This is a genomic window from Pseudoalteromonas luteoviolacea CPMOR-1, from assembly GCF_001625685.1.
Taxonomy (GTDB): domain Bacteria; phylum Pseudomonadota; class Gammaproteobacteria; order Enterobacterales; family Alteromonadaceae; genus Pseudoalteromonas; species Pseudoalteromonas luteoviolacea_K.
The window spans coordinates 115,344-173,014 of sequence record NZ_AUYC01000012.1; the positions used below are offsets into that span (position 1 = coordinate 115,344).

Here is a 57,671-nt window from a genome sequence, read left to right on the forward strand (position 1 = left end):
GAAATAATGACTCTTTAGTTATGTTCAATGAATGTGATAACGAGCCTCGTTATATGTGGCATATTAGATAGTGGCATTATTATAGAGAGTTTTTATTTTAATTTGTTGGGGGATCTCCCCAGCAATATTAATAGATGTTTATAACATGTTTTTAATTTGCTCTTTTTTTTAAAAAGGAGAGCGGGAATAAAAAGTTTTTATGAAGGTTATAATTTTTCATGTGCAAATATAATTTATAAAAACTCTATCTGTAAAAAAATTAATTATCTCTTCGACTGAATACTCCAGGGCAAGATCATGAACTTTACCTTGACATAATTTTATGATCTTATACTGCTTTTGATATTAAGCAGCCGAATTATGTCAGCCAATACGTTGTTCGAACACTTTTCTTCCATTGATGACCCACGCCAACAAGGCAAAGTGCAACATCCATTATTCGATATTCTGTTTCTAACAATCAGTGCCGTAATCGCTGGTTGCCAAGGTTGGGAAGAAATTGAAGATTTTGCCCATGACAAACTATCTTGGTTACGAAAATTTATAGCACTATCGAACGGTGTGCCTCGGCACGACACGATTGCACGGGTCATAAGTCGCATCGATATGAGCCAGTTTCAAACCTGCTTCTCTCAATGGATGCAAAGCTGTAGCGAGCTAACCGGCGGCAGTGTGGTTGCTATTGATGGAAAAGACTGAAAGGTTCATTTAAACAACCTGATAGAAAAGATGCTATCCACATTGTCAGTGCGTTTGCCTGTGAAAATGGCGTAACGTTAGGTCAATGTAAAACCGACTCTAAGTCCAATGAAATCACCGCCATTCCAGATTTGTTGCAGTTATTAGAGCTAGAAGGCTGCTTAGTGACGATTGATGCGATGGGCTGCCAAAAGGAGATAGCGAAGCAAATTGTAGAAAAAGAAGCGGATTATTTGCTGGCTCTCAAAGCTAATCAAAGCATCTTATTTGAACAAGTGAAGCAGCTCTTACAACCAGAAATATCACGCCAGATAGCCTAAGACAGCTTATTAAATGAGGTAGATTACCAACGAGGTCGTGAAGAATTCAGGGCGGCTGTAATCTGCCATGATATGGCTAAAATCTCCGCAAGTGCTAGCTGGGCCAATTTACAAAGTGTAGGCGTGATAGTGTCTTACCGTAAAGCGGATAACCAACCGCAAGGTGAATTAACATATCGATATTACATCAGCTCAGCGAACTTGAGTGCGCAAAGACTAGCTGAAGCCACACGAGCACACTGGCGTATAGAGAACAGTCTTCATTGGTGTTTAGATGTGGCAATGAATGAAGATGACTGCCGTATACGCCGCGACGGTGCAGCAGAAGTGTTTGCTGGTGTTAGACATATTGCATTGAATTTATTGAAGAAAGAAACATCCTTTAACAAAGGCGTGCGAGCAAAACAGCTAAAAGCCGCTAGAAACGAGAGCTATCTAGAAAAGGTATTGAATAGCAAGTGATTTTTCATGCTCTTGCCCTGCTGAATACTCCCCCCACTAATAGAATTATAATTTAACTACAAGGTTGACTGTAACCTTTATACACACTCAGCCGAGTGGAAAAAATAGTGTAGTAGTAATAAAGTTTTAGGCCATACGGTATAAAATATTGCAGTAATTAGCGTGTCCCATTTCTTTGCCGAAAGCTGTTACTAATCAGAGAGCCGCTACAGTAGTGGCAAATACATTATGCTGAATTATCACCTGTACTTACTCGTTTTGAATGGAAAGTTCCATCCCATTTGTGGGAAGTTTTTTGCCAATTGGATTGAAAAGTACCTGAATGTGATACGTGGGTATAAATGCAGTTGTAATTATTATGTAAACTTTTCGCGTGACAACAATCAAAAAAGGAATAAGGAAATGAAACTAACAAGCACAACATTGGCTGTGATTGCAACTTTGGGCGTGGCGCTATCAGGCAACGCGCAAGCTGAAGCAGAAATAAACTCACCTGTGCGTGTCGCGATTGATCATTTAGGTGTGCCTTGGGTGCACAAAGATGACTCAGCTGGGCTGTGGCGTGAAAAGCCATTGCCACATGGTCAAAAAGCCATAGCAACAGCGGGAGGCTATTTTCACTATCATTTTGGTACCGGACCTGATGATAAAGGGTATGCATATTATGAAGGCGCTACTTTTGCAGTAGGTGAAAATGGCAACGCATATCGATACCAAAATTATGATTGGCAATCTGTCGTCGGCTGTTGGGGCGCGCAGGATGTAAGCTCATTTACAGTTGACCACGCATACTGTGTGAATGGTGATGGTACTTTAAAGAAGTTTAATGATGTCAGTGATAGCTTCGAAGGCTATTACGCCATTAGCAATGAAAAAATTAAAAAAATTGATGTTGCGCTAGGTGGGGTTATTTGGGCCATTACTGAAAGTGACAAGCTGTTTAAGTTTGATGGCATAAAATGGGCGCAACAAAAGGTAGCTTGTGGAAATTTATGCTCATTGGTTGATGTCGCTGTTGGTGGTGGTCAAGTGTACGTTGTTGCAAGCATTTATGGCAGCAATGATGGACCACAGAGTGTATATACGCTGAATAATGGCAATCTGGTTAAATTTGGCTCATTTTATAATATCGATGTCGATAGAGAAGGCGTCATATGGGCTATCTCAAACTATACACGCACACTATTTCTGAAACGCCCTGGCATGAGCGAATTTGTCGAAGATGTGCAAATGAGCTATAAGGTGTCGACTAATATTGGTAGCTAAAATTGAGCCCCAATAGATAAACTTTTTAAGAATTAAGCTACCTGAATCACTTCTCTACATAACGACCAATGGTAGCTTATAACTCAACCCCTTCCTTTGCTGGTGAGTCATCAGTAATACAAATTTCTCTTATGACCTAGTTCGATAACTTGGCCTAAAACTGGCCCGGTTGTTTGCGAAACCAATCTTGGTGATGTTGGACCACTCCACTGCATATTAAGTTTTAAAAGAGCTTACAATTCTGTGTTGCTGCATACCTTTTCTACACTACCTTTATAGATGATACGATATTTATTTTAAGTAAGTAAATCTTACTGGAACCCATTTAAATCTATTTTGGTGTAATTATTGTTCAATGCATAAAAATATTTATATATGAGTTAATGGTTTTGTTGGGTTGGTTTAATCTTTAAGTTGAGCTTTTTATTTTTTTAAGTATTTAAAATTTAATGGTGGGAAAGTTTTAAGCAAAAGTGTTTTTTATTTTTCTTAAATTAATCATTTAGTTGTTTATTTTTCATGCGGGTGATTTTATTTTTAGTTTATTAATGTTTTTATATTGATTTCTAATTAATTATTTTATTTATTGGGTTGGTTATTTATTGAACTTAATGGTTATATTTTGGGTTGAATTTGTCTTTTTTATTGGTTTTTTATTGTTTTATTAAATTCAATGTTGACTTTGGTTTATTAAGTGTGGATTATTGCTGCGAAACTTAATCGTTGTGTTAATAAGGAGTAATTAATGAATAAGTTTACAGTAGCTTGCTTGGCTATTTTGACTTCGGCAGCATCACACGCGAGTGTGACTGTGTACGAACATCACCATTTTCGTGGTAAATCAACGGTAATTCACGATGGTGAAATGGTTGATGCCATTGGAAAAAGAGAAGTATTTGCGAACGATTCAATTTCTTCTTTAAAGGTGGATTACGGTACTTGTGCTGTTTTATATAAAGATGCAGGTTATAGCTCTACTGCAAAATACTTTTCTGGCGGAGAGTATGTAGATCTAGATAACCAAGGCTTTAATGATGAAACCAGCTCAATTCAGGTATTTAGAAGCAACCGTTGCGATAGTTCAGTTATGACTCATTTTTATGCTCATAGAGACTATAGAAAAGGTGGGGGTGATTTCTCATTACCACCAAATACTTACCTAAGAGATTTAGAAGGTGGATATTGGCATACAAGAGACGGTGGTAGAAAAGTCTACCATGCTAACGATAAAATAACTTCAATTAAAGTTGGTATAAACTCTTGTGTAATTGCATACCAAGACCATCATTTTAGAGGCACGAAAAAAGAATTCAGCTCTAATGTAGCGACTCTTGCAAGTCATCGTTTTAATGATGCAATGTCTTCAGTTCGTGTAGTTGCTGGCCGCTGTTCAAGACCATCTACTGGTGTTGGTAGCGGTAATGTCGGCGGCGGCGGTGGCGGCGGCGGTGAGGTTCCTCACTCAATGCACTAATAAAGTTTTTGGGCAGTTGTAATAACTGCCCTTTAAATATTATCCGGGTTTTACACCTCTTTCTTCAAAAGCAGCTAGGCGATACTAAATGTAAAAGAACACTAATTTGTGAATTGAGCGCCTATAAGTCTACTACTTCATTTAAATCGCATTCTTGGATATAATCCCACTAATTTCTCTGGCATATTTTTAGAACCCTTGTGTTTATACCTAATAGGTAAATCAGTAGTCACAAGAGGTTGGAAGCACATAATTTCATGAAAAAAGCACTTTTTACTCTCGCCATTGGTAATAACCCGATGTATAAAGCCGCTCTACATAGCTTTAAACATTATGCTCAAAAGATCGGTGCTGATTTAATCGTGTCTGATCAGTTACATTATAAAATAGACATCGTTGACCCTAAGTTTAATGCTTCTCCTGCTTGGACAGAAAAGCTACGTATTGGAGAACTCTTGAAAGAATATGACAGAGTACTCTATGTTGACTCTGATATTATCATTCAACCTGATGCGCGAGATATATTTGAAATGTATCAAGATTTAGATACAACTTATTGGTTAAACGAGGGGCTAATTAAAGACCGTAAAGCAGACATCTCTCATATTTGTAATGTATTGGGAGAGCAAAATTGGCCATCAGAAAAGAATATGCTCACTTACTATAATGCTGGGGTGATATTGACCTCTAGAGAGGCTGGGTTATTTGAGGTGACTAATTTAGAAGAACTACAGCGTCTTTGTAATGAGATATCTTTTTATGAGCAAAGTTATTTTAATTATTGCTTACATAAACATGGTTTTAAGCATCAAGGAATTGATAAAACATTTAATCATATGGATATGTTCGGCAGTGATGGCTATCTAGAAGCCGATTTTATTCACTATGCTGGCAAGGGGTATGCAAAAACCAGTCGACGTCGGGATGTACAGTTTTTAAAGGACTTCTCTGCTATTTATGATGGAATATTACCTGCTGATGAAATCAAAAAGCTCAAGGATGAAGCATGGCAGGCCTATCTGCAGGTGATTTATAAGAAGTATCCTCTACCTAATATGTTGATAAAGCTCTTTACTGAACGTTTTGTGCCGCGTTAAAAAGGGAAGGTTAACAGGGAAGGGGAGTAAGAAAGTGCAGTAAAACATACTGCACTGAAACTTTACAGACTAAGAAGTCTTTTTCTGACGGCTAACTAAACAATATGAACCGTCTTTTGTGCTGGTCATATAGCCAACAAAGTTTTCATCTCTTTTATGAGAAAAAACATGTGTCTCGTCGTTTAATTTACCTTTAAATTGCCACTTTTTGAATACTTCCTCACGCACCACAATGCATGGGTTTTTAACAGCAAAGCTTTCTTTATAAGCCACTTCACAGTGTCCGCCACTGTGAGACATAGAAAAAGTAATATGGCTTTGTCTGTCTTTATATTCAAGCACACCCGTTACCAACAAAGTTTCAAGTTCATTTTTGTTAGTTTGGTTTGATACCAATAAACGATGCTTTTTTGAACCTATAATGTCACTTGCCATAGTCTTTAATTCGTTATGACAATGTTCAACATTATATTTTTCAATGATCGTTTCAATCGAGTTTTTAGCAACAACCTGCGTACTTGCCAATAAAAGGCCAGCTATGAATAATTGAGACTTCATAGCATCAACTCCTTAATTTGAGCTGCAAGTTCGTTAGGCGTTGTTGTATGGCTCATAGCGGTAATTAAATCACCTTCTTTATCTATGATATAAAATCTTGATGCATGCGCTACAGAGTACTCCATAAACGATTCTTCAAGGTTTTCGTCATCATAATAAACACCATATAATCCACCAACTTCTTTAGTTTGCGCAGCGCTGCCAGTCAAACCGGTAATACGCTCGTGAAAGTAGTCGGTATATTCCTTTAAGTCTTCTACTGTATCACGCGCAGGGTCTACTGTTACTAGTAAGCCCTGCACCTGATCAAATCCCTGTTTCTCAAGTCGCATAAATGCATTTGTCATTACTGCGAGTGAGTTAGGGCATACCTCTGCACAAGACAGATAGCCGAAGTACATGACCACGACCTGGCCTTTATAATCAGAGAGCGAAACAGGTCCGGCATAGCTTTGCAGCGTAAAATCACCACCCAATTCATCGAATGATTTTCTTGTTTCGTTAAAGTCTTTTGTGGTTGTTGATAAATAAAACCAAATGAGTCCAATGATACCAAGAAAAGACGTAATCCAATGTAAGTGAGCGGCTTTAAACTGCTTCATAACTCTACCTTGCTGTTACATAAGTGGTTGGGTCAATGTGAGCAAAATCGACTGACATCAAGACACTCATAGAAGTAATGGCAACAAGCGATAAAATAAATACGCGTTTTGCCCAAGTATGATTGTCCATACGGTGGAAGTCGAAAATTGTGCTCAATAGCCAGATCAAACCAATGATAAACGTAAGTGACGCGAAAATAGCACCGACATAGTTTAACGTGAATAGCGATAGTGCAAGTACAGTAAAGGCAACAATAAAGCCAATCATGTGTTTTCTAGCAACTTCAACACCACTGACGATTGGTAAAACTGGAATATTTGCGTCTTTGTAATCTTTGAAGCGGTAAATAGCAATCGCATAAGAATGCGGAATTTGCCAAATACAGAAAATTGCCAAGATAACAGCGGCGCCAATATCAAATTGACCGTTAACAGCACAGTACCCCATAACAGGAGGACATGCGCCAGAAATACTGCCTACAAACGTACCGTAGATCGATTTTCTTTTATAATAAAGCGTGTAAAGGCCAACGTACACGACGAAGCCAAGCACACCAAAATAAAAGCTCATCATGGATGCATACAGTGCTAATGAGGCGAAACCTATGCAACCCAGAAGGGTTGCATAAGCCAAAGCTTTGTTCACCGAAATCGACTCTAAGAGTGGCTTTCGGTACTTTGTGCGTGACATCAACTGGTCGATGTCACGGTCAATCACATTATTAAAAACGCAACCAGAGGCGATGATACAAACTGTACCCACTATCATTGCTGTAAATGTAACAAAATCAATATTACCTTTGGCTGCGAGCACATAGCCCGCAACCGCAGTGATTAAGTTACCAAAGATAATGCCTGGTTTTGTAATTAACAGGTAACTTCTTAACATTTTAATGTCCCATGAGCATGTTGTGATTTAGGTGCTCCATAATCCAAATGGAGCCAATCACAACTATGGCCACTGTCAACACAATAAACGCGGCTGAAGTAGTGTTCCATATTTGCTCAGAAGATGAGTTCATGTGTAAGAAAAATACAAGTTGTACAAATAGCTGTGCGATAGCTGTAACTAGGATGATCCCAAGCGTGATAGCTGGAGATGCCATATCGTACATTACAACTAAAAACGGAATAGCAGTTAGTACTAGAGATAGAAGTAAACCTATCGTGTACTCTTTAACGCTACCGTGAGATGCACCGCCAGTGCCATGTTCATTATTAGTGTGGCCCATTACATCACTCCTACTAAGTACACAACGCTAAATACACAGATCCAGATGATGTCTAGGAAGTGCCAGAATAAGCTTAGGCAAGATAGTCTTACCAAGTTATCTTCACTAAATCCGTCACGCTTGAAGTGAACGAATAGAACAAGCATCCAGATGATACCACCGAATACGTGCAAACCGTGTGTTGCTACTAGTGCATAGAATGCAGACCAGTAACCACTTGTTTGCGGCGTAGCACCAAGTGTACTGAAGTGCCAGAACTCATACATTTCTAAGCCAAGGAAACCAAGGCCTAGAAGTAATGTGATGACCAACCAAGTGATCATGCCTTTCATCTTGCGCTGGTTGGCTTGAAGCATTGCCATACCAAACGTAAAACTACTGAATAGTAGGAACGCAGTACCAACTGCAACTAGATTAAGGTCAAATAACTCTTTTGGTGTAGGGCCGCCTGCGAAGCCGCCACTTAGTACTGCATATGTTGCAAACAATGTTGCGAACAAAATACAGTCACTCATGATATATATCCAGAATCCGAATATAGTATCACCACCGGTATCATGATGCTCATGATCATCGTGATGATCGTGAGCGTCGTTTGCGATTACGTGATCGTTTGACATGATTTAAAACTTTCCTCTACTTGCCTTTATTAGCTGCGTGTTCTGCAACAGCTGCCAAGTGCTTTGACTCGATTTCTTCAACTTGATCTACTGGTACGTAGTAGTCTTTGTTGCGATCAAATGAGTACGCAATCCAAGAAGCTACGATACCGATGAAGCTAGCGATAACCATCCACCAGATGTGCCATACGAAACCGAAACCTAAAGATAGTGAGAATGCACTGATCACAAAGCCAGCCCATGTATTTGAAGGCATGTGGATCTTTGAGTACTTCTCAGGCTTTTGGTAAGCAATGCCATGCTCTTTCTTGTAATGATGCTCATCACGGTCATGGATTTTAGGCAGCTTAGCAAAGTTGTAGAATGGAGGCGGTGACGAAGTAGCCCACTCAAGAGTACGACCATCCCACGGATCACCAGTTACGTCCATATTTTGCTTACGGTCTCTGAAGCTCACGTAGCCCATGTAGAACTGAACCGCGATACCAGCCGCAACGATGAATGCACCAACCATTGCAACGATCAGTAGTGGCGTCCACTCTGGGTTGTCATAGTAGTTAAGACGACGAGTCATACCGTTGAAACCAAGGATGTATAGCGGCATGAATGCAACGAAGAAACCGATTGTCCATAGTGCACAAGAAAGCTTGTTAAGTTTCTCGTTCAGCATCCAACCAGTTGCTTTTGGCCACCAGTAAGTAAGACCTGCGAAGTAACCAAATACTGCACCACCAATGATTACATTGTGGAAGTGTGCAATTAGGAACAAGCTGTTGTGTAGTACGAAGTCAGCAGCAGGTACTGCTAGCATTACACCTGTCATACCACCGATTGTGAATGTGAATAGGAAACTACATGTCCACCACATAGAAGCTGTGAATTCAACACGGCCTTTGTACATAGTGAATAGCCAGTTGAAGATCTTAACACCGGTGGGGACGGCTATGATCATGGTGGCGATACCAAAGAAGGCATTTACACTTGAGCCTGCACCCATTGTAAAGAAGTGGTGTAGCCATACAACCATTGCTAGAACCATGATAACGGCAGTTGCCCATACAAGTGATGTATAACCGAACAGACGTTTACGAGAGAATGTAGCCGCAATTTCAGAGAAAATACCAAATGCAGGTAGAATCAGAATGTAAACTTCTGGGTGACCCCATGCCCAAATGAGGTTTACATACATCATTTGGTTACCACCAAGGTCATTAGTGAAGAAGTTTGTACCTAGGTATCTATCTAGCGTTAGAAGCGTGATAGTTACAGTCAGGATAGGGAACGACAGAATGATTAATACGTTTGCACACAGAGAAGTCCATGTGAATACAGGCATTTGCATAAGCTTCATGCCAGGCGCACGCATTCTGATGATAGTAACGAAGAAGTTAACACCCGTTAGTAGAGTACCAATACCTGAGATCTGAAGTGCCCAGAGCCAATAATCGACCCCGACCCAGGGACTGTATTCAATACCTGATAACGGCGGATATGCTAACCAACCAGTTGCAGCAAACTCACCAACGAATAGTGAAATGTTAACTAGTAATGCACCTACCACGAATAACCAGAAGCTCAAAGAGTTCAGGAATGGGAATGCAACGTCACGCGCACCAATTTGTAGAGGTACAACAATGTTCATCAAGCCAACAACTAAAGGCATCGCTACGAAGAAAATCATGATTACACCGTGAGCAGTAAATATCTGGTCATAGTGTTCAGGAGGTAGATAGCCCGCTCCCACGCTGTCAGCGGTTGCTAACGCTTGGTGAGTACGCATCATAATTGCATCCGCGAAACCACGGATCAGCATCACAATCGCTGCGATGATGTACATAATACCTATTTTTTTGTGATCCACTGAAGTGAACCATTCTTCCCAAAGGTATTTCCACTTACCCATTTTGGTAATAAGTGCGAATAGGAAGATACCGCCAAGTATTGCACAGATCATTACTGGCAAAATAACAGGGTCATGAACAGGAATAGAATCCCAGGTCAATTTACCCGTGAGCGGATCCGGATCTGTGATTATGGTAGCTTTACTTGCCATTTTGAACCCCAGTGTATTTCTCTATGGTTTTCTTAAAGTGCAGAGGGTCGACATCCGAGTAGTAAACTACAGGATGGTCTTTTGATTTCTCGCTAAGCGCTTTGTAAGTAGGTTCGTCTAGCACATACTCTGATGCTTTTACTTTGTTAACCCAAGCATCGAAGCCAGCTTGATCTACAGAGTGAGTTTTGAACTTCATGCCTGAGAAACCAAAACCACTGTAGTTGGCAGACATACCGCGGAAGGTACCTTCTTTAGATGCCATCAGGTTAAGTCTATTTTCCATACCAGCCATCGCATAAATCTGGCTACCCAAACGCGGAATGAAGAATGAGTTCATCACTGTGTCTGAAGTGATTAGGAACTCTACCGGCGTATTTACTGGGATTGAGATTTCGTTGACGGTTGCAATTTGCTGCTCTGGATAGATAAATAGCCATTTCCAGTCCATTGCCACTACTTGAATAGTCAATGTGTCTTTGTCTTTACCTAGCGGCTTACGCGGGTCTAGAGTGTGAGACGTGACATATGTGAAATATGCAAGTGCTGCGATGATCATACAAGGCACAATCCAAACAACAAGTTCGATTTTTGTTGAGTGTTCCCACGACGGCTTGTACTCAGCTTTTTTATTGCTAGTACGATACTTGTACGGGAAGTAAATAGACATAAATAATACAGGGATTATTACAATAAGTAATAAAGCCACAGAAATTATAATCAGGTCTTTCGCCTGCTCACCAATTGGACCCGCAGGGTCAAAAAGCGCTAGCTCACAACCTGTTAGAAGAAACGCCATCGTAAAAACCATTACGAGTGACAAGGACTTTTTCAGCATATTCAACCTACTTGATATCGCGGGTAATTACCCCATTACCTGCCTGAATAAATTAACGAGATTAATGCAATTGAGAACTGTTTCCATTTACACCCCTCTCGGAGGGGAATGTTATAGGGAATACAGTTAAAATTCAAGATTGACTTGACCTACATCAATACGTTCTAAATTCAAATTTAGATGTTTTTTGAGCGATTTATGTCTAGACTTCGTATTGACACCGTCAAAAATAATTCTGGAGCGTGCGATATGAAAAGACTATTTTATTCCACTGATAGCTTGGATGATGCAGAAATGATTTCGGACGAAGTACATCAGTTAGGCATTGATGATCACCATTTTTACGTACTATCTCGGGATGAAAGCGGGATTAAAACACATCATTTGCACGGCTCTACTCAGATAGAGAAAACGCAAATTTTGTCAGCAAGAAAGCGCGCTTTTTTGCTCGCAGGCGCGACCGCTTTAGCGTTGCTCACATTTATGTATTTTTTTACCGATTTAACCAATAAATTTTTATTACAAGCACTTGCCGCAAGTATTATTGGTGGCTTTGTGGTTATGTTCATTGTAAAACTCGCTGGCAAATCATTCGATGAATATTTTCAATTACTCGTCAATGAGCACTTAGATGCCGGTGACGTAATCATTATTATCGACGTTGAGCGGTCTCAAACGCACAAGGTAGAAACCCAACTCGAAGGTCACCCAAAAGCACAATTTTTAGCTGACAGCTCGAATTTAGCATCGCCAATACCAGATTGACCTCACGTAGTATCGGTAAAAAGAGTGGTGATAAACTTTGGAGAATGAAAAAGTTATCACCACTCGTAGCATCAACTTTTGATTGCAACTTATGCTGCAGAGCTCACTTCCTTGTTAGTTTCTTCGTCCTTGACTGCCTTTAGCTTAGGCAGCGGGTTTCTTGAACCAACCGCTTCTTCGATAGAATTAAAGCCATCGGCCTTCAACAATTTGACAAGTCCACGATTGATCTCGCTAATATTTTGTGGGCCGTCAAATATGAGTGTTGAAATCATGTGCAAGATGCTTGCACCAGACGTTATTTTTTCATAAGCGTCTTTGGCAGTGAATACACCACCCACACCGATGATTGTTAATTTTCCACGTGTTCTTCTGTATACGTGCCTGATCACGTTGGTAGAAATACGCTGTAGAGGTAACCCACTCATAGCGCCTTTGTGGAAAGGCAGCTCATCTTTAACGTACTCTTGGTTGAACTTTGGCTTTGCTAGGTTAGTTAATACAACACCGTCCATTTTATGCTCAACACACGCATCAACAATGATGTTAATTTCGTCTAAAGTCATGTCTGCCGCGAGTTTGACGTAGATAGGTCGTCCTTTTACTCTGTGTTTGTTTACTGCGACAAGTAGTGCGTCTAAATTGTCTTTATCAACAAACGGTTCGCCGTCTTGTGTATTAGGACAGCTGATATTGATTGTGTAATAATCACCAATATCTTTGAATAGCGTCATTGTTTTGGTGTAGTCATCTATAGAGTCTTGTAAGTCGAACTCGGGCGTTATATTCGATTTAGCAGCATTGATCCCCACTTTTAACTTGCCAAAATTAACTCCCTTTAATCGTGATGAAATTTTTTCAGCACCCTGATTATTTAGACCGTACCAAACGAGAATTGATTTTGATTTGACCATTCGGAACAAACGTTTGCCTGGGTTTCCTGGGCAAACTTCGCCAGTAAATGAACCAAGCTCAGCCAAACCAAACCCAATTGAAGGATATATTTTGGTCAGCTCGCCATCTTTGTCAAAGCCAGCAGATAAACCTAATGGGTTTCTATATTTGATACCGTCAACCTCGATTCTCAGGCTACGGTGCCCGTAGTTGAAGAAAAATGAAGTGATCCAGCGAGTAAGAAAGTTTGAGCCCAGTATAACTCCTACGCGTTTAAACATATAGTGAGCATCTTCAGGGTCCATCAGGAATATTAGCGGACGCACCGCTCTGTAAAGTAGCTTTAAGACAAAGTTACGAATGCCGATGATAAGGCGCATTTTCAACCTCCAAATTTGTCATCGATTGTTGTTGTTGGGTGCTTTTTTACGAGCACATCTGGTAACTCATGTTTTTAGCTTATGATCATTAAATAATAATAGCAATAAGAATTGTTATCATTTACAGTTGTGGTTATTCGAATTGGAGGTGCAGATGAAAAAGTGGATACTGAAGCTATTAGGTACAGATGTAACAAAGCCAATTGTACGAAGTGTAGTTGAGCCTATTTGGCAAAGTACGGGCGAAGTTTTTTATTTATTGAATACTTTGCAATTACGCTATAAATCCCGATATGGGATGGTCAGTGTTGATGCGTTTGATATCAATTCATTTATTAAAAACGCATCCAATCCATTAGACGATCTTGTAAACGAGTTTGGCGAAGAATTTACTTTTTCTGTTTGCGCAGTCGGATGGGAGAGGCTTGGCAATCAAACTCGAGTGAAGGCTATTGATAATGCAGCAGTATTTAGATTTAACAAGTCATTAGAGACACCTACGCAAGCACTCTTTCAGCATCAATTTTGTGCATCTGATGAAGTCAATAAAAATGAAGTTAATCTGGCTTTAACTCGGGGAGTATTTAAATATTATAATGTCCAAATTGATGAGTTTATTAATCAATTGAAAGAAGCAAATAAAAGAATTAATCATGATAGAGCAAAATGCCATGGTATAACTGGAGAAAACTTTAACAAAAATGTCTTCGACAGAGTGTCGATGGCTTAAATAGGTGTGGAGGAGTGATTGTCTAACCACCACACCTCTATGTTTAGTTTATTGGTCGTCGTAGGTTGCAATTTCTTGTTCTATTACAACAAGCTCTACACCAGCCATTTCAAACATATCTCTAGTCTCTTGTGCTGCATGGTATCGCTTTTTTGCGACGACTTTTGAAATCCCACAGCTGATGATTAACATTGCGCAAACACGGCATGGCTCCATAGTACAGTACAATGTTGCGCCATCTAATGGCACACCATAGCGAGCGGCTTGGCAGATTGCGTTTTGTTCTGCATGAATTGTACGTACACAATGCTGTCTTGTGGTGCCATCGCTATCGGTGACTTGTTTCATCAGATGACCGACATCATCACAATGTGGTAAACCAGAGGGTGAGCCCACATAACCTGTTGATATTATTCTTTTATCTTTAACTATAATACAGCCTGATTTGCCTCTGTCACAGGTGGCTCTTTGCCCAACACTGTCAACTAAATCAATGAAGTATTCGTCCCAATCTGGTCTCATTGTTTGTGCCTTCAATACTACTTACATCTCAATAGTATACTCAGTATCGATCTCAATTCGAAGCTTATGTTGATAACAAATAGGTTTTTAAAACAGGTCAAACGTAAATGATTAATATAAAACTGATATTATCAGTGTATCTATTTGTTTTTTAATTTAGTATAAAATATCGGTTCAATATTTATATCTAGGTTGCTGTATGAAAAATAAATATTTATTGTTTGCTGCTTATTCCAGTTTTTTGGCCGCTTTTTTACATCTCGGCTGCATTATATTTGGTGCACCTTGGTATCGTTTTTTTGGGGCGGGAGAGCATATGGCTAAGATGGCTGAGGCTGGGAAACTGGAACCTACGTTGACGACTTTGGTGATTGCTTCTGCACTAAGTGTATGGGGAATTTTCGCGCTATCAGGTGCTGGTGTGGTACGTCGATTACCTTTCTTAAGAACAGTTATCTTTATGGTTGCATTAGTCTTTATTGCCCGTGGGGTTGCTTTTCCGTTTATTATGCCTTTGTTTCCTGAAAACTCATTCACGTTTTGGCTTGTGAGTTCTTTAATTTGTTTGTCAATAGGTATGAGCTACGCATTGGGCGGGTGGCAACTACACAAACAGCAGGCCAACCTGTAACACACATTTTGTCAATATGTATAAATTAATATTCATGTATTTTATATTACATATGTTCTGAATGTATCCATAATTGCCGCTTATATTTCATTTTGGCACTAAACTTGATGCTCTAAGCTGTTAGCAGGTTCTGCTAGCAGTATCTCTGGTTACCTTGTTATTAAGCAGGTAAATGCGAGCTCATCAATAGAATGAATCTAACTAAAATTGTGCAAAATGCACCAAAAGGGGGCAATAATGAACTTCTATGAAGTTAATTTCGATGGACTTGTCGGGCCATCACATAATTATGCAGGCCTGTCATATGGAAATGTCGCTTCAAAAGCCAATGCAAAAAAATTCTCCAATCCTAAACAGGCGGCATTGCAAGGGCTCGACAAAATGTATGCTTTAGCACAACTGGGCTTACATCAAGGGGTGTTGGCACCAAATGCTCGCCCAGATTTAAAAACGTTGCGTGCATTGGGGTTTAGTGGCTCTGATGGTGAAGTCATTGCTAAAGCTGCAAAAGTCGAACCTCAATTGCTTAAAGCATGTTATTCAGCGTCGTCGATGTGGACTGCAAATGCGGCAACGGTTACACCAAGCTGCGATACTCAGGATAAAAAGGTCCACTTTACACCCGCAAATTTGAACAATAAATTACACCGCGCCATTGAAGTAGATACAACTTCACGCATTTTAAAGCAAGTTTTTAAAGATGAAGCATATTTTGTTCATCACCAAGCGTTGCCTCAGCATCCTCTTTTTGGTGATGAAGGTGCGGCAAATCATACTCGTTTGGCAGACTCATATAATCACTCCGGTTTGGCTGTATTTGTCTATGGACAAGATAACCAAAGTGATATCAGGCCATCTAAATTTCCAGCTAGACAAACGCGTCAAGCAAGTGAAGCAATAGCACGTAGTCATATGATAAAACCTGAAAATTGCCTGTTTATTCAGCAAAATCCGGATGTGATAGATGCAGGGGTATTTCATAATGATGTGATAGCGATAGGGAATGAGAATGTCTTTTTATTTCATGAACAGGCGTTTTATGATCAGCAAAACTCGGTTAAAAAAATTCGAGAAGCTTATAAGGGCAGTCGACCCCTGCACTTAATCGAAGTATCTAGTAATGACGTCAGTGTCGAGCAAGCGGTGCAAAGTTATATTTTTAATAGTCAATTGGTGAGTTTGCCGAGCGGAGGAATGGCGCTGATCGCCCCAAGCGAATGTCAAAAAATTAATGAAGTTGAAACGTATTTAAGTGCGCTCAAGCAGGCCAGTAACCCAGTTAATGATGTTATTTATCTTGACGTTAAGCAAAGTATGCAAAATGGAGGCGGACCAGCTTGTTTACGGTTACGTGTGGTTTTATCTGAGCTTGAACTTAAAGCTGCGAATCAAGCTTGTTTGTTGGATGAGCAACTTTATTTAAGGTTATCTGCGTGGATAAACAAGCATTATCGCGACCAGTTGAGTGAGTACGATTTAGCAGATCATACGTTATTGTTAGAGAGTTACTCGGCCTTAGATGAACTAACACAGATCTTACAACTTGGCTCCGTGTATGACTTTCAAAGAGGCTAGAAATCCAGTGAACCTCCTTGTTGCATAAAGGGGGTCTACCATTCAAGTGAGGGCTACTTATTGCGGGTTGCCTAAAAAGTATCGAGTGAATTTGACCGATTTCAAACTTATAGTCCTCTGTTCCCCATGTTTAGTCTCTTTAATGCCGCCTTTAAAATTTAATATCGGTCATTTATAACCTTGTTGGCATTTGGACATTTGGGCATTCTCATCTCGCGAACGTGAGATTTATATTTTCTGCCTTGCCCAATAGTTGTCTAAATTGCACTGTTTTAAATCAATTGAAAATGTACCCAAAATCAAAAGTGAATTTTTAACATCGTTGATTATACTTTGCTTATCTCTATCTAGGCATGTTTAGTGTTCTAGTTGCTAGCGGGTCTTGAATTAGGATTAAGCGGTCTTGCTTGAAGTAGGTAGTGATGAACATACGATAACCAATGATAGGTGATTAGCTATGTCACTATTACTTCGATGCGCACAGTACGTATTTATACCCCTTGCCAGTCTGTTTAGTTCAATATGCTTGGCACTGGACAGTCCATCCCAATCTGATGAGAGCTTGAAAAAAATTCTCAGTGAAATTAATGCTCACATAATTCAAAAAAACTACCGGTCAGCATATCAAAAAGCGGAAGCGGAAATTGATGAGTGGGCTGGCGAGCCGAATTTTGATTTTCTTTATGCGCAAGCCGCGTTAGAGCACGCTAAATATGATGAAGCTATTTTCGCGCTGGAGCGAGTGCTAGTTAGCTGGCCTGAGCACATTCCCAGTCATTATTTACTGGGATTAACCTATGCGAAACAGAAAAACTACAGTCAAGCCAGTGGCGTTTTTTCAAATTTGTTAAATGCGCAGTTAAGCCCGACAATGCGTGAGCGGATAAGTCGGGCGTTAGACGCGGTTGAGCGAAATACGCAAAAGCTTGAACAGTCATTTAGCCACGCAATCTCGCTTGCACTGGGCCATGACTCCAATGTGAATAGCGGTGCACTGGATGACAGAATAGTCATAGGTGGGTTGCCTCTTACACTAGGCCAGAGCAGTTTGAAAACATCAGACAACTTCATGCGGTTTAAATATCGTTTTCGGGGAAGCTGGCAGCAAACACAATATCAAGGCTGGAAACTGGACGTTAACTTCTCCGATCAGCGCCATAAAGACGCCGACCAGTACGATAGATACCAAGGGTCAATCAGGTTTGGCTATGAGCATAAAAAAGAGAGTTTAACGTTGTCAACCGGTGGTCAGTTTGGAGTTTTAACGCTCGACGATAATACCTACCAACAAGATATTGGCTTGTATGGATCTGTTCAATACAACATAACTCCCCAATATTTCACTGCTTTAAGCAGTTTTGTTTTTTCGCAAAACAATGTTCAAGACCGTAATCTCGATAGTCGTATTTACACCATTCAAGGCTCCGCAGGATATTCTTCTGCTTTATGGCTGCTGAGAATGGATATGGGTTACACCTGGCAGCCTGCAAGGTATGAAGAGGGTGAACATTACGGTCGGGACTATAACTTTATCTCGGGTTCGGTTAGCCATAAAACCGGTGAAAAGGGGTTGCTGAGTTTTAAAGCGCAATACAGGGATATTGAGCATCGTGCAGATCATCCTCTTTTCTTATCGACAAGAAATGAAGAGCTCGTGATCTTGAATTTAAATTGGCGATACAAATGGAGCCAAGCGTTGAGTATTGATTTATCAGCTTCTTATTATGACAAACATAGCTCAATTACCTTATATAGCTACGATAGAACAGAATGGTTCACGGGAGTCCGTTATGAATTCTAATTTTAAGTTGATTGCTACCTTTACCCTTGTATCAACTGCAATGGCTTTAGCGTTGACTTTGCCATTTTGCGCTGTTGCTGACCAAGCCGGTAAAACTATCATGTCTCGTGGTAACGTTATTGCCACTGATACCAGCAATGAATCGAACAGAGCCTTGAAAAGGCGTAGCCCGATATATGATGTCGATGTTGTCAATACGGGCGAATCAAGTCAGGCCCAACTTAGAATGCAGGACGGCGCACTGATTGCGCTCAAAGCTCAGACTCAATTGAAGATTGAAGAATATAATCTGGGTGGTGCAGAAGGGGGCTCTGTGGTGATGGAGCTTATTTCAGGAGGACTGCGCACTATCACAGGTGAAATAAAAGGTGATAAGAGCAACTATAAACTGAAAACACCCGTTGGCAGTATCGGGATCCGTGGCACACATTATGAAGTCGAGTGGAAAAATAACGAACTCTTCTTGGCTGTTTGGGATGGGACCATTGAAGTGGATATGAGTAATGCGACAGGAGCTGAAGGGCCCGTATTACTGGGTAAAGGCGGAGATTTTTCTTTTGCAAAAGTGAGTGAAAGTGGCGCCGTTACATCACTACTCAAACCACCTTCAGAACTGTCTTCTCTGTCTTCCTCAGTCAGTGAATCTGCACAGTCAAATGACACAGAAGAGCAAGGTACTGCGGTTGCGAGTGCGGAATTAGACCCAACTGAACAGCCCACACCGATATTAGAAGGGAGTTTTTCTCAAGTGGCCAATGATGTATCACAAAATGAATACATCAATGAGCAAGAGTTAGATAGCTTGGGGACTGAAGATATTAGCGAGTTGATTTCCGAGCGAACGGGAAGTACCGCTTACACAGTACTTGAAAGCATAGATGCCAGCTCAAGTCTTGGCGCTGTCACGGCCATTAATATGCAAATGACGGTTAATTTTGACAGAGGAACTGTTGAGCAAGGTGCTTTGTCCTTTCAAGATTCTGGTGGTGAATGGTTTGCAGCATTTAATGGCTTGATCACGACCGAAGGCATGGATCTCGGTGTTAATTTTGCCTCTCATGGTAATAATCTAGCCAATGGGACGATTCAAAGTCGATTTATAGATGGACTTGATAAGCTAAGTGGTAATTTTAATTTAAGAGAAATAGACAATCCGAGTGTTTCTGCTCGAGGCGACTTTCTCTTAGGTCAGCCTTAGGAGAAACATGATGAACCTAAGCGCAATGTTACGTAGTCTTATCGCACTCATATTCGCAGTCGCGATGGTAGGTTGTGGTGGTGGAGGCGATAGCGAACCACTTCAACAAGCTGGTAATACCTCTGGGGCAGTTGAACTGCCCAACAACTCAAGTTCAAACACGTCTTCGAATGCACCTGTTGTCGTAGATTTTTCTTATCAGCCCAAATTTAGGCATGCACGATTAGGGGCCACGCAAGTAGTAGATGAGTTGATGATTAACGGGACAGGCGATCTGACTCACCCACAAGGAGAGGTTACTGAGCGTGGTAATATCACAGTTGCCGTTGATAATATTGAAGATCCTGACGGCATTGGCCGTGTTTTGTTGGGCTTTGATAATGCTGAACAGGCGATAGAATTATGTAGTGAAAACTGTGTCTCTCCGTTCAAATTTACTCAGACTGGTGTCAATCCATATGATTTCGGTCAGTCTAGAGGCACTGTCAACCTGCAGGTATGGGTTGAGGATCTGAATGGTAATCTGAGTGTGGTGGCCATAAAGCAGTTTAATTGGCAGCCGCAAAGTGTGGTGGTGGAGCCTGCGCAAAGACAAGAAGATGGCTCTGTCGAAATTAATTGGCAGCCGCTTGAAAGTGCACTGAGGTATAATGTTTATCTCTCAGAGGAACCGATTAACAGCCGATCTGCAATCAATGCGATCCCTGCGAATAATCGATTTGTTGCATTATCAAATACTTCTCAGTCATTTTCAGGTTTAGAGCCTAAAAAGCATTACTATGTTTTAGTTACGGGTATTGATGGCAGTGGTGAAAGTGCATTCAGCGAATCAATATTACTCCCTGCGACCGAACAAACTCCACCGATTGCTAATAATGACGACTTTACTGGTTTACAGTTTGAATCGATTTCGGGCAATGTTTTAACCAATGACTTAGACTTGGGCTTTGGACCCATCGAGGTTGTGAGCAACCTGGTCACGGCACCATCCAGTGGTACAGTTAATATTTCTGCAAATGGTAACTTTACATACACCCCGAGTGATAGCTTTTTTGGTACTGACAGCTTTGTATATCAAATTCAAAACTCACAAGGTGCGACAGCTCAGGCGACTGTGACTTTACAAATAGAAGCTGTAAGAATCTCAATATTGACACTTAACAACGCCTACAGGGTTGAGAAAAACACAGAGTTAGCTGTCTCTGGCAGAGGGGTACTAGTCAATGATGTGCATTTATTAGATCAATCGCTGCAAATTGATACCCAGCCAGAGCGAAATGTAACCAATGGTGTTTTGACGCTTAACGCTGAAGGTAGCTTCACGTATGTACCGAATAGTGAATTCATAGGTGAAGACTCGTTTGTTTACCGGGTACGCAGTAACGAGGGTGAGGTGCAACTGGCTGAAGTCTTTATCTCTGTGCAAGATGACGTTACTAGTATTCCGCCTGTTGCGGTTAATGATGCGTTTGAGACGAGTGAAGACTTTATTTTATCTGTCAGCTCGCCTGGCGTTTTAGAAAATGATACTGATGAAGCGCTTAGTTCTGTGTCAATTAGTATAGAGACGATGACAATCAGCGGTTCGTTGGAGTTGACTGAAGAGGGAGGTTTTAGATATGTCCCTAATGCTGACTTTGCAGGTCAAGATTACTTCATATATACCATAACAAATGAAGCTGGTTTGAGTGCAAGTGCATTTGGTGTTATCAACGTTGTGAGTGTGAATGACCCACCCATGGCCATAGATGATTCTATTGAAGTTGCACAGGGTCAGCCAACAGCAATAAATGTCACAAGCAATGACAGTGATAAAGATGGTGAACTCGTTTTATCGACATTAGAAATCGTGATGCAGCCCATGCATGGCAGCGTCACTTTTGATTCAAGTACAGGGCAATTTATATATCAAAGCGATGCCAATTACCGTGGCTCTGATTATTTTGTTTACACGGTAGATGATAATGAAGGTGCGAAATCAAACGAGGCGTTTGTTCAAATCTTTGTTACAGGGGAGAATACAGCACCAATGGCGGTGAATGATACTGCCAGCACTTCCCAAGGTGTCCCTGTAGATATTGATGTACTCGCGAATGATTCAGACTCAGATGGCACATTGGTGTTTGATTCGATTGAAATCACAACGAACCCCTCCAATGGGCAAGTGACTTTAAATGCGAGCGACAGTGTGTTGGTTTATACCCCAAGTTCAGGGTTTTCTGGTACAGATTCATTCCAATACCGTGTACAAGACAATGAAAACCAGTTTTCTAATATTGCCTCTGTTACTGTGACAGTGCAAGCTGTCAATCAGGCACCTGTCGCAAACGCAGATAGTGCACAGGTTGAAATTGGTAAGTCAGTGACTGTTGCAGTGCTAGAAAATGATACCGACTCAGATGGTACAATTGATGCGAGTACGGTAGAGGTTGTTGCAAATCCAAGCAAAGGTACGGTTAATATTGGGTCTACCGGAGAGATTTTGTACATGCACACAGGTACGGCGGTTGGCACAGATAGTTTCTCATACCGCGTTAGAGATAATGTTGGTGCACTCTCTAATATCGCACTTGTTTCTATAAATATTGTTGAACCAGATACCACGCCAATTGCCAATGCAGATACAGCGTCACTTGATAAGAACACGTCTGTAATGATAGATGTGCTCACTAATGATGACGCCAAAGGGCAAACATTAAATTTATCAAGTATTGAGATAATTAGCGCTGTCGCCCATGGTTCAACTTTTATTGACTCTTCTACAGGCTACATTAGTTACATTCCAGTGACTAACTTTGTTGGTACTGATGGCTTTACGTATCAAGTTATGAATAACTTAGGTGAGACATCGAATGTGGCAACTGTGACCATCACAGTGCTACCAAAAAATTATCCACCGACGGTATCACCCAATTCAGCAAACATTGATACCGACGTGTCTAATGGCGACCTTGTATTGCAGGTAAGCGCATCAGATCCGGATGGTGATAATATCAGCTATACATTGAGTGGCACAAACGCCAGTCTATTTTCAATCGCAAGTAATGGCCAAGTGACGGTTGCTAATGCGAGCCAAATCAGTAGCAATGGTGAAGCGGTTTATACGCTTACTGTTGAAGTATGTGACGACATCTCTCCTGCTTTGTGTGCGTCGGCACAAATAACGATTAATGTGAGTGTTGCGCAAACAACGTATGTTGCAAACAAACTCACTACGTTTGGCTCAGATGGTGAAAAGGTGGTGAGACTTCGCGCGTCAATGGAGTCTCATGAAGCTGGCCAATCTTTATTGCTCAGTGATGGTACTTTGCTGGTTGTTGGTGGAGTAGGGTATTGGAATGAAACCCTAGTTAGAAATATCCATCGTGCATCGATAACCAAAGTGCTGTCTGATGGACATCCTGATACAAGCTTTGCTAGCCAGGGGGTATTTTCCAGTTATTTTGGGATTGAAGTTGCTGATCAGCCACAAAATATAGTCGCGAAGGCTGTTGCTGTAGACAGCAGTAATCGCATTTACGTTGCAGGATATGCTGATTTTGGTGCAACAGAAGCACAAGAATTATTAATATTTAGGCTGACAGCTTCGGGTGTGCACGATACATCTTATGGTGCAGGCTCAGGTTATACAAAATTGCCGCTCACAACCGGTGGACGAGTAACGCCGATATCTATTTCGGTAGATGATGCTCAGATTGTCACTGTGCTAAGTAATGTTGCGGTGGGTGAAAATACCAGTATCAAGCTTACTCGAGTTGATACCACTGGGAACATAACATCGTCACTGGATATTGCGCCTAGCTCTTCTCAATACGCTGACGGTATGATCGATTTGGGCAGTAACTTACTGGTCTTTGGCGAAGTTATGTCAGAGGCGGGAAATAAAGACCTGTTATTTGTAAGAGTGATAGAGGAAACCTTAGCAATTGACACCAGCTTCCAGTCAGCTGGATTCTTACAAATTGATATTGATAGCGCGGCTTTTGACAATCAAGTACATGATGTTATTCAGTTGAGTGATGGCAAGCTGCTGCTAACCGGAGACTCTTACCTGTCTGGTGGGAGTGATAAATCGGTATTTGTAATGCGATTGAACAGTGATGGCTCAATGGATACCTCATTCAATTCTACCGGTTATATTTTATATGAGCTCAATCAGCTACCCGCATCCGGCATTGATGGACAGGACTTTTCAGTATGGAATGCTTATGGCTTTGGCTTGTATGCGGATGATACACATTACTATGTAGGGATTGGCCGAGGGCAATTCAGCACGTCTTCTAACGCAGTACAGCTATTTAGAACAGACTTAAACGGTGTTATAGATACAAGTTGGTTACCTGAGTCTGGTGGGCCTACAGCCTATAGACAATTTTTGTTGGCCCCAGTTGATTGGCATCGTACTAGTCAGGGACTCTTTGTTTATGGTTATCAGTATCGCTCTGTAGGAAATAACTTTTTCTATTCTCAATGGATGGGGGAGTTTACGCTCAGCGCAGCTTTAAACAGCAACTTTGGTTCAGCAGGTGAAGTCAATTTAGACACAGGGGATGCAAACGAGTCCTTTACTGAGGGGCTAAGCGTTCAGTCTTCATCGAGTCAATTGCTTCTGACAGGGAATGCATCGACTTGGCAAAACAGCGAAGTGCCTTATGTCTACAAATTAGATAATACAGGTAAGGGAGTGGCTAGTTTTGGTAATCTTGGCAAAATGCAGCTCGCGCTGAGTACTTCAGTCACGACCACCACTGCTGTAGAAGCGTTGGCAGGCAATATCTTACTGGCAGGCAATCAGACGGTTGATCAAGCGGTTATTGTGAACGTCAAAAATGATGGCCAGCAAGACTTTGACTTCATACCTGGCAGTAGTGCAACTGCTATCGGTATTTCCGCCTCTGCTTATGGAGGTACGGGCAGTACAATTGAAGTTACTAAGCTGTATACATTACCGACCACAGATTTTATCGCATTTGCGAAAATTAATGACGGCTGCATTGACCAGAGCCATGCATTTTTCTATTCGAGTGTCGGTTTGATGTTAGGGCATTTCCAATACCCTGTTCCCAGTGAAGTTTCTTGCGGTACCACGGCTAGAGGGATTGATTTTATACATCCTGTGTCAACGACAGAATTAGTGGGTATTGGCACTGATGAACAAGTATTTAGTGAACCTCGTGTGATTTTAGCTAAATCTAATTTAACAGGTGATTTAGATACATCGTTTGGAACTGCAGGAGTATCGGCTTTAGACATTGGACTGGTATCTGGCGAAACGATGGACTTAAAGGGATCGTTTGTTGATTCGCAAGGGAAGTTCGTCATATTCGGTACGGGTGGCAGTAAAAACTTTGTGCTGAGAGTGAATACTGATGGCTCTATTGACAGTTCATTTGGCTCAGGCGGTGTATTGATATTTGAACAGTTAGGTACAACTGCAGTTGTGGTTAAACAAGGTTGGGTGCAAAGCACTGGGGAGTTAGTCTTATTCCTTCAAGAATCAAGCGGTCAAGGCATTTACATCGCTCGGGTTACACTGACGGATGATGCAGGCACTTTCGATACGACGTTTAACTCTGTCGGTTATCAAAACTTCTCAATCTCCATGACAGGACAGCTTTCCTCTGCTATTAGTTTGAATAATGGTGATAGTTTTGTACTTGTTTTACAACAGGATGAGCCGAAGGTCATTGTGTTGCAAGCAGGCATTATTGAGATAGCTGACTAGCGAGGTTGATATAGAATGCAGTTAAAATTCTACGGTGTGAGGGGGTCTATCCCCACACCGGGACCAGACACAGTCAAATATGGTGGTAATACAGTGTGTGTATCTCTGCAAAGTCAGAACGGTACACACATTATCTTAGATTCTGGCACTGGTATAAGGCTCCTTGGCGATGAGCTCATAAAAGATAGTCGAGAAATTTATATTTTACTCAGCCATAATCATTGGGATCATATTCAAGGCTTTCCATTCTTTGTCCCTGCATATATGCCAAATAGGAAGATCACAATTGTGCCCGGTGTAACTGAGTCACAGGCGCCTGATGCGATTTTGAGGCAAATGGATGGTAGCTACTTTCCAGTGCAATATGCTGATTTGCCCTCAATTGTGAAAGTTTTACCACAACATAATGATACGTGGCACTATCAAGATATTTATATTGAACGTATGGCGATGAACCACCCAGGAGGAGGGAGTGCTTATCGCTTAACCGTCGATGGAGTAAAAATTGTTTATGCCATTGATAATGAATTGTACCCTCCGAATGACCCTGTTACGAGCTTTGACGAGTGGGTGGAGTTTGTAGCAGAAGTTGACTACTTAATCCACGATGGGCAGTTTATTCCCAGTGATTACCCATTAAAAATGGGGTGGGGGCATTCTCAAATAAAAGATGCTCTGGCTCTGGCGGTACAAGGAAAAGTAAAAAACTTAGTGATTATTAGCCATGATCCGGCTAGAACTGACAAAGACTTGAACCAAATTGCAATAGACATTGGTCAAAAAGGGTTCAAGTTCAATACTATAATTGCGCATGAAGGTTTAGTGATTAAATGAACCTTGCCAAACACTTTAAGCTGTACCGGCTTCAGTGGGCTACAGGTAGTGTCATTACTTTTTTATTTATCTTACTCCATATGCTTGCGCTATCACCTGCAGCACCTTATGGACAAGTGTTGAAACGATTTGAGGGGCTAGCTTATGACGTGAGGCTCAAAGAATCACTGCCTTGGCAACAAAGGTCATTTTTACCCATTGTGATCGTTGATATTGATGAGCAAAGTTTGATTGAAGTTGGTCGCTTCCCTTGGAGCCGTCACGTAATGGGAAAGTTGCAAGACCAACTCGTTGCTGCAGGGGTATCTGTTGTTGCATATGATGTCTTATTTTCTGAACCTGAATTAAATCCAGCTATGCAAGTGGCTTCACACATAGGCGCAACAGATCCACAGACGAACGAAATCTTGCGTTCGATCGCCCCAGATATTGATGCCGATATCGCTTTTTCTAAAACACTAGATGCAACAGATACGGTTTTAGGTATGTTGTTTGAGCACCAACAAGATATTTTGGTTGGCAAGCTTCCTGACCCTATTTTCGCCAGTGAGATTTCCCCTGATAATCTACCTATTCCAGATTTTGCTGGCCATGTCGCGAACGTAAAAGTGTTACAGGAAAATAGCCCGGGAACTGGTTTCATAAATAGTGCACCGGATGGTGACGGGTTTGTGCGATATTCAATGCTAATGATTAAACACGATAAAGAGGCTTATCCTGCATTGGCTTTAGAAGCGGCTAGGTTGTATACCTTAGCGGATACTGTAGAGATAGTCGCCAAGCCCTTTGGTGAGGGACACAGCGTACAGGGAATTAAGCTAGGCACCACGCTTATTCCGACAGATGACTATGGCCGCGTTGCAATACCTTTTAGAGGCCCTGCCTTTAGTTTCCCTTATATATCGGCCATTGATGTGATCAATGGAAATATAGATAAAAGCATGTTTGATCAGGCCATTGTGTTTGTGGGGACATCCGCAGTTGGTCATGCTGATTTGCGAACCACTCCGGTAGGGGTGCAATATCCGGGTGTTGAAGTCCATGCAAATGTATTAGAGGGGTTAGTGTTTCCGGAGTTGCTGCCTTCTCGCCCTGATTGGATCGATGGCGCGGTCGTTGTCTTACTTGTCACATTAGGGTTAGCAATGTCTGTTGTACTTCCACTGCTGGGGGTTTTGGGCATGACGTTGCTAGCCTTGTTTGTCACATCATGTTTTATCTTTTTTAGCTTTTATGCATGGGTTGTTTGGCGGCTAGACTTCCCGCAAGTCGCAATTTTAGGCTTAACCATTTCGCAAACGACAATCTTGGGTAGCCTTGGTTTTGTGCGAGAGCATAAAGAGCGCGTACAGATTAAATCTATATTTGACCAATATGTACCGCCTGCACATATTGCTTCGATGTTAGAACAACCTGATCAGGCTTCTATGGAAGGTGAGAAGCGTGTAATGACCGTGTTATTTGCTGATATACGAGAGTTTACAAGCATCTCTGAGTCGCTTGATGCCGGAAGGTTAAAGGCATACTTAAACCAATATTTTTCACCTATCACAAAAATTATTTTCGAGTACCAAGGCACCATTGATAAATATGTCGGTGATATGGTAATGGCTTTTTGGAATGCCCCGTTGCTTGTTGATGAACATCCAGAGCTTGCTGTTAAGTGTGCTATGCAAATGCAGCGTCAAGTCGATGATTTGCAAGCGCAGATGATAGAGCAAGGTTTCCCGCCCTTTGCCATCGGTATTGGCCTAAATACTGGAGACATGAATGTGGGGGATATGGGCTCCGAATATCGAAGAGCATACACAGTGCTTGGTGATGCGGTGAATTTAGGATCGCGTCTTGAGGGGTTAACAAAATTTTATGGGGTGGGGGTATTGGTTAGCGAGATGACCTATGAGCAATGTTCGGGTATTGTTTTTCGGCCAATTGACAAAGTAAAGGTAAAAGGGAAAAACCTCGCGGTGACTATTTTTGAGCCTATTGCACTTAAAAATGAGGTAACTGAGGCTCAGCAAGAGGAGCTTAAAGCACATAAAAGAGCTTGGGAGTTGTATTTATCGCAATCTTGGCAGGAAGCTTTGCCAGCTTTTACTAAACTAATAGAGTTACAACCACAAAGAAAAATTTATCAACTTCTTTGTGAAAGAGTGCGTGAAATGCAATCTCATCCTCCCGGTGAAGACTGGGATGGAAGTTATACGCACAAATCGAAATAGTATGGGTGTATAGGGCCATGGATCTGTCAATTCGTAGCACAGTAGCTGAAGAAGACATCATTGAAAGTCAAGTTGCATTAAAGCATTTGCTTAAGCTTGCGATTGAGCTGTCATCAGAACATGATACTGACAGGCTATTAGAGCATATTTTAGAGTCAGCAATTGCGTTGAGTAATGCTGAAGGCGGTACAATTTATTCGGTCTCAGAAGACGCGCAGCTCAAGTTTGCAACGCTGATTAACGAGCCGCTTGGGTTACATATGGGAGGGACATCAGGCAAAGAGATACCATTTCCAGCAATCCCTATATATTTAGAAGATGGCTCGCCCAACGAAAGTGCTTTAGTAGCGCTCGCCGCAGCAAAGAAAGATGTGATCAGAATTGATGATGTTTATGATTGCACTGATTATGACTTGTCCGCAGCCAGAGCGATGGATAAGAAAACAGGCTATCACACTCAATCTGTGTTAACGGTCCCTATGGCGAATCACGAGCGAGACTTAAATGGCGTTTTACAGCTGATAAACCCTCGCTGTAAGGACAAAGTGGTGAGATTTTCGTCTGATCTGGTTGAGTTGATATGTTCAATGAGCTCATTGGCAGCGGTGGCTTTGACCAATAGACAGCTGATTGACGATATGGAAACATTATTTCAAGCGTTTACTAGGTTAATTGCTAAAGCAATCGATGAAAAGTCTCCTTATACGGGAGGACATTGCCGAAGAGTGCCAGAGCTAACCATGATGATAGCCAGTGCGGTTCATGAAGCAAAGACAGGGCCAATGGCTGATTTTAAAATGACAGCGGCGGATAGGCATGAGCTTTCTCTTGCAGGTTGGCTACATGACTGTGGCAAGATTGCCATCCCTGAATATGTGATGGACAAGGCTACTAAGCTTCATTCAGTATACGATCGAATTGAATTGGTCATTGCTAAAATTGAAATAGCAAAAAGAGACATAGAGCTAGAATTCACCAAGCGGATAATGAAAGCTGAAGCTTTGGATCAGCAGCAAATTGTCAAGACGCTGAAAATGGAGTTACAGCAGGCTTTGGACAAATTAGAAGATGAGTGTGCATTCTTAGCTCGGGCTAATATCGGTGGCGAATTCATGAAAGAAGCTGATCAGCAACGGGTTCAGAGCTTGGCTGACAATTACAACGTTGTGATTGATGGTTTAGCGCAACCACTGTTATCTCAAGAGGAAGTCTATAATTTAAGTATTGCAAGAGGCACACTCACCACAGAAGAGCGGTTGGTGATTAATAAACATATGGATATCACGCTGGAAATGCTTGAAGCGTTACCATTTCCTAAGCATTTACGAAGAGTCCCTGAATTTGCAGGGGGGCATCATGAAAAAATGGATGGGACAGGGTATCCAAAGGGCCTAACCAGAGAGCAAATGTCTGTACCGGCACGGATCATGGCGATAGCCGATATATTTGAAGCGTTAACCGCTGCTGATAGGCCATATAAAGATGCGAAGCCGCTCAGTGAATGCTTGTTTATTATGGGTAAGATGAAATTGGGCGATCACATAGATCCAGACTTGTTCGATGTGTTTGTCAGCTCAGGTGTTTATTTAGATTATGCAAATCAGTATTTAAAGCCCGAACAAATAGATGAAATAGACACGGACAAAATACCCGGATATAACAAGCCATAGGCGAGTTAGTTAACGCGCCAAGGCGGGTTTAAACGGTTTTCTCCAGCCCAATAAAGCTTGATTTTGTTATTGGATGGGTCAATGAGTATGGCTTCTTTCCAGAGATACCTTTCCATCGTTGGTAACTGTTCAAATTGAATGCCTTTTGCAACAAGCTGTTCCACCCATTCATCAAGTTCTTTGTGCTCAAAATATATCGCAGCGCCATTTTTAAACGTTTCCGTTTCCAGTGATAGAGAAAATGAACTCCCGCCTGTTGGACATTCAAAGCGAGCATAATGCGGTGTATCAACAATGAGTTTGAAACCAAGGACCTGATAAAATTCAACGGCCTGTGGCATATTATGTACTGGTAGTGTGACTTGATTTAAGTTCATTATCGTTATGAGATGCTAGGTTGTTGTATCACCATAATTTCAGAAGGTGATTGATTTGTAAACGATAAAGTCTAACCAGGGTTAAGGTCGGTGTTCGTTCTCTGGGCCATATTGTGCAATATGCTCAATAAGTTCTGGAAAAAAGCACAGAAATGACGCTTCAAGTTGTTCAAGATTGTCAGCAACTTCAACCTCAATTCCGCTAAATTCGTTTTTAAACCGTACCCTTTTTACAATGTTACTAAGTGCCTGCTGAGTGCCAATGAGGGTGCAATATTGCTCGAACCAGTCATTGGTAATTAGGTTTTTAATCACATGTTGCATAGGTAAATGCATCATAGGCAGTTGTTGATTGAGGAGCTGATAACTATGCACTTTAAACTCTTGAAATGAAGTCGGACTAAATTGGGTCCAGTGTTTTATAAGTAGATGGTCATAGAGAACATCGAGTGCAATACCAGAGAATCGCCGACGTTTGTCGCTAAATAGAGATTTTGACTGTTTAACAAGAGGATGAAAGTCGGTAAATTTATCGACTAAAACATGGTTGTCTAGTGCACTTTTCATACTAGGCGACAGCGTTGTGGTATCTATTCCGCGTTGGAAGTCACCAAGCAAATTACCGTGATATGATTGAGCAGTTTCCTTTGCGAGAAATAAATGGGCTAGATAATTCAAACTTCACCTGTAGGTTGCTATTTCATTCTAAATTTTGCTTTGCTGATATTTTATATGAGGCTTTTATAAAAATAAGCAATAAGTAGGCGCTGGTAAAATAGCTTTTAATTTTCCGTTACCGAAGCGCAGTAGCCTAGATAATTTTTATATGAATGGCGGTCATTATTTGCTTTGTTCTGCTAATCTTAATGATATGACTCATAGTTAAAGAAGACCATTGATGCTTGATATACTGAACTTTGATAACGAGGTACAGTTATGATTGCATATGGATTTTTGCCTTTTTCAGCTTACGTTATTTCAGACTTTATATTTTTCCACCGTAATCGTTCTATCAGTTTTGATGTGCTTGTCAGGCAAGTTCGATTTACAGGCGTTGAAGCATTAGGGCTGGTGGTACTTATCGCCATGCTGATCGGTGCGTTAATCATAGTTCAAGGCTACCCGTTACTAGCGGCCATTGGGCAGGGAAATTGGATTTACGATATCTTAATTTCTACGATTGTGCGAGATTTGGGGCCGTTTATTGTTTGCTTTATTGTGTTAGCGCGCTCTGGCACGGCTATCACAACGGAGCTCGGTAACATGGTAGTCAGTAAAGAAATTGATGCGCTAATCGCAATGGGAGTATCACCTATTTCTTATCTCGTTGCACCACGTGTTTTGGGGATGATAGTGTCTTTGGTTTTGCTGATGAGCTACTTTGTGGCATGTGGTATTTTTGGCGGATACTTAGTCAGCAATGCTTTTCAGTCAATACCGGTCAGTACTTTTTTTGCAAAGCTTGTCAGTGAGTTACATTGGTTTGATATCGTCATCATGCTACTAAAAGTCGCATTTTCAGGTCTTTTTATTAGTCTGATTGCAAGTTATCACGGGCTAACAGTCAATCGGGCTATTACTGAAGTGCCGCAGCGAAATATTAAAGCGGTAGGCAGGGGGCTCATTTCAATTTGTTTGATCCACGTCTCACTTACTTTGCTATACGTGATAATAACAGGGCGGTGATAATGCAAATTGAGTTTAAAAATATCTCCCATTCTGTAAAAAACAAAACCATTTTTAATGACTTAAATGCATGCGTAAGCAGTGGGCGTTGCTTAGTTGTTTCAGGCCGCTCTGGGTGTGGCAAAACGTTATTCTTCAGTATTGCGAGCGACATCATTCGACCTGATAGTGGCCAAGTTTTGGTTGATGGACGTGATGTAAATACATTGAATGCAAAAGATTACTCGGATTTTAGACGCGATGTGGGCGTGGTATTTCAATTGTCAGGGCTAATTTCCAACCTGACATTAGAAGAGAATTTGATGTTGCCTTTGAATCGTCATTACAAAGAATTGGATAAATCTGAAAAATATCACCGGATCAATACCCTTGCTGAGGAGTTTGCATTACAGCACTACTTACCGCAGCGTACAGAGATGCTGTCCTCGGGACAAGCTTCATTAGCGGGCCTTGCTCGTGCTCTTTTACTCAAACCCCGCGCGGTGATCTGGGATGCCCCGATGGCAGAGATTGACGAGCAGTGGGGAGAGTATGTACTTAAGTTGTTAGTGCAATTAAAGGCTCAGGGGACGACATTAATTTTGTGTTCCAATCGTAAAGAAGTCATTGAAACGTTAGCTGATGAGCAGTTAGAGCTGAATGAACTGTTCTGCTTTTCGGAGTTTTAACTGATGCAGCACAGCGTAAAAAAAACGAATAATATCGTCTTGCTCTTTGGTGTGGCAGGTATATTTATGTTGTTAATCATGACTGCGATGATCCTAGTGAACAACCATACTTTCGCCGACAAAACCTATTATAAAACGGTATTACAAGATGCGAGTGGGTTAAGTGCCTTACCTGCTATTTATTTTAAAGGCCTAAAAGTGGGTCGAATAGACGGATTCAGATTGGACCATGAGTCTAATTTAATTGAAGTTGAGCTATGGGTATTTAGGGAGTATCAAAACAAAGTTGTAAAGTATGCGGTACTGGCTGGTGAACAACATCCAATTTTTGATGATGTCACGACTTTTGAGCTTATTCTACCGGATCTTAGTAGCGTGAAAGAATACATTGAGCTAGCGCCAGATAGCTACATCCCCCATATCAATAGTGAGCTTGGTAAAAACTATGTCAATAAAGGTCTGATTGCACAAAAAGGGGATGATATTGAAAGTATCTTGGGCAGTATCAACCAGCTACTACAAAACTTTCAAAAAGAAGACAACCCAGAGGCGGGAGCAATATTTAGAGTCTTAGATCGTGTGGCTAAAATTAGTGATAATTTGATGGTGGTGAGTGAAGAAGTCAAAAGTAGCGATTTGCTACCTGACGCTGAGCGTACGCTGGCGCAAAGTCAGCAGGTATTAGAGCAAATGCCAAAAGTATTGGAACAAATCAATACAACGCTGCTCACCACTGAGCGGCTGATGGGACAAGCTGGTTCTACATTAAACAACTATGCAGAGCCAGCAAAGATAATTGGTGATGTCACTGAGAGGCAATTACCCATTGTCTTAAACAATTTAAATGAGAGTCTCACTGTCATGCAGATTATGCTCAAAGATGTTCACAGTGAGAGGGAGCAATTCGCCATAGCGATTCATAGCATGCAACAGGTATTGGATAAAATGGATAAGACCTTACAGGCGTTAAACAACCATCCAATGTTAAAAGATGGCATAGAAAAGCAGCCTCGGACCACGGGAGTGGAAATGCATGATTAAACTGGCATGTACCGTAATGTTTGTTATGTTTGCACTCATAAATATTGGATGTTCAAGTGCACCCGAAAAGCAATATCGTGTTACCAAATATTTGGAACTCGCAAATACGTGGATGGCCCGAGGGGATAGAAAGCGTCAAGAAGAAAAACTCGCTCTTGCTTTGAGTAATTATCAAACGAGTTATAAATACGCGAACATGCGAAATGATTTGACACTGATGGGCATTTTACACCTTAAACAAGCGACCATTTATATAAACCAAAACCGGTTTGAACAAGCGCTAGCTTCTATCGATAAAGCAAAAGCGCTTCATCAATATGAGGGGGCTGACATTGTATTACCCATTCGTTCAGTCGAAGCGAAGTTTACAAATGCACTTGGTAAGGCCTCTTTGGCTAAAAATATGGCCAATGAGTTAAGTGTTGAATATAAAAATGACATCGAGAAGCACATATACTATCGCTGGTTAGGCTGGTTGTACTCTGGAGAAAATTCATGGGATTGGGAGAGGGTAGACAGTGATTTGAATACACTGAAACAGCTTAAATCGAACGGCACTTTAAGTAACATTGAAATACTCTCTTTCGCCATTTATTACAATGCAAAATGGCGTGTGCAAGAACAAGATAGACAAGCTCGGTCTGCAATCGACATGGCGCTAGCACATTTTTCTGAACTTGAGCTAACTAACCGGATTAAAGCGTGTTATGTACTTGCTGTACAGTGGTACGAAGCAAACGGTGATAAAGACAAAGCTACTTATTTTTCCATGCGCTTAAAAGAAATCTCTACCAATATGCCATTTTGACAAGATTTATACATCTTCAATTAAATGCATTTCACTTCGGTTTCTACCATTACTTTTTGCTTGATAGAGCGCTTTATCTGCTTGCAGTTGTGTTGCTTCAAACGCCGCTTTGGTGACTGTTTCAGTATTGGCAATTCCAGCACTTAGGGTCACGCTGTTTAATTGAGGGTTAAGTTGCTCTAAACTTTCAGAGAATGCAGCTCTGACTTTTTCTGCCAGTTGCATCGCGTGCGCTGGAGAGGTGTCAAATAAGACAATGCAAAACTCTTCTCCCCCCCAACGAGTGACGAGATCAGAAGCGCGAACAGACGATTTTAACTTTTTGCCAACGTGTGCGAGTATCTGGTCGCCGGTTTGATGACCAAATTCATCATTGATGTATTTAAAATGATCAACGTCAAGCATTATAACACTCAGTGAACGACACTTGCGTTGGGATAAAGGCATGATGCTATCCAAACATTTAGATAGGCCTCTGCGATTGAGCAAATCTGTCAGTTCATCGTGATGTGCAGCATATTCTAGTTTGCGAACAAACCGGCCTACACTGAGTAGCATTAGAAGAGGGACCCCTGCGATGATGCCGATTAACGCAACGACCCAAGTATATCCTCCGACCCAACTGAACTTTTCGCCAATACTTGGCAGTGCACCAAAAGCACCATACAGGGTGTAGAAGAAGCTTAATATAAGTTCTAATAGAACTACAGATACCGTTATTGTGACGGCTATATACTCATTTCTGTCATGTTTTGCATACTGCCATAGAACCCAACCATAATTCGCTCTAACTAGCAGTAGCCAGACACCAATAACGAGTAGACGCAGTGACCTATCTGGTATTAGCACAGTAAAAACCAATGACAAGATAAGGACTGGGATGATGAGCAGGTATATTTTTTGCTTAGAGGGTGGCTTGTGGACAAAATGCCAAGCACCGATTAACCAAAATGCATGCCCTAGGATCAGGCAAGTGTTGAAGGTGATGACCATGACAAACCTTGGCATGCCTTGCATAGAGAGCTGAGATAAATAGGCAATGGATAATATGCCGAGTGCAATTGCCCAATATCGAGTTCCCTCAATTGTTTGGCTCATTTTTGTGATAGCACTAAGGACAATTGCGCCGGTAATCGAAGCGAAAAACAGGGAGAGCATTAAGGTTAAATCATGAACTTGCACTAATTACAGTGTCCTTTTTTGATTATTCTAGAGGTGTTCTCAATTAACATCTTACACGTAGCTTCATGCACAGCTTACGTAAATCTTAGCAAACGTTTTGACTTTTGCATTAATTCGCGCGGTTACGTGCACGAGATAAGGCTAAATAGGAGGGGTATTCTATAGTAATACATGACATATTTTCTGAGGAAGAAATATGAACAAAGCACTTAATCAATTATTTGTCTATGGCTCTTTGGCGCCGGGGTGTGCAAACGAGCATGTTTTGAGTCCCTTGGATGGTGATTTTGAAACAGGCTGGGTAAAAGGAAAACTATACGAGCAAGGTTGGGGCGCTGCTATGGGGTACCCGGGTATTGAGCTGGATGATCAAGGCAAATGGGTAAAGGGTCAATTATTTTACTCTGCACAACTTGCAGATTATTTGCTGGAGTTAGATGGATTTGAAGGCTCTGAGTATAAAAGGGAAATATGTGAGGTAAAAAAAGCATCTGGAGAGATGTGCTTTGCATATATTTATACGTTAGTGAAACAGGCTTAATAAGAGTAAAAATGTAGCGGTATACCTACATTGCTTAGTGAGCTTGGTTATTTATTAAATGCAAAGTCAATATTTATGATGAAAAGAGCTTGGTTATTTCTTTTACTCTTTAATAGTTATGCTTTGGCCGCACCGATCCGGATTGTCGTGAATGATTGGACGAGCCAACAGATCTTAGCCAATATTGCCGAACAAATATTTATCAGGCTTGGTTATGAGGTGGAGCTAATAGAGGTCACAGTTGATATGCAGTGGTTTTTATTAAAGACCGATAGAGCCGACTTACAATTAGAAGTGTGGCAGGGAACGATGGAAGATAAATTTACTCAATTGCACCGAGCTGGCGCAATTGTGGACCTTGGAAACTATTCAATGGTGACTCGAGAGGATTGGTGGTATCCACTCTATGTCAAAGATATGTGCCCAGGTCTGCCTGATTGGAGAGCGCTTAGAAAGTGCGATAGGGTGTTTGCAAGGATTGGTTCAAAAGGAAAGGGGGTCTATGTTTCAGGGCCTTGGGAAAAGCCAGATAGGGCGCGAATTAAATCATTAGGTTTAAATTTTATAGTAAAGCAACTGGATAACGGAGAAGCAATTTGGCAAGAACTGAAAGGGGCAATTGCTGATAAGCGCCCGATATTGGTATTCAACTGGACGCCTAACTGGGTTGGGGCTGTCTACCCCGGCGAATTTGTTGAGTTCCCCGCACATTCCAAAGCGTGTGAACAAGACAAGCAATGGGGTGTGAATTCAAAGCTGGCATATGATTGTGGCAATCCAAAAGCGGGTTGGCTCAAAAAGGTGTCTAGTAATCGGTTTGCTAAAATGTTTCCTTGTTTGGCTAGTGGCATAAAAAAACTCGATCTGAGCAAAAATGAAGTTGAACACTTGTCAGCTAAAGTTGATGTTGAGCGCTTAACTGTGAAGGAAGTTGCTATACAGTGGGTGAATATGAATAAAGAAAACTGGCAGCTTTTGTTTAGTCGTTGTAAATCATCTTGAGCCTAATAAATCGAGCCTAAAGGCCCGATTTATTAGAGGTATTGATAGTTTGAAGTTTAAACAGCTAATATTTTTATCTTGAAGTAACTATAAGTACAGGTAGTAGTTTGATACTTGTACAGGTTCTATCATTTTCATCAATTGGAAATGGTGCGAAATGGCACGTATCTAATTTGTACTGAATACCTTTGAGTGGTGATAGACCGACTTCATGCGGGGCATCAATGCCTGGTACGAGTGGACCAATAAACAAGCGTTTAAATATAGAGCGACGCGCATTGTTATCTTCCCATAACTTAAATCCAGCCCTGCCATCGTTGCGTGCGTAGCCAAAAATACGCTCATTGGCTGGTACACCTTGATATCCATCTCGGCGCACATATTGCGGTGCAGTTTCTTGCCATTGATGATTACCATCAAGTGAACGAACCGCTGAAGTTAAGATGTTTTCGCCAGCGTAGTAAAAATTTCTACCATAATGTGTACTCGTGGATAGCCCAAACTTTGCAATGAGAGTATTTAGTTCACTATGGTTTAGGATGCTTAATTTTGCCAATGTAACAGCGTTGCGAATTGCTGCGAATCGATTGACATCAAATTGACTCCCGCCATTTACATGCATATCAGCTTTAATTCGGGTCACAATGTCATGTGTAGTCATCAACCCTTTACCTGAATTATCTACTTTGAAGGCATTCTGTAGGGCAATTTCTCCCATGTCAGATTGCAAATGCTTAAACAGTTGATACAGCTCATCGCTAGTGAGCTTTTTAATGAGTACTTCAACAACTTCTTTTGTTGCTTTATCCTTAAGTTCGCTCATTTTTTTGTGAATGGCAGCCGCGGGACTGATGATAGGTGCAATATCTCCAAGTTTGCTGATCATTTCATTTAAGTAATTATGCACTATACACTGCGAGTCGGTTAGGTGGAATGGAGCACCCAGTAGGGCGCTCGAATTGCATTTCACCCATTGGGTTATTAGCTTTTGCGAGTGTGCTTTGTCACTCACAGAGTAGATGACAGCATAGTTGAGGTTATGTATATATCGTGATGTTGCTAAATCAATATTGTCAACCCACGCTTTGAGGAAAGCTTCAACAGGACTGATTGAGGTCAAGTTGTATTGTTGTAAAGTTTCTATTAGGTTATTGCTTAGTTGATTCTCGAGCTCAATGGTGGAGCTAATAATATCGTGCAAGTCTTTAGAAGCTTTTTTTGCATCATCTACTTGCTCCGATACTGAGCGTCCAAGGCTATCAATTAAGTTTTGCTGTTCTTTAATGAGCTTTTTTTGCAGTGTGTACGCAGGGTTTATGCCAATTAGTTTGTCAACCCAATCTAATTCACATATCTTGCTAAGTACTATGGTTATACAGACTTTCTTCTCAACTTGTTTGTATAATTTTTCAGGGATACTATGAAGTTTGTTTTGTAACTCGAGGGCTTTTGTTTTCGCTGATATAATTTCACTGTGTAGATTGACGATAGCATCGGCTGAATTTTCAAGGGCATTCAGTTGCTCATGAATCAGTTTTTCGTGACCTCGATTTAATTCTTTTTGCAAACTTGAAACAGAGTCTTTGACGTGTTGAGCGCGGTCGATACTCCAGTTACCAGCCTTATTGATTTCTTCACCCAGTTTAACGACCTTTTCAGCTGTAGAATCATTCAATTGTATCTTGAGTTGAGCTCTAGCAATGGCTTTTACCGCTTCCACCTTTAGATCGTGCCATAAACTTGAATTAGCAAGTTTATCAACATTTTCACGAAGGTTATTGATAGCGTATAAATGAGCGCCTGACGGCGAATTCCACTGTGCTTGAGTGTCCTGGTGATAGACTATTTTGTCTCGTATAAAAGTGGTAGGGACACTAATTTGGTTGCTATAGCTGCCTTTTGGAGTGTATTTAGATATCAGGTTTTCGATTAAAATATGACGAATCTCGACATCTATCTCTCCATCAGCCAAATCAAAGGCACCACCCGCATATCGGTTCACATAGGTATGTGCGAAAATATCTGCTGAAGCATGTGCTTTAAAGCCCAATGCAAAAGCGCGCTCAGAATTGCTCTCAGCGACTCGATCAATAAAGTTTAACCACGAATTGGTATTCCACATGGTGTTGTCTAATTTATTTTCAGTGTGGATTTGGGATTGACCCACAAATACATCTGGTGACATATCTGGGCCAATGTTTCCCGCTCTGTAGTAACTTTGATTGTTGAGGATAATGTCCTTAGTGATGTTATTAACAGGAATTGATATGGTTTGACCCTCGATATCAAAATCCAATTTGCCATCTTCCAAGTCTTCAATAACTTGTTGTCCGACCCAAACGTGTGTATCTATTTTAAATGCTGCTGCATTGGTGCTGCACAAAAGGGCGAGTATTGCTAATCGTTTCATTGTTGCTATCTTGATTGTGAAAAAATGAAATTCTAAATTAAAAACAATCAATTATAGCTATATGTTCCTATTACATCTACTTTGATGTGGTTTCTCGAATAATTAATTTAGGTGGCAACAAAGTATCGGTGATTTCTTCACCTCTAATCAAAGAGAGTAAATTAGAGACTAGCATTTGGCCTGCCAAAGTCGTGTTTTGTTGAATTGTGGTCAGTGAAGGCGTGATGTAATTTGCTGCTGCGATATTATCAAACCCTATGACGTTCACGTCTTCTGGGATCTTTAGCCCCGCTTCTTTTAACGCTTTGATTGCACCGATAGCTATCAGGTCGCTTGCGGCAAAAAGGGCATCAAACTTAACATTGTTGGCTAAAAGGGATCGTGTAGCATGGTAGCCTGAGTCCTCAGTGGAGATAGCATTGGCAATATTTCGCTCGCCTAATGGGATATTGTGTTGCTCTAATATGTCTTTAAAACCTTTAAATCGAGTTAAAAACTCTGGGCTGTGTTCGGACGCATCACCGATGAAAACGCAGTGTTTTCTTCCATTGGCGATCAAGTGCTTGGCAGCAAGTTGACCACCACCGTAGTTATCGCAACTAACGGTTAAGTCTTGTCGGCCTTCGACTTTGGCACCCCAGCATACAAACTTGGTATCTTGTGCGAGTAAATTCTGAAGACGCGATTGGTAATCCATATAATCACCGTAGCCTAGTAAAATAATGCCATCTGCCCGGTGGCTGTCTTCGTATTCTGCCCGCCAGTCTTGGCTGATAGATTGAAAAGAAACAAGCAGGTCATAGCCTTCTTTCGCACATGCTCGGGTAATGCTACCTAGCATGTTTAAGAAAAACGGATTGATTTGAGACTCGTCACCTGTCGGGTCTTCAAATAACAATATTGCCAGAGTCGCACTTTGCTGAGTGCGTAAATTGCTGGCATTTTTATCTACTTTGTAATTAAGCTTTTTAGCTACTTCCCACACTTTCCTGCGGGTTTCCTCGTTGACAAGAGGGCTATTACGCAGTGCTCTAGACACTGTGGATTGTGAGACACCTGCAAAATGCGCAATGTCAAAGGAAGTCGCTTTACCTTTTGTTTTCATGTTCAAAATTAGTTTAATTGCGTCGTGAACATTGTCTTTGATTATTTTTTTTTTGCAACCAATTTCATAAAAGACGTAAATTTTTATTGATGTACTTTGACACCGGTGTCATAATGTAGATGTTTTATCATTTTGTTGTCAAAACGTATTTGGCTGCCCTAAATTAGGGCAGCTCTTTTTTTCAGCCTGCGTGCAAAGTTTCGGCTGATTATGATTTGGGATAACAACTGGGGTAGCCCCCAAATAGGTGTTTGGAACACCGCAACAACAGAGAAAAACAGCATGAGCCAGACAACACTTAACAGTTTTAATGGTCATGACCGTGCCTTCGAGCCGATTATCGTTGCCGATATTGGTGGTACAAATGCTCGATTTGCCGTCGTGACAGAATACGATTTAGACTCTAACCAGTTTACAATTGCCCATCAACTCACTTTTCCAAGTGCAGAGTTTCAGTCTTTTGAATCAGCTTTATCAGCTTTCCTCGATTCACTCACTATTTCAAAACCTTCCAGAGCATGCTTTGCAGTCGCCGGGCCAATTAAAGGTCATCAGGTATTTTTAACCAATTTAGGCTGGAATTTTAATACTCAAGAAGTACAGACTCAGTTTGGTTTTGAGCAGTGTGCGGTCATAAATGATTTTGCCGCATTTGCTTATGCTGCGCCTTACTTGAAAAAAGAAGACAATATACAAATCAAGGCAGGACAAGCTGCACCGGGTGCTAACATCGCTGTAATGGGTCCTGGTACGGGCTTTGGCGCCGCTTGTCATGTGAGTGATATACACAGTAGTTCAGTATTGAGCTGTGAAGCTGGCCATATAAGTTTGGCTGCGGTGACTGAGTTAGATAGACAATTGTTGCATGTTTTAAAAGAAAGTATTGGGCATGTGTCTGTTGAAACTGTGTTTTCTGGCCCGGGGCTTGCCAGATTATATAAAGCGATGGCTCAAGTAAAAGGTGTGCAAGCTGAAGATTTAAATGCTGCACAGATAAGCGCGAGAGCGCAAGAGTGTGAAGTATGTGATGCAACGCTGAATCAATTTTGTGATTGGGTTGGCAGTGTTGCAGGTGATCTTGCGTTAACCTTTGGGGCGTTAGGTGGCGTGTTTATTGGCGGTGGAATTTTACCCCGCATGACCGAACGACTAATGTCTAGTCGATTTGTTGAAAGGTTTACAGAAAAAGGGATAATGTCTCAGTACGCTGGGCAAATTCCAGTAACTTTAGTTGTGCAGGATAATATTCCTTTAATTGGTGCGGCGGCGTGTCTTCACAGCCGTAACCAATTTTCGTAAATTGGAATAAATATGAAAAAAGTAACCATTAACAGCGTAGCTGAGTATGCTGGAGTCTCGAAAAAAACGGTCTCTAGGGTACTTAATAATGAACCTAATGTAAGTCCAGCTACGCGTGAAAAGGTACTCCAAGTTTTTAAAGAGTTGGACTATAAGCCGAACCCGATTGCACGTGGATTAGCGCGAAACAAAAGCTTTATTATTGGCTGTTTATATGACAATCCGAGTAAAAGTTATATTACTCGGGTACAAAGCGGCGCGTTAGAAGCGTGTCATAAATTCAATTATAACTTGCTTATTCACCCGTGTGAGCTCAGAGGCGAGGAATTGATCCACAACGTTGATCAATTATTGACGACCTCCAGACTAGATGGACTCGTCTTGACCCCGCCATTTTCCGATTCACAAGAGCTAATTGATTTCCTGAAAACGCAAAATGTGCCTTTTGCTCGTGTTGCATCGGCTTTAGAAGATGAGTCATCTATTTCAGTCAGCAGTAATGATGAGCAAGGTGCTTACGAGTTAACAGAGCATTTAATTTCACTCGGTCATAAAGATATCGCATTTATTAAAGGTCACAGAGACCATAGTGCGACGGAAAAACGCTTTAGTGGCTATCAGAATGCATTACTGAACCATGGCATAGAATTTAAAGAAAGCTTAGTCGCGCAGGGTAACTTCAGTTACCACTCAGGTGCTGATAGTGCGAAAGAGATTTTAGATATAGAGCCGATGCCAACTGCAGTATTTGCATCAAATGATTACATGGCGGCAGCCGTGCTCAAGTTAGCGACTCAAAGGAAGCTTAGGGTGCCTGAAGATATTTCTATTGCGGGTTTTGACAATGCACCTATCGCCAGACATATATGGCCTGGCTTAACTACAATTGCACAGCCAGTTGAAGAAATGACGCGTCAAGCAGTGGAACAACTTATATTACAAATATCTGATCCTTCAACAGAAGTTTATCAAAAAGTACTTGAAGCCAAGCTCATTACCAGAGAGTCTACCGCTGCTAAGTAACCCATTTACAATTACATCTACTTGTTCAAAGCCCAATCCCTAGCGATTGGGCTTTTTTTGTCCATAATTTAGATATGGACCGAATTTAATCTAAATTTAATGTTCAATGGGTTGACACCGGTGTCATAAGTGTGAGTTAATACAGTGACACCGGTGTCAGGTTGAGGTGAGAGACAACCTGCCAGCGTACCTTTGAACGGGTAAATCAAAGCTGCTCAGTACATGTGAGATGTGCTGAGCCTTTTTCCTCTAAACATGCAGAGAGGCGGATTATGTTGCATCCTCGAATTCAAGAAGTTACTGAAAGAGTCGCTAAACGCAGCCAGACAACTCGTAGTGCCTACCTTAAGCGTATACAAGAAGCAAAAAAACAAACACGCGTAAGAGCTGGACTTGGGTGTGGTAACTTAGCGCACGTAATGGCTGCTTGTTCAAGTAGCGATAAGGCAAGATTAAAAGCTGACGATCAGCCAAACCTAGCGATTATCAACTCTTACAATGACATGCTTTCTGCACATGTTCCTTATATCGAATACCCAGATTTAATTAAAAAGATAGCGACAAAATATGACGCCACAGCACAGGTTGCTGGCGGTGTACCTGCGATGTGTGACGGTGTTACACAGGGTCGTGACGGTATGGAGCTGTCTTTATTTTCACGTGACGTTATTGCGATGTCTACTGCAGTGGCCTTGTCACACGATGTGTTTGACGGTGTTTTCTGCTTAGGTGTATGCGACAAGATTGTTCCTGGACTGCTTATCGGTTCACTTTCTTTCGGCCATCTACCAATCTTTTTCTTGCCAGCCGGACCAATGGAGTCAGGCATTCCTAACAAAGAGAAAGCGCGTGTACGTCAGAGCTTTGCACAAGGTCTTGTAAGCCGTGAAGAGTTATTAGAAGCGGAAAGTGCATCATATCACAGCGCGGGTACCTGTACTTTCTATGGCACCGCAAACTCAAATCAGATGTTGATGGAGATCATGGGTCTTCATTTGCCAGGAAGTTCATTCATTAATCCGTACACTGAGTTACGAGATGGTCTAACAGCCAGTGCTGTGAAAATGATGCTTGAACAACTTATTGAAACTAAATCGGCAAACCCAATTGGTGAGATTGTTGATGAAAAGACCGTTATCAATGGGTTAGTTGGTTTACTCGCGACAGGGGGGTCTACTAACCACGCAATACACCTTGTTGCAATGGCGAAGGCTGCTGGCGTTCAGATCACATGGAAAGACATGGCTGAGCTGTCAGAAGTAGTGCCACTTTTAACTCGAATTTATCCAAATGGTTCAGCGGATGTAAACCACTTCCAAGCAGCTGGTGGTATGGGCTTCTTAATGCGCGAACTGCGCGATGCGGGTTATTTGCATAATGATGTTAAAACCATTGTTGGTGAAGGCTTAGACGACTACACCAAAGAGCCTGTTTTAGATGTTGATACCAATGTGATCATGACCAACAGTGAAGGCCCAAGCAAGGTTAAGTGGGTACCATGCCCTGAAAACTCTTTAGACGAAGATGTGCTTAGACCGGTATCTAATCCATTTAACAAGCAAGGTGGCTTGCAGCTATTAACAGGTAACTTGGGTAAAGCGGTAATTAAAGTGTCAGCCGTTGCCGAGAAACACCAGTTTGTTTCTGCTCCTGCAAAAGTATTTAGTTCACAAGCATCTCTTCAAGATGCGTTTGCCAATGGCGAACTTAACCAAGACTTTATTGCTGTGATTAAAGAGCAAGGTCCTAAAGCCAAAGGCATGCCTGAGTTACATAAATTGACGCCAGTAATGGCAACCTTGCAAGACCAAGGTTATAAAGTTGCGATTGTGACAGATGGTCGTATGTCAGGTGCGTCAGGTAAAGTACCTGCTGCTATTCACCTAGCGCCAGAAGCCGTTGAAGGCGGCATTATCGCGAAGATCCGCGAAGGTGACATGATCACGCTTGACGCGCCAAATGGTGATTTAATTTTACATGTGTCAGATGAAGAACTCGCAGAGCGCGAATTAGAATTAACACAACCAGAACTCACATTTGGTACTGGCCGAGAGCTATTCACCGGGTTTAGAAACATGGTGAGCAGTGCGGACTTGGGTGCTAGCGCCTTTGGTATCGACGAATAACAACATTGGGGATGGGGTAAATATGAAAATACAAGAGATCTTATCGGCAGCGCCCGTAGTACCGGTAATTGTCATAGAAGAATTAGAAGATGCAATTCCGTTGGCGCGTGCTTTATACAATGGTGGTCTGCGTGCTCTAGAAGTAACGCTTCGAACGCCTGTTGCAGCTGAAGCGGTAAAGCAAATTAAAGAAGCGTTACCAGAAGCTTATGTTGGCACTGGCACTGTTGTTGACAAAGCTTCTTTCGAAGCCTCGGTTAATGCGGGCGCAGACTTTATGGTAAGCCCTGGTGTGAGCTCAGAATTACTAGAACTTGCTAAAAGCACTGATATTCCATTTTTACCGGGTGCAGCTACACCCAGTGAAGCAATGGAACTTGCCTCGCATGGCTTTAAGTTTTTGAAGTTTTTCCCAGCAGAAGCTGCTGGTGGTGCACCCATGCTTAAATCAATTGGTGGACCTCTTCCACAAGTGACATTTTGCCCAACGGGCGGAATATCGCTTGAAAGCGCGCCTAAATACTTGGCGTTAAACAATGTAATTTGTGTTGGCGGTACTTGGATGTTGGATAAATCGCTAATTGCAAATAAAGACTGGCAAGCCATCGAAGCGCTTGCAAAACAAGCAAGTGAAGTTAAATAATTAGGGGAATGTAATCATGATCAACATCGCAATTAATGGCTATGGCCGCATCGGTCGCAACGTACTACGCGCACTTTACGAATCAGGTCAAAATGACCAAATCAAGATTGTTGCCATCAATGATCTTGCTCCAGCAGAAACAAACGCACACTTAACTCAATTCGATTCGGTACATGGTCGTTTTAATGAAAAGTTGACACTTGCTGGTAATACACTCGTTATCGGTAATGATGAAATTACGCTAACTCAAGAGCGTGATCCTGCAAATCTTCCTTGGAAAGCATTAAATGTTGATATCGTACTAGAGTGTACCGGTATTTTCACATCTCGTGAGGCTGCGGCTAAGCACATCGAAGCGGGCGCGAAAAAAGTAATTGTTTCTGCGCCTGGTACAGATTTAGATGCGACTGTTGTTCACGGCGTTAATAGCGATGTGTTAAATGAAAACAGTAACATTATCTCAAATGCATCATGTACAACTAACTGTCTTGCGCCAGTTGCAAAAGCGCTAAACGATGTCATTGGTATAGAGCAGGGTAGCATGACAACGATTCATGCATTCACAAATGACCAAAACTTATGTGATGTGTATCACAAAGATTTATACCGTGCTCGTAGTGCAACACAGTCAATGATCCCAACTAAAACAGGTGCGGCAAAAGCGGTTGGTTTAGTATTGCCTGAGCTTGCTGGTAAACTTGACGGTATGGCTGTACGTGTTCCTACAGTGAACGTGTCTTTAGTTGATTTAACCTTCGTTGCTAAGCGTGAAACAACTACTGAAGAAGTGAACGAAATTGTTAAAGCTGCCGCAGAAGGTGCAATGGCGGGTGTGCTTGAATACAATACCTTGCCACTTGTTTCAATCGACTTTAACCACAACCCAGCGTCATCAGTATTTGATGCGACGCAAACTAAAGCAGAGGGTAAACTGGTTAAAGTGATGGCTTGGTATGACAATGAGTGGGGTTTCTCAAACCGTATGATTGACCAAGTTAAAGCGTTAGGTGCATTCTTATAATTTATAATTGCAACTAAGTATTAAAATGAAGCCCTGCAAAATGTGCGGGGCTTTTTTATGCGTGTTGTTCTACCATGCCACTTATTTTGATGATTATACGAATTAAGTGAGTGGTTTTCATGCAATCTGTTGATTATCTTCATGCTCTTTTGAGATAGGGTACAAAACCTCTAATCAATTGGTATAAGTGACTTGAGTATCAACGCGCAATATGAAAAAATTCCAACCAATTAAAATACAGTAAACTCAGAATCGAGGAACATAATATGCGCATTATCCTTTTAGGCGCGCCTGGTGCCGGTAAAGGCACTCAAGCTCAATTTCTTATGGAAAAATTTGGTATCCCTCAAATCTCTACCGGCGATATGCTTCGCGCTGCTATCAGCGAAGGCACACCGTTAGGTTTAGAGGCGAAAAAAGTGATGGATGCTGGCCAACTAGTTTCTGATGAAATCATCATTGGCTTAGTTAAAGAGCGTATTGCAAAGCCTGATTGTGAGAAAGGTTTCCTATTAGATGGCTTCCCACGCACAATTCCTCAAGCTGACGCAATGAAAGAAAATGCAATCAATATTGATCATGTTATCGAGTTTGATGTTGCTGATGAAATCATCGTAGAGCGCATGGGCGGTCGTCGCGTACACCCTGGTTCTGGTCGTGTTTACCACGTTGTATACAACCCACCTAAGGTTGAGGGCAAAGACGATGAAACGGGTGAAGATCTAATTATCCGTGCTGATGATACAGAAGAAACGGTGCGCAAGCGTCTAGGTATTTATCACGACCAAACAAGACCGCTTGTTGACTACTACAACAAAGAAGCTGACGCTGGTAATACTAAGTACCACAAGCTAGACGGCACACAAGCTGTTGACGCTGTAAGTCAGCAATTAGGCGAACTACTTGGTTAATTTTAAAATTAATTAAGCGCACAGACCCAGTTACTTTGTGACTGGGTTTTTTTGTTTTAAATCTTGTAAATTTGTGAGTTAAAAAAGAAAAGGCGCCTGAAAATCAAGCGCTAAATAATCCAAGGGGGAGTTCAAATGTCAAACAAATATGTTTAGACAGGTATATTTAACGCTATTAATATTACTGATTTATGACAATACACTATTGTTTTCTTCAATAGTCTTTAGGTTTAATTCACTTGCACAGCAGGGCTTACTAAACCAATACCCTTGAAACTCAGTGATGCCAAGTTTGCTTAAACGGTCGAAGTCTTTTTGCGTTTCAACCCCCTCGGCAAGTAAAGATATCTGCATGTTTTCACATATTGTCTTGAGGCCAAGTAGAAGCGAACGCTGCTTTTTAAGGTCCGTTATGTCTGTTAGTAGGCTTCTATCAAGCTTTAAGCGCTGTATCGGGCATTCGAGTACGCGTGCAATATTTGAATAACCAGTGCCAAAATCATCGATACTCAAGATAAATCCTAATTCATCCAATTGATCCATTACGTGATTATGGTCATCTGCAAAGCTATATTCGGTCAGTTCTAACTCGATTGAGCTTGGCGCAATGCCATACTTGCCAGTGATATGTTGTATTTGAGAGATAAAAAGGGGATCTTCTATATCTCTGGAGCTAATATTTATGGCAATTGGGACATTGATGTGAGGGTTAACGGTCAAAAATTGACAGACTCGGTCCAACATGGTTCTGGTTACATGGCTTACAAGGCCAAATTCTTCTGCAATAGGAATAAATTGTGATGGTGGTACCCAACCCAGCAAACTATTGTGCCACCTTGCAAGGGCTTCATAACCAATGATGCTTTTATTGATGTCGTGCTTGCTTTGTAAATACAGTTTTAGTTCACCTAGCTCAATAGATTTCTCTAGTAAAAGTGCCATTTCATGTCTGGCTAATGTTTGTCTTCGTGTGAGCTGATCAAATACGGTAATTATTTGGTTTGGTGCCCTTAATTCACAGGCTTGCAATGCACTTTTTAGGAGTCGTTCAGCGATGTAGCCATGCTCTGGGTATGTCGCAATACCGATGGCATATTTTGAGTGGAATTGATGCTGGCCCAGCTTTATCCAAAAATCTAGCTTTTTATGCCAGCGGCTTGCAATATCCTTAAGTGGGCCTTTAGCCTCGACTAAAATCGCGATGCGGCCTGCACCGATATATGCGATTTGGTCTAACAGCTCAGCATCTTGCTCTACAATCTGGTTGATACGTGCATAAAGCGTTCGGTGTTGTTCGCCATCAATCATATAATCAAGAACGTGCTTATTTAAATTGTCTGCGATTAGCAAGGCGAAAGGTTTGCCCCTATCGATATGCGCTTGGAGCTGCTCAAGAAGCCACGTTTTATTTGGCAAATTGGTTGCTTTATCAAAGTACTTTGCTTGCTGATGTGCAACGTCAAGCGTTAACAAGTCTTGCTGAAGCTGTTGTTGATCAGAAACATCTTGAAGATACCAGGCTTTGATCTCATTAGAATGCAGTTCTTGCGCTGCAACCTCTATACACTTGTCCTCAACAGTAAATGTTTTTGAGACTGAGTCTAAGAGTTCGTTGTCGTATGATAAATACTCAATATTATCAGGTGTTATACGCTTGAGAGACAGTGGTAAAGGGAGTGTTTGAATACTCAATAACCTTTTAGCCTTGTCATTGGCCTCCACAATATTGAAGTCTTGATCTACCAAAATGATGGCGCTGAATGACTTTTGAAAAAAACGTTGATAAATCTGTTTTTGCGACTCTAACAAGGTATTGTTTTCGAGCATATGCTTGTTTAAGCGACTAGCCGCCAAGCTTGTACGCCAAACTGCCAAAGGAATACAACAGTTAAGGAAGAAAAATAGCAGCAGTTGTATGTGTAAAACGGCGTCAACTAACATTCTTTGCTCAGCGGGGACGATAGCAATATTAATGTTTTTTAATATAAGAACGAAAGGGATGATATTTAATATTGCGTAAAAGGTAGCCGTTTTTTTGCCAACTAGAATTAATGCGATGATAGGTGTGATATAGACAAATATGGAACCTAGGTGCGCTAATTGTAGGTTGGGGATAAAGAGTTTAATCATCACACCAGCGGTTGCGATGCATATAAGTAGTAAGTGCGCAGTTATAGAGAAGGAGCGACTGCTAAATAAAAGTAAAGCAGCTAACGTAATCGTGAACCCTGAAGTCAATGCAATGACATAGTTTAAGTTATAGTCGATAGCCGCTGGCAAGCTGTTAAGGAAAATACCAAGGCATAACACAAGGCCAGTGGTTAAAATAATACGAAGGGCACTAAGACGCCATGTCGGGACGTTTACACGTGGTTTTTGTTCTTCTTCAAGTAAGAAAAATCTGCTTAATGTGCTCAAAACTAAATATTTCGTATTATTATTTTGAACAATACTAAGGTCTTACTGTACACAATTCAATGACAAATCAACAAAATAAAGACTTAAATCAATTTGATAACGTTGTCATTTTTGGGTCACCTTGACGATAAGGTAATATTTTGTCTGTTTTTTATTCTACCTTGTTAATTTATTGATCTATTGTTAATCTTTTTGGTTTAACTTTTCATTCTTTATATTGGTATCGGGTTGGATGAGAAATAAGCAAAAGAAACGGGATCTACTGATTAAACATGAAAAAGGCGGTAGTATAGGTGTATTACATAAGAGCATAAAAATTTGAGTAAGTGATAATGAGCAAAGGGTTCATGTTAGTCTGTGATGGCAGCAATGGTGCAGGAAAGACGACAGTTATTAAAGGTATTGAAGCGTATTTAACTTCAAAAGGGTATGAAGTTGTTTTAACTCGTGAACCTGGTGGTACAGACATCGGTGAAAAGATCCGGGAAGTTATTTTAGATCCGAACACACCGCAAATGACCGATCTAACGGAGTTGATGTTGTTTGGTGCGGCAAGAGCTCAGCATATCGAAGAAAAAATCAAACCAGCGATAGAGTCGGGCAAAGTAGTGATTTCTGATCGCTTCGATGCCGCCACTTTTAGCTTTCAGCATTATGCTCGAGGCATTGATCTCCATACGATTGAGACAATTAACAACCTTGCATTAAATGGCTTTAAACCAGATCTCAATATTATTCTAGACCTTGATCCTGAACTGGGTCTGCAGCGAGTGCAGCAAAGAGGAGAAGGATTAGATCGACTTGAGGTTGAGAAACTCGATTTTCTTAATCGAGCACGTGAAGGTTATCTTATCCAGGCAAAAGCTGCGCCGGAATCATTTGCTGTCATTGATGCCAGTTATTCTCAAGAGGAAGTGCTTAAGCGATGCATTGAGGTTGTAGATGAGCTTATGGTGCGTTAAATATGATGTATTTTTGTAATATAGGCGTCGCATAATGTACCCTTGGATTGATTTGGTACGTAAACAACTACAAGACAGCTTCGAGCGAAATCGTTTTCATCATGCTCAATTAATTCATGGGTTAATTGGCGTCGGGAAAAGTGAATTTGTTCGTAAACTGAGCGAAGATTTATTGTGTATTCGTAGTGCTGAAGTGCTTTCAAGTTGCGGGCAATGTAAGAGTTGCTTGTTGTTACGTGCACAAAATCACCCTGACTTACTTTATTTGGCTGGCGATACGGGCAGTATTGGTGTTGATGAGGTACGTGCATTAAATGACTTTGTTTTTCACTCTGCTCAGCAGGGAGGAAATAAGGTTGTCGTTATTGAGCAAATAGAAAAAATGACAGAGTCAGCAGCGAACGCATTGTTAAAAACGTTGGAGGAGCCAGCCTCTAAACGTTATATTTTGATGACTTGTAACGACTTATCTAAGGTTAAAGCAACCGTATTGAGTCGATGTAATCAAGTGCGAGTTGCAGTTAAAAATAAAACCGAGTCACAACAATGGCTAGTATCTAAAGGCATAACGAGCCAAGAATACCTTTGGGCTGACACGTTTTCAGAGCAGCCATTACTGCTAGAGGCTTGGGCTAACCAAGGGCTAATATCTGATGTTGATGAATTGTGGAAAGTTGCTCATGATATTACAAGCGTTGTTGATATAAATACGTTAGAGAGTACACTATCGAAAGACGTTAGCTTACATGCTGTTTTTACTCGCTTTTTAATTGAGGCGTTCAAGCAGCAGCTGGCTGTCGGGCAAATAAACTTTGTGCAGTTTCATAATTGCACCCAAAAGATTGAAAAATACATGTCCGATCACCACAAGATTTTAGGTATAAATAAAACTCTTAGCTTGTCTAATTTGGTGTTTGGACTTCAGTGCGTATTGAAACAGGATTGATATCATGCAAGAACTATTAGTTGATATTGAAGACAATGATGAGTTGTATCGAAGCTACATGCCGTACTTAAAGAACGGAGGCCTTTTTGTTAAAACAAACAGTAGGTTTGATATGGGGACTCCGGTCTCAATGAGGGTGATGTTACCTGACGCACTGGAAGAGGAGGAGGTGACTGGTAAAGTTGTTTGGATCACTCCCCAAGGTGCTCAAAATTCCAACCCCCCGGGCATTGGCGTAAGTTTCGATGCTGAGTTTGAATTAATAAACGATAAGATAGTTAAAATGCTGGGTACAGCACTGAACTTAGACAAACCAACCTATACGATGTAAGAAGTAGTAATGATTGTAGATTCACACTGTCACCTTGACCGTTTAGATTTCGGCAAGCTAAATATTGAATTGCCTGAAGTATTGCAGGCAGCCCGCGACAGGCAAGTAGAGCACTTTTTATGTGTAAGTGTCACGCTGGACCAATTCCCAAATATGCTAAAGGTTATTGAGCCTTTTAATGATGTTTCAGCTTCATGTGGTGTGCACCCACTCAACCAAGAGGATGCTCTGAATAAAGCGCAACTGCTAAAATTAGCGCAGCACCCTCGGGTTGTTGCGATTGGTGAAACAGGGTTAGATTACTATTACTCAAAAGACACGCATCAAGTGCAACAAGATAGTTTTGTTGGTCATATTGAAGTTGCTAATGAATTGAAAAAGCCGCTGATCATTCATACACGAGATGCCAGAAAAGACACCATCGATATTATGAAGGCAAACAATGCTCAGGATTGTGGTGGTGTACTACATTGTTTCACTGAAGATTGGAATATGGCCAAGCAAGCCATAGATATGGGTTTTTACATTTCTATTTCAGGCATAGCAACGTTTAAAAATGCGAGAGAGTTACAAGATGTTGTGAAAAAGCTGCCATTGGATAGGTTATTAATAGAAACTGATTCTCCTTATTTGGCACCTGTACCTCACAGAGGCAAGACGAATCAACCAGCCTATGTACAAGATGTCGCTTATTTTGTTGCAGACCTAAAAGGCCTTTCATATAAAGAGCTTGCGCGCGCAACGACAGATAATTTCTATCAGCTATTTAATCTAGCAAGTCGCAGTAATGGCAGTTAACTCAGTTAACCTACCTACCTTTTTAAGCGGGCCGATGGCCCGCAGAGCTGAATCAAGCCAGATAAGCTTTCAATTTTTGACCACTCAAAAAGTTAGCTTGAGGGTTGAGTTTAGTGGGTATCAGACGCAATCTGAGCAAACTGACATACAGCTGGGTGAGTCTCTGTTTCTCGTTTTACTTAATGTAAAGCCACTCGACGCTGAATTTGCCACAGATATTGAACTGCCTTATCACGTGTTTAGTGACAATAACCCGATCGATATGACGGGGTTCAGTTACCAAGGCAATGCGGCTTTGATTGTGCCAAAAGTACTTTCAAACGTTTTGCATGGTTCTTGCCGTAACCCACATCATCCGAGTAAGGATAGCCTCGCTGAAGCGGATGCTTACATGGCACGCAGCTACAAAAATAGCCATGATAGGGCGGGTTTACTGATATTGTCAGGCGATCAGGTTTATGCCGATGATGTTGCGGGTCCAATGCTGGTTGCAGTGCATCAATTGATCGATGTGTTGGGGATTTATAAAGAAGTGCCGCTGAGTCTTTCATTACCGCAAACGCTAGACCAGCAGCTTTACAGCAGAGACTTGCATCTGCCAAAAGAGTCTTGGAAGAATAGAAGTAAATTTTCAGTTGGTTACTGGCTGCGTAAAGATGAGCCACATTTTTCAAGTGTGAAGGCTGCCAATCACCTCATTACAATTGAAGAATTTATTGCTTTTTATGTTTTAAACTTTAGCGCGCAAGCTTGGCAACTTGTATCTCCTTTTGAATTTGACACCAGTACGCTTAATAACAAGCAAGGTACGTGCTTTGAAGCTGAGTCTAGAGCATTGCAGGACTTTATTTCTACTCTACCAAAAGTGGAAAGGTTGATGGCGAATGTATCTACACTGATGATGTTTGATGATCACGATGTGACAGATGATTGGAACCTAACCCCTCGATGGGAACAGAATATTGCTAATTCAGCCGTTAGTAAGCGCATAATTAACAATGGACTGATTAGCTATTGGCTGTTTCAAGGGCTAGGAAATGATGCTCAGCAAGCATCGGGAAATTTACTGGCAAGTTTCCATCACGCTTTGCATAAACAAACATGGGACTTTAAGCACTTTGATAAAGAGATCGCGCGTTTTGGTCAGTGGCATTATTGCTTGGATACAACGCCAAAAGTGGTTGTGATCGACACCAGAACACACAGATGGAGAAGTGAACAAGATTTTGATGAGCCTAGTGGACTATTGGACTGGGAAAGTTTAATGGAGCTCCAAGATGTGCTTGTTAATCACGAAAGTGTGTTGTTGGTCAGCCCAGCTCCGGTGTTCGGAGTTAAGATAATTGAGACTATTCAATCAATTTTTAACTCTTGTGGTGATCCTTTAGTTGTCGATGTAGAAAATTGGATGGCTCACGAAGGTGCCGCCAGAAAGCTCATCAATATTTTTAAACGAGAAGACACACCGAAAGAGACGATTATCTTATCCGGAGATGTACATTATTCATTTTGTTTTTCTGTGCAAGCAAGGTTTGGTCGACATCATAACCGCATTTGGCAACTCACTGCATCTGGGATAAAAAATGAGTTCCCCAAAGGCTTATTGTCGATTTTAGAGAAGCTAGATATTGCATTATTCGCTCCATGGAGCCCGTTTAATTTATTCACAAAGCGTTGGCAACTTGCTGTTTCAAAACACAAATCCGACTATGAAAATGGTCGTTATCTAGTGTCTGACTCTGCAATTAGTTTAGTCAACATGGAAAATGGCAAGCTCAAAGGTTACACCCTTTTACACGGAACTGGAGAAGTCACTCAGTTTGATTTGAACTAAACCGCACAGAGTTAAGCGCGATACGTAGCTTTTGCTATAGTTACCTTTAACTATAGAGACTTAAGTGGTGTTTATTCTAGTGACCCTGCGCTTATATGTAACCGCTTTGAACAGTAAAACAGCATGTATAACTATTTGCGTTATGCTTTTTCTGCTCAGTCCCAGCATGTCTATTGCGAGCCCTGTTTTTACCGATACGTCTCAGGTTATGAGGCGGTTTGATTATGAATCAGGCTTGAGTCAAGTGACGATCATGGCACTGACTGAAGATCAACTAGGCTACATTTGGATTGGCACTCAAGCGGGGCTCAACCGTTTTGATGGCCATGAATTCAAACAATTCACCAGTAAACAACAAAATGCGTCAGAGTTAGCGGGATCATTTGTGACTGGATTATGTCACAGCGGCGAAACCGTGTGGATTGCCACCAGTACAGGTTTGAGCGCATATCACACCGTGACTGGGCGGTTTCAGAGCTTTTTAAAAGATAACTATCAAGCGATTACCTCAGATCGAGTCAAAACCCTTAACTGCAATGGTAACTTTATATCTGTTACAACAGAAAACCACGAGTTTTATCTGATTGATAAAAGTACGTTTGAAGTCCAATCCTTTAATTTACAGGGGCGCTTTCCAAGCCATGCAATAGCGTACAACAACCAAGTTTACTACATAACCGAAAGTGGCTTTATGGTTTATCACATGCAGTCTGACAGGAACGCAGTTTTGCTAGCGGGTGAGTTCAAGTATATGGCACTGCGAGGCGAAAGGGTCTTTTTAATCACAAAGGATAACAAACTACTGAGTTATGACACTTTGTACGAGCGAACTTTGTGGGAAATAGAAGTAGGCACGGGGATGGGACTAGAGCTGAATAACCTCCACATTTCAACTGACCGGTTGTTTGTAGGCAGTAATTATGGCGTATATTTGTATGACTTAAGTGGTAATCTTAAGAAGCATTGGTTCAAGCATGAGGGCCAAGGGTTAGGGTTGCAAGACAATAGCATTATGTCTGTATTAGTTGATAGTAATCATGACTTGTGGTTCGGTACCGAAACTGGCGGGTTACACTTTATTAGCCAGCTCAGTGAGAACTTTGGTCATGTTAGTGAATATAACTACCCACATAGCCCATTACCTGAGCCCGACATTAGGAACTTTGCTCTTGATCGTTTTGATCGACTCTGGCTTGCAACTTCCTCTGGTCTGTATTTTTTTGATAGAACGGGGTTTAAACAAGCACATCATGTTTTTCCTGAACTGTCCGTCGTTGAGAACGCATTCATAACCAAGCTATTTATTCGTGATGAATATATGTGGATTGCGACTCGCGGATTAGGTGTTTATCGGTTTAAGTTAAAAGGGGGCGAATTACTCAATATCATTCCTGATGTTGGGAAAGGACCTGAATTAAGTTTTAACGATATTATCGAGTTTCAGGGGAGAGTGTTAGTTAGCTCCCGTACGATGGGATTATTATTTTTTAATGAGGCTACGAGTAAACTTGAGCCATTCTTAGCCATGGATAATGCACCAAGCCATGTTTCATCATTACTTGTTCAAGACAATTCGCTCATATTCGGTAGTATTGGTGATGGCCTTTTTAAATATGAAGATGGTAAGTTATCACAGTTAACGATAGCTGACTCTTTGGCTTCTGATATTGTGTTTATGCTCCAAGAAGATAGTTTTGGGCGTATTTGGGCTGGCAGTGAAACTGGGCTTTCTGTCATTGATAGTACTTTCTCAGTTGTTAAAGTCATTAAAAAAGCCGATGGGTTGGCCAACAGTGCAATTTGGGCGCTTTTGTTTGATAAACAGGACCACGTGTGGTTTGGCACGAGTGGTGGGCTGTCCAGAATTAGCATTCATGATTTTAAAATTGATAACTTCTTACCGGTTGATGGTGTTCAGGGCAATGAGTTTAATTATAACGCGAGCTGGCTAGCGCCAGATGGGCGCGTGTTCATTGGTGGCTCTAATGGGTTTAATCAATTTCACCCAGAGCAAATTACAATATCCCCAATAATTAGGCCCCTTTTAACCTCTAATATTGAGCTGTTAGGAAGAACGTTACACCCATCTACTCACAGTGAGTTAAAACTCGCTCCTGAACTGACCACTTTTCTTGAATTAGAATATGATCAAGATATTGTGTCTTTGCATTATTCTAGTTTGGATTATGGCTCTGAAGGATTAAGGTTTTTTTATCGAATTGTCGGGCTCAGTGAGCAGTGGTTAAAACTTGCCGATGGGGTTAGACAAATTAATTTGTTGAAGCTAAGTCCTGGTAGTTATCAAGTACAAGCTTATACCATTAATCGCTTCAATCAAACATCTCCAATCCATCACTTTGATATTCAAATT

General features: G+C 41.3%; 47 protein-coding genes and 1 pseudogene (2 of these 48 cut by a window edge). 33 read left to right on the forward strand and 15 right to left on the reverse strand.

Annotated features, from left to right (window positions below; genetic code table 11):
• From N473_RS02340 to N473_RS02360, 5 genes and pseudogenes are all read left to right on the forward strand, one after another.
• Window positions 1–71, forward strand: partial view of a hypothetical protein gene (locus N473_RS02340; RefSeq protein ID WP_063366558.1) — the 3' portion only. It extends 520 nt beyond the left edge of the window; the window shows 71 of its 591 coding nt (coding positions 521–591); its start codon lies beyond the left edge, outside the window; the stop codon is at window positions 69–71.
• A 289-nt stretch (window positions 72–360) separates the two neighbouring features.
• A pseudogene (locus N473_RS02345) lies at window positions 361–1,481 on the forward strand (ISAs1 family transposase).
• A 402-nt stretch (window positions 1,482–1,883) separates the two neighbouring features.
• Window positions 1,884–2,747 (forward strand): hypothetical protein, encoded by an 864-nt coding sequence (locus tag N473_RS02350; protein WP_063366559.1) that lies wholly within the window; start codon window positions 1,884–1,886, stop codon window positions 2,745–2,747.
• Window positions 2,748–3,492: 745 nt separating this feature from the next.
• Entirely contained in the window at window positions 3,493–4,221 is a 729-nt protein-coding gene (locus N473_RS02355) for a beta/gamma crystallin-related protein (protein ID WP_063366560.1), read from the forward strand.
• 257 nt (window positions 4,222–4,478) lie between these two features.
• Window positions 4,479–5,318 (forward strand): glycosyltransferase, encoded by an 840-nt coding sequence (locus N473_RS02360; protein WP_063366561.1) that lies wholly within the window; start codon window positions 4,479–4,481, stop codon window positions 5,316–5,318.
• Window positions 5,319–5,387: 69 nt separating this feature from the next.
• On the opposite strand, the gene N473_RS02365 is transcribed toward N473_RS02360, so the two are convergent.
• Genes N473_RS02365 through cyoA form a run of 7 tightly spaced genes read right to left on the reverse strand, consistent with a single transcriptional unit; the run spans window position 5,388 to window position 11,182 of the window.
• Window positions 5,388–5,876: a hypothetical protein gene (locus N473_RS02365; protein ID WP_063366562.1), complete on the reverse strand. Its 489-nt coding sequence runs from the start codon at window positions 5,874–5,876 to the stop codon at window positions 5,388–5,390.
• Entirely contained in the window at window positions 5,873–6,478 is a 606-nt protein-coding gene (locus N473_RS02370; protein WP_063366563.1) for an SCO family protein, read from the reverse strand. Before N473_RS02370 ends, N473_RS02365 begins: the two co-directional genes overlap by 4 nt.
• A gap of 4 nt (window positions 6,479–6,482) precedes the next feature.
• On the reverse strand, window positions 6,483–7,367 hold the full coding sequence (gene cyoE / locus N473_RS02375; RefSeq protein ID WP_063366564.1) for a heme o synthase: 885 nt from the start codon (window positions 7,365–7,367) through the stop codon (window positions 6,483–6,485).
• Between the two features lies 1 nt (window position 7,368).
• Complete coding sequence (gene cyoD / locus N473_RS02380) at window positions 7,369–7,710, reverse strand: cytochrome o ubiquinol oxidase subunit IV (RefSeq protein ID WP_039609741.1); 342 nt, start codon at window positions 7,708–7,710, stop codon at window positions 7,369–7,371.
• Window positions 7,710–8,330, reverse strand: a complete 621-nt coding sequence (cyoC, locus tag N473_RS02385; protein ID WP_039609742.1) for a cytochrome o ubiquinol oxidase subunit III — start codon at window positions 8,328–8,330, stop codon at window positions 7,710–7,712. The genes cyoD and cyoC overlap by 1 nt, the downstream gene beginning before the upstream one ends.
• A gap of 16 nt (window positions 8,331–8,346) precedes the next feature.
• On the reverse strand, window positions 8,347–10,383 hold the full coding sequence (gene cyoB / locus N473_RS02390) for a cytochrome o ubiquinol oxidase subunit I (RefSeq protein ID WP_052262270.1): 2,037 nt from the start codon (window positions 10,381–10,383) through the stop codon (window positions 8,347–8,349).
• Window positions 10,373–11,182: a ubiquinol oxidase subunit II gene (gene cyoA, locus N473_RS02395; protein WP_230851852.1), complete on the reverse strand. Its 810-nt coding sequence runs from the start codon at window positions 11,180–11,182 to the stop codon at window positions 10,373–10,375. Before cyoA ends, cyoB begins: the two co-directional genes overlap by 11 nt.
• Window positions 11,183–11,470: 288 nt before the next feature.
• Here cyoA and N473_RS02400 point away from each other — a divergent pair, with 288 nt between their 5' ends.
• Entirely contained in the window at window positions 11,471–11,986 is a 516-nt protein-coding gene (locus tag N473_RS02400) for a hypothetical protein (RefSeq protein WP_039610145.1), read from the forward strand.
• Between the two features lie 89 nt (window positions 11,987–12,075).
• On the opposite strand, the gene N473_RS02405 is transcribed toward N473_RS02400, so the two are convergent.
• Window positions 12,076–13,260 carry a quinone-dependent dihydroorotate dehydrogenase gene (locus N473_RS02405; protein WP_063366565.1) on the reverse strand — a complete coding sequence of 395 codons (1,185 nt, stop codon included), beginning with the start codon at window positions 13,258–13,260 and terminating at the stop codon, window positions 12,076–12,078.
• Between the two features lie 154 nt (window positions 13,261–13,414).
• Here N473_RS02405 and N473_RS02410 point away from each other — a divergent pair, with 154 nt between their 5' ends.
• The gene (locus tag N473_RS02410) at window positions 13,415–13,990 is read left to right on the forward strand and encodes a hypothetical protein (RefSeq protein ID WP_063366566.1); all 576 of its coding nucleotides are present in this window, start codon (window positions 13,415–13,417) and stop codon (window positions 13,988–13,990) included.
• A 48-nt stretch (window positions 13,991–14,038) separates the two neighbouring features.
• Here N473_RS02410 and N473_RS02415 read toward each other — a convergent pair whose 3' ends face one another.
• Entirely contained in the window at window positions 14,039–14,512 is a 474-nt protein-coding gene (locus tag N473_RS02415) for a deoxycytidylate deaminase (RefSeq protein ID WP_039609746.1), read from the reverse strand.
• 199 nt (window positions 14,513–14,711) lie between these two features.
• On the opposite strand from N473_RS02415, the gene N473_RS02420 reads away from it, so the two are divergent.
• The 8 genes from N473_RS02420 (at window position 14,712) to N473_RS02455 (ending at window position 30,168) form a co-directional block, all read left to right on the forward strand.
• Window positions 14,712–15,143 (forward strand): hypothetical protein, encoded by a 432-nt coding sequence (locus tag N473_RS02420; RefSeq protein ID WP_063366567.1) that lies wholly within the window; start codon window positions 14,712–14,714, stop codon window positions 15,141–15,143.
• Window positions 15,144–15,380: 237 nt separating this feature from the next.
• Complete coding sequence (gene astB, locus N473_RS02425; RefSeq protein WP_063366568.1) at window positions 15,381–16,718, forward strand: N-succinylarginine dihydrolase; 1,338 nt, start codon at window positions 15,381–15,383, stop codon at window positions 16,716–16,718.
• Between the two features lie 457 nt (window positions 16,719–17,175).
• Window positions 17,176–18,519 carry a surface lipoprotein assembly modifier gene (locus N473_RS02430; RefSeq protein ID WP_063366569.1) on the forward strand — a complete coding sequence of 448 codons (1,344 nt, stop codon included), beginning with the start codon at window positions 17,176–17,178 and terminating at the stop codon, window positions 18,517–18,519.
• A complete protein-coding gene (locus N473_RS02435) occupies window positions 18,509–19,717 on the forward strand; it encodes a FecR family protein (protein WP_196766359.1) in 1,209 nt (402 codons plus the stop codon). The genes N473_RS02430 and N473_RS02435 overlap by 11 nt, the downstream gene beginning before the upstream one ends.
• A 7-nt stretch (window positions 19,718–19,724) precedes the next feature.
• The gene (locus N473_RS02440) at window positions 19,725–25,442 is read left to right on the forward strand and encodes an Ig-like domain-containing protein (protein ID WP_081220905.1); all 5,718 of its coding nucleotides are present in this window, start codon (window positions 19,725–19,727) and stop codon (window positions 25,440–25,442) included.
• A 15-nt stretch (window positions 25,443–25,457) separates the two neighbouring features.
• Window positions 25,458–26,276, forward strand: a complete 819-nt coding sequence (locus N473_RS02445) for an MBL fold metallo-hydrolase (RefSeq protein ID WP_063366571.1) — start codon at window positions 25,458–25,460, stop codon at window positions 26,274–26,276.
• The gene (locus N473_RS02450) at window positions 26,273–28,498 is read left to right on the forward strand and encodes a CHASE2 domain-containing protein (protein ID WP_081220907.1); all 2,226 of its coding nucleotides are present in this window, start codon (window positions 26,273–26,275) and stop codon (window positions 28,496–28,498) included. Before N473_RS02445 ends, N473_RS02450 begins: the two co-directional genes overlap by 4 nt.
• 17 nt (window positions 28,499–28,515) lie before the next feature.
• Window positions 28,516–30,168 (forward strand): HD domain-containing phosphohydrolase, encoded by a 1,653-nt coding sequence (locus N473_RS02455; protein ID WP_063366572.1) that lies wholly within the window; start codon window positions 28,516–28,518, stop codon window positions 30,166–30,168.
• 5 nt (window positions 30,169–30,173) lie between these two features.
• Here N473_RS02455 and N473_RS02460 read toward each other — a convergent pair whose 3' ends face one another.
• Both N473_RS02460 and N473_RS02465 read right to left on the reverse strand, forming a co-directional pair.
• Complete coding sequence (locus N473_RS02460; protein WP_063366573.1) at window positions 30,174–30,545, reverse strand: VOC family protein; 372 nt, start codon at window positions 30,543–30,545, stop codon at window positions 30,174–30,176.
• Window positions 30,546–30,626: 81 nt separating this feature from the next.
• Entirely contained in the window at window positions 30,627–31,223 is a 597-nt protein-coding gene (locus N473_RS02465) for an ACP phosphodiesterase (protein ID WP_063366574.1), read from the reverse strand.
• A 258-nt stretch (window positions 31,224–31,481) separates the two neighbouring features.
• Here N473_RS02465 and N473_RS02470 point away from each other — a divergent pair, with 258 nt between their 5' ends.
• The 4 genes from N473_RS02470 to N473_RS02485 are packed head-to-tail and all read left to right on the forward strand — an operon-like array spanning window position 31,482 to window position 34,748.
• A complete protein-coding gene (locus N473_RS02470) occupies window positions 31,482–32,231 on the forward strand; it encodes an ABC transporter permease (protein ID WP_052262273.1) in 750 nt (249 codons plus the stop codon).
• Window positions 32,232–32,233: 2 nt separating this feature from the next.
• Window positions 32,234–32,899, forward strand: coding sequence for an ATP-binding cassette domain-containing protein (locus tag N473_RS02475; RefSeq protein WP_063366575.1), 666 nt, complete (start codon window positions 32,234–32,236; stop codon window positions 32,897–32,899).
• A 3-nt stretch (window positions 32,900–32,902) separates the two neighbouring features.
• On the forward strand, window positions 32,903–33,940 hold the full coding sequence (locus tag N473_RS02480; RefSeq protein WP_063366576.1) for an MlaD family protein: 1,038 nt from the start codon (window positions 32,903–32,905) through the stop codon (window positions 33,938–33,940).
• Window positions 33,933–34,748, forward strand: coding sequence for a hypothetical protein (locus tag N473_RS02485; protein WP_063366577.1), 816 nt, complete (start codon window positions 33,933–33,935; stop codon window positions 34,746–34,748). Before N473_RS02480 ends, N473_RS02485 begins: the two co-directional genes overlap by 8 nt.
• A gap of 6 nt (window positions 34,749–34,754) precedes the next feature.
• Here N473_RS02485 and N473_RS02490 read toward each other — a convergent pair whose 3' ends face one another.
• Window positions 34,755–35,846: a GGDEF domain-containing protein gene (locus N473_RS02490; protein ID WP_196766360.1), complete on the reverse strand. Its 1,092-nt coding sequence runs from the start codon at window positions 35,844–35,846 to the stop codon at window positions 34,755–34,757.
• A gap of 280 nt (window positions 35,847–36,126) precedes the next feature.
• Here N473_RS02490 and N473_RS02495 point away from each other — a divergent pair, with 280 nt between their 5' ends.
• A complete protein-coding gene (locus N473_RS02495) occupies window positions 36,127–36,471 on the forward strand; it encodes a gamma-glutamylcyclotransferase family protein (protein WP_063366579.1) in 345 nt (114 codons plus the stop codon).
• 75 nt (window positions 36,472–36,546) lie between these two features.
• Window positions 36,547–37,473 (forward strand): ABC transporter substrate-binding protein, encoded by a 927-nt coding sequence (locus N473_RS02500; RefSeq protein ID WP_231099507.1) that lies wholly within the window; start codon window positions 36,547–36,549, stop codon window positions 37,471–37,473.
• A 73-nt stretch (window positions 37,474–37,546) separates the two neighbouring features.
• On the opposite strand, the gene N473_RS02505 is transcribed toward N473_RS02500, so the two are convergent.
• Window positions 37,547–39,883 carry a zinc dependent phospholipase C family protein gene (locus tag N473_RS02505; protein ID WP_063366580.1) on the reverse strand — a complete coding sequence of 779 codons (2,337 nt, stop codon included), beginning with the start codon at window positions 39,881–39,883 and terminating at the stop codon, window positions 37,547–37,549.
• Between the two features lie 76 nt (window positions 39,884–39,959).
• Window positions 39,960–40,988, reverse strand: a complete 1,029-nt coding sequence (locus N473_RS02510) for a LacI family DNA-binding transcriptional regulator (RefSeq protein ID WP_063366581.1) — start codon at window positions 40,986–40,988, stop codon at window positions 39,960–39,962.
• Window positions 40,989–41,270: 282 nt separating this feature from the next.
• Between N473_RS02510 and glk the strand changes: the two genes are divergently transcribed.
• The 6 genes from glk (at window position 41,271) to adk (ending at window position 48,011) form a co-directional block, all read left to right on the forward strand.
• Complete coding sequence (gene glk, locus N473_RS02515; RefSeq protein ID WP_063366679.1) at window positions 41,271–42,287, forward strand: glucokinase; 1,017 nt, start codon at window positions 41,271–41,273, stop codon at window positions 42,285–42,287.
• A 12-nt stretch (window positions 42,288–42,299) separates the two neighbouring features.
• Window positions 42,300–43,310 (forward strand): LacI family DNA-binding transcriptional regulator, encoded by a 1,011-nt coding sequence (locus N473_RS02520; RefSeq protein ID WP_039609762.1) that lies wholly within the window; start codon window positions 42,300–42,302, stop codon window positions 43,308–43,310.
• A gap of 272 nt (window positions 43,311–43,582) precedes the next feature.
• On the forward strand, window positions 43,583–45,436 hold the full coding sequence (edd, locus tag N473_RS02525; protein WP_063366582.1) for a phosphogluconate dehydratase: 1,854 nt from the start codon (window positions 43,583–43,585) through the stop codon (window positions 45,434–45,436).
• A 22-nt stretch (window positions 45,437–45,458) separates the two neighbouring features.
• Complete coding sequence (locus N473_RS02530; RefSeq protein ID WP_039610150.1) at window positions 45,459–46,079, forward strand: bifunctional 4-hydroxy-2-oxoglutarate aldolase/2-dehydro-3-deoxy-phosphogluconate aldolase; 621 nt, start codon at window positions 45,459–45,461, stop codon at window positions 46,077–46,079.
• Window positions 46,080–46,095: 16 nt separating this feature from the next.
• Complete coding sequence (gene gap / locus N473_RS02535) at window positions 46,096–47,100, forward strand: type I glyceraldehyde-3-phosphate dehydrogenase (RefSeq protein ID WP_039609764.1); 1,005 nt, start codon at window positions 46,096–46,098, stop codon at window positions 47,098–47,100.
• A 266-nt stretch (window positions 47,101–47,366) separates the two neighbouring features.
• Window positions 47,367–48,011, forward strand: coding sequence for an adenylate kinase (gene adk, locus N473_RS02540; RefSeq protein WP_039609765.1), 645 nt, complete (start codon window positions 47,367–47,369; stop codon window positions 48,009–48,011).
• Window positions 48,012–48,200: 189 nt separating this feature from the next.
• Here adk and N473_RS02545 read toward each other — a convergent pair whose 3' ends face one another.
• Complete coding sequence (locus N473_RS02545; RefSeq protein ID WP_063366583.1) at window positions 48,201–50,429, reverse strand: GGDEF domain-containing phosphodiesterase; 2,229 nt, start codon at window positions 50,427–50,429, stop codon at window positions 48,201–48,203.
• A 332-nt stretch (window positions 50,430–50,761) separates the two neighbouring features.
• Here N473_RS02545 and tmk point away from each other — a divergent pair, with 332 nt between their 5' ends.
• From tmk to N473_RS02575, 6 genes are all read left to right on the forward strand, one after another.
• Window positions 50,762–51,391 (forward strand): dTMP kinase, encoded by a 630-nt coding sequence (gene tmk / locus N473_RS02550; protein ID WP_039609767.1) that lies wholly within the window; start codon window positions 50,762–50,764, stop codon window positions 51,389–51,391.
• 34 nt (window positions 51,392–51,425) lie between these two features.
• Window positions 51,426–52,337, forward strand: a complete 912-nt coding sequence (gene holB / locus N473_RS02555) for a DNA polymerase III subunit delta' (RefSeq protein ID WP_063366584.1) — start codon at window positions 51,426–51,428, stop codon at window positions 52,335–52,337.
• 4 nt (window positions 52,338–52,341) lie between these two features.
• Window positions 52,342–52,668 (forward strand): PilZ domain-containing protein, encoded by a 327-nt coding sequence (locus N473_RS02560; protein ID WP_039609768.1) that lies wholly within the window; start codon window positions 52,342–52,344, stop codon window positions 52,666–52,668.
• 9 nt (window positions 52,669–52,677) lie between these two features.
• Complete coding sequence (locus N473_RS02565) at window positions 52,678–53,466, forward strand: TatD family hydrolase (protein WP_063366585.1); 789 nt, start codon at window positions 52,678–52,680, stop codon at window positions 53,464–53,466.
• Complete coding sequence (locus N473_RS02570) at window positions 53,456–55,300, forward strand: hypothetical protein (protein ID WP_063366586.1); 1,845 nt, start codon at window positions 53,456–53,458, stop codon at window positions 55,298–55,300. Before N473_RS02565 ends, N473_RS02570 begins: the two co-directional genes overlap by 11 nt.
• 166 nt (window positions 55,301–55,466) lie before the next feature.
• Window positions 55,467–57,671, forward strand: partial view of a two-component regulator propeller domain-containing protein gene (locus N473_RS02575; RefSeq protein ID WP_231099508.1) — the 5' portion only. Its footprint extends 1,389 nt past the window's final position; 2,205 of the gene's 3,594 nt are visible here — the first part of the coding sequence; it begins with the start codon at window positions 55,467–55,469; its stop codon lies beyond the right edge, outside the window.

Bases quoted from the DNA above. Each gene is read 5' to 3' on its own strand.
- N473_RS02350 (WP_063366559.1), top strand. From the start codon at position 1,884: ATGAAACTAACAAGCACAACATTGGCTGTGATTGCAACTTTGGGCGTG.
- N473_RS02355 (WP_063366560.1), top strand. From the start codon at position 3,493: ATGAATAAGTTTACAGTAGCTTGCTTGGCTATTTTGACTTCGGCAGCA.
- N473_RS02360 (WP_063366561.1), top strand. From the start codon at position 4,479: ATGAAAAAAGCACTTTTTACTCTCGCCATTGGTAATAACCCGATGTAT.
- N473_RS02365 (WP_063366562.1), bottom strand. From the start codon at position 5,876: ATGAAGTCTCAATTATTCATAGCTGGCCTTTTATTGGCAAGTACGCAG.
- N473_RS02370 (WP_063366563.1), bottom strand. From the start codon at position 6,478: ATGAAGCAGTTTAAAGCCGCTCACTTACATTGGATTACGTCTTTTCTT.
- cyoE (WP_063366564.1), bottom strand. From the start codon at position 7,367: ATGTTAAGAAGTTACCTGTTAATTACAAAACCAGGCATTATCTTTGGT.
- cyoD (WP_039609741.1), bottom strand. From the start codon at position 7,710: ATGGGCCACACTAATAATGAACATGGCACTGGCGGTGCATCTCACGGT.
- cyoC (WP_039609742.1), bottom strand. From the start codon at position 8,330: ATGTCAAACGATCACGTAATCGCAAACGACGCTCACGATCATCACGAT.
- cyoB (WP_052262270.1), bottom strand. From the start codon at position 10,383: ATGGCAAGTAAAGCTACCATAATCACAGATCCGGATCCGCTCACGGGT.
- cyoA (WP_230851852.1), bottom strand. From the start codon at position 11,182: ATGGCGTTTCTTCTAACAGGTTGTGAGCTAGCGCTTTTTGACCCTGCG.
- N473_RS02400 (WP_039610145.1), top strand. From the start codon at position 11,471: ATGAAAAGACTATTTTATTCCACTGATAGCTTGGATGATGCAGAAATG.
- N473_RS02405 (WP_063366565.1), bottom strand. From the start codon at position 13,260: ATGCGCCTTATCATCGGCATTCGTAACTTTGTCTTAAAGCTACTTTAC.
- N473_RS02410 (WP_063366566.1), top strand. From the start codon at position 13,415: ATGAAAAAGTGGATACTGAAGCTATTAGGTACAGATGTAACAAAGCCA.
- N473_RS02415 (WP_039609746.1), bottom strand. From the start codon at position 14,512: ATGAGACCAGATTGGGACGAATACTTCATTGATTTAGTTGACAGTGTT.
- N473_RS02420 (WP_063366567.1), top strand. From the start codon at position 14,712: ATGAAAAATAAATATTTATTGTTTGCTGCTTATTCCAGTTTTTTGGCC.
- astB (WP_063366568.1), top strand. From the start codon at position 15,381: ATGAACTTCTATGAAGTTAATTTCGATGGACTTGTCGGGCCATCACAT.
- N473_RS02430 (WP_063366569.1), top strand. From the start codon at position 17,176: ATGTCACTATTACTTCGATGCGCACAGTACGTATTTATACCCCTTGCC.
- N473_RS02435 (WP_196766359.1), top strand. From the start codon at position 18,509: ATGAATTCTAATTTTAAGTTGATTGCTACCTTTACCCTTGTATCAACT.
- N473_RS02440 (WP_081220905.1), top strand. From the start codon at position 19,725: ATGATGAACCTAAGCGCAATGTTACGTAGTCTTATCGCACTCATATTC.
- N473_RS02445 (WP_063366571.1), top strand. From the start codon at position 25,458: ATGCAGTTAAAATTCTACGGTGTGAGGGGGTCTATCCCCACACCGGGA.
- N473_RS02450 (WP_081220907.1), top strand. From the start codon at position 26,273: ATGAACCTTGCCAAACACTTTAAGCTGTACCGGCTTCAGTGGGCTACA.
- N473_RS02455 (WP_063366572.1), top strand. From the start codon at position 28,516: ATGGATCTGTCAATTCGTAGCACAGTAGCTGAAGAAGACATCATTGAA.
- N473_RS02460 (WP_063366573.1), bottom strand. From the start codon at position 30,545: ATGAACTTAAATCAAGTCACACTACCAGTACATAATATGCCACAGGCC.
- N473_RS02470 (WP_052262273.1), top strand. From the start codon at position 31,482: ATGATTGCATATGGATTTTTGCCTTTTTCAGCTTACGTTATTTCAGAC.
- N473_RS02475 (WP_063366575.1), top strand. From the start codon at position 32,234: ATGCAAATTGAGTTTAAAAATATCTCCCATTCTGTAAAAAACAAAACC.
- N473_RS02480 (WP_063366576.1), top strand. From the start codon at position 32,903: ATGCAGCACAGCGTAAAAAAAACGAATAATATCGTCTTGCTCTTTGGT.
- N473_RS02485 (WP_063366577.1), top strand. From the start codon at position 33,933: ATGATTAAACTGGCATGTACCGTAATGTTTGTTATGTTTGCACTCATA.
- N473_RS02490 (WP_196766360.1), bottom strand. From the start codon at position 35,846: ATGAGCCAAACAATTGAGGGAACTCGATATTGGGCAATTGCACTCGGC.
- N473_RS02495 (WP_063366579.1), top strand. From the start codon at position 36,127: ATGAACAAAGCACTTAATCAATTATTTGTCTATGGCTCTTTGGCGCCG.
- N473_RS02500 (WP_231099507.1), top strand. From the start codon at position 36,547: ATGATGAAAAGAGCTTGGTTATTTCTTTTACTCTTTAATAGTTATGCT.
- N473_RS02505 (WP_063366580.1), bottom strand. From the start codon at position 39,883: ATGAAACGATTAGCAATACTCGCCCTTTTGTGCAGCACCAATGCAGCA.
- N473_RS02510 (WP_063366581.1), bottom strand. From the start codon at position 40,988: ATGAAAACAAAAGGTAAAGCGACTTCCTTTGACATTGCGCATTTTGCA.
- glk (WP_063366679.1), top strand. From the start codon at position 41,271: ATGAGCCAGACAACACTTAACAGTTTTAATGGTCATGACCGTGCCTTC.
- N473_RS02520 (WP_039609762.1), top strand. From the start codon at position 42,300: ATGAAAAAAGTAACCATTAACAGCGTAGCTGAGTATGCTGGAGTCTCG.
- edd (WP_063366582.1), top strand. From the start codon at position 43,583: ATGTTGCATCCTCGAATTCAAGAAGTTACTGAAAGAGTCGCTAAACGC.
- N473_RS02530 (WP_039610150.1), top strand. From the start codon at position 45,459: ATGAAAATACAAGAGATCTTATCGGCAGCGCCCGTAGTACCGGTAATT.
- gap (WP_039609764.1), top strand. From the start codon at position 46,096: ATGATCAACATCGCAATTAATGGCTATGGCCGCATCGGTCGCAACGTA.
- adk (WP_039609765.1), top strand. From the start codon at position 47,367: ATGCGCATTATCCTTTTAGGCGCGCCTGGTGCCGGTAAAGGCACTCAA.
- tmk (WP_039609767.1), top strand. From the start codon at position 50,762: ATGAGCAAAGGGTTCATGTTAGTCTGTGATGGCAGCAATGGTGCAGGA.
- holB (WP_063366584.1), top strand. From the start codon at position 51,426: ATGTACCCTTGGATTGATTTGGTACGTAAACAACTACAAGACAGCTTC.
- N473_RS02560 (WP_039609768.1), top strand. From the start codon at position 52,342: ATGCAAGAACTATTAGTTGATATTGAAGACAATGATGAGTTGTATCGA.
- N473_RS02565 (WP_063366585.1), top strand. From the start codon at position 52,678: ATGATTGTAGATTCACACTGTCACCTTGACCGTTTAGATTTCGGCAAG.
- N473_RS02570 (WP_063366586.1), top strand. From the start codon at position 53,456: ATGGCAGTTAACTCAGTTAACCTACCTACCTTTTTAAGCGGGCCGATG.